This window comes from Blastococcus sp. SYSU DS0541 (assembly GCF_054050875.1).
Genome location: NZ_JBJHAD010000009.1, coordinates 115344 through 162391 on the forward strand (window position 1 = coordinate 115344; position 47048 = coordinate 162391).

52 protein-coding genes (1 of these 52 only partly in view) are annotated in these 47048 nt (G+C 75.6%); 31 read left to right on the forward strand and 21 right to left on the reverse strand.

The genetic code is table 11. The features are described from left to right. The 7 genes from ACI794_RS11950 to ACI794_RS11980 all read left to right on the forward strand — a co-directional run. Window positions 1-430: the 3' portion of a GntR family transcriptional regulator gene (locus ACI794_RS11950; protein ID WP_456616481.1), read on the forward strand. It extends 275 nt beyond the left edge of the window; 430 of the gene's 705 nt are visible here — the last part of the coding sequence; its start codon lies off the left edge, out of view; the stop codon is at window positions 428-430. Continuing rightward, a complete protein-coding gene (locus ACI794_RS11955) occupies window positions 427-2490 on the forward strand; it encodes a hydantoinase/oxoprolinase family protein (RefSeq protein ID WP_456616482.1) in 2064 nt (687 codons plus the stop codon). The genes ACI794_RS11950 and ACI794_RS11955 overlap by 4 nt, the downstream gene beginning before the upstream one ends. Before the next feature lie 2 nt (window positions 2491-2492). Beyond that, the gene (locus ACI794_RS11960) at window positions 2493-4367 is read left to right on the forward strand and encodes a hydantoinase B/oxoprolinase family protein (RefSeq protein WP_456602706.1); all 1875 of its coding nucleotides are present in this window, start codon (window positions 2493-2495) and stop codon (window positions 4365-4367) included. After that, entirely contained in the window at window positions 4364-5017 is a 654-nt protein-coding gene (locus tag ACI794_RS11965; RefSeq protein WP_456616483.1) for an isochorismatase family protein, read from the forward strand. Before ACI794_RS11960 ends, ACI794_RS11965 begins: the two co-directional genes overlap by 4 nt. Window positions 5018-5121: 104 nt before the next feature. After that, on the forward strand, window positions 5122-5340 hold the full coding sequence (locus ACI794_RS11970) for a hypothetical protein (protein WP_456581596.1): 219 nt from the start codon (window positions 5122-5124) through the stop codon (window positions 5338-5340). A 245-nt stretch (window positions 5341-5585) separates the two neighbouring features. Further along, the gene (locus tag ACI794_RS11975; protein ID WP_456602704.1) at window positions 5586-6563 is read left to right on the forward strand and encodes a ferritin-like domain-containing protein; all 978 of its coding nucleotides are present in this window, start codon (window positions 5586-5588) and stop codon (window positions 6561-6563) included. Window positions 6564-6734: 171 nt separating this feature from the next. Next, window positions 6735-7148: a hypothetical protein gene (locus ACI794_RS11980; RefSeq protein ID WP_456581594.1), complete on the forward strand. Its 414-nt coding sequence runs from the start codon at window positions 6735-6737 to the stop codon at window positions 7146-7148. 10 nt (window positions 7149-7158) lie between these two features. Here ACI794_RS11980 and ACI794_RS11985 read toward each other — a convergent pair whose 3' ends face one another. Further along, entirely contained in the window at window positions 7159-7440 is a 282-nt protein-coding gene (locus tag ACI794_RS11985) for a DUF427 domain-containing protein (protein WP_456581593.1), read from the reverse strand. Between the two features lie 131 nt (window positions 7441-7571). Here ACI794_RS11985 and ACI794_RS11990 point away from each other — a divergent pair, with 131 nt between their 5' ends. Further along, window positions 7572-7802: a hypothetical protein gene (locus ACI794_RS11990; RefSeq protein ID WP_456602702.1), complete on the forward strand. Its 231-nt coding sequence runs from the start codon at window positions 7572-7574 to the stop codon at window positions 7800-7802. Window positions 7803-7819: 17 nt separating this feature from the next. Here ACI794_RS11990 and ACI794_RS11995 read toward each other — a convergent pair whose 3' ends face one another. Beyond that, window positions 7820-8203 (reverse strand): PaaI family thioesterase, encoded by a 384-nt coding sequence (locus tag ACI794_RS11995; protein ID WP_456616484.1) that lies wholly within the window; start codon window positions 8201-8203, stop codon window positions 7820-7822. 168 nt (window positions 8204-8371) lie between these two features. On the opposite strand from ACI794_RS11995, the gene ACI794_RS12000 reads away from it, so the two are divergent. After that, window positions 8372-8929, forward strand: a complete 558-nt coding sequence (locus ACI794_RS12000) for a hypothetical protein (protein WP_456616485.1) — start codon at window positions 8372-8374, stop codon at window positions 8927-8929. Between the two features lie 67 nt (window positions 8930-8996). On the opposite strand, the gene ACI794_RS12005 is transcribed toward ACI794_RS12000, so the two are convergent. Beyond that, entirely contained in the window at window positions 8997-9695 is a 699-nt protein-coding gene (locus ACI794_RS12005) for a hypothetical protein (RefSeq protein WP_456616486.1), read from the reverse strand. 42 nt (window positions 9696-9737) lie between these two features. Continuing rightward, window positions 9738-10079, reverse strand: a complete 342-nt coding sequence (locus ACI794_RS12010) for a hypothetical protein (RefSeq protein WP_456616487.1) — start codon at window positions 10077-10079, stop codon at window positions 9738-9740. 98 nt (window positions 10080-10177) lie between these two features. On the opposite strand from ACI794_RS12010, the gene ACI794_RS12015 reads away from it, so the two are divergent. From ACI794_RS12015 to ACI794_RS12040, 6 genes are all read left to right on the forward strand, one after another. After that, window positions 10178-11185 (forward strand): iron ABC transporter substrate-binding protein, encoded by a 1008-nt coding sequence (locus tag ACI794_RS12015; RefSeq protein ID WP_456602697.1) that lies wholly within the window; start codon window positions 10178-10180, stop codon window positions 11183-11185. 212 nt (window positions 11186-11397) lie between these two features. Then, entirely contained in the window at window positions 11398-12795 is a 1398-nt protein-coding gene (locus ACI794_RS12020; RefSeq protein WP_456602696.1) for an ABC transporter permease, read from the forward strand. After that, a complete protein-coding gene (locus tag ACI794_RS12025; protein WP_456602695.1) occupies window positions 12792-13865 on the forward strand; it encodes an ABC transporter ATP-binding protein in 1074 nt (357 codons plus the stop codon). The genes ACI794_RS12020 and ACI794_RS12025 overlap by 4 nt, the downstream gene beginning before the upstream one ends. Window positions 13866-13922: 57 nt before the next feature. Next, complete coding sequence (locus tag ACI794_RS12030) at window positions 13923-14726, forward strand: aldolase/citrate lyase family protein (RefSeq protein ID WP_456602694.1); 804 nt, start codon at window positions 13923-13925, stop codon at window positions 14724-14726. 8 nt (window positions 14727-14734) lie between these two features. After that, entirely contained in the window at window positions 14735-15574 is an 840-nt protein-coding gene (locus ACI794_RS12035) for an NAD-dependent epimerase/dehydratase family protein (protein ID WP_456602693.1), read from the forward strand. A gap of 26 nt (window positions 15575-15600) precedes the next feature. After that, window positions 15601-16272 (forward strand): glycosyltransferase, encoded by a 672-nt coding sequence (locus tag ACI794_RS12040; protein ID WP_456616488.1) that lies wholly within the window; start codon window positions 15601-15603, stop codon window positions 16270-16272. Between the two features lie 9 nt (window positions 16273-16281). On the opposite strand, the gene ACI794_RS12045 is transcribed toward ACI794_RS12040, so the two are convergent. Both ACI794_RS12045 and ACI794_RS12050 read right to left on the reverse strand, forming a co-directional pair. Then, window positions 16282-17736 (reverse strand): hypothetical protein, encoded by a 1455-nt coding sequence (locus tag ACI794_RS12045; protein ID WP_456602691.1) that lies wholly within the window; start codon window positions 17734-17736, stop codon window positions 16282-16284. Window positions 17737-17810: 74 nt separating this feature from the next. Then, window positions 17811-18272, reverse strand: a complete 462-nt coding sequence (locus ACI794_RS12050; RefSeq protein WP_456602690.1) for a GNAT family N-acetyltransferase — start codon at window positions 18270-18272, stop codon at window positions 17811-17813. 81 nt (window positions 18273-18353) lie between these two features. On the opposite strand from ACI794_RS12050, the gene ACI794_RS12055 reads away from it, so the two are divergent. Continuing rightward, the gene (locus ACI794_RS12055; protein WP_456602689.1) at window positions 18354-18593 is read left to right on the forward strand and encodes a hypothetical protein; all 240 of its coding nucleotides are present in this window, start codon (window positions 18354-18356) and stop codon (window positions 18591-18593) included. A 12-nt stretch (window positions 18594-18605) separates the two neighbouring features. On the opposite strand, the gene ACI794_RS12060 is transcribed toward ACI794_RS12055, so the two are convergent. Further along, the gene (locus ACI794_RS12060) at window positions 18606-19118 is read right to left on the reverse strand and encodes a PGPGW domain-containing protein (protein ID WP_456602688.1); all 513 of its coding nucleotides are present in this window, start codon (window positions 19116-19118) and stop codon (window positions 18606-18608) included. Between the two features lie 131 nt (window positions 19119-19249). Next, entirely contained in the window at window positions 19250-19519 is a 270-nt protein-coding gene (locus ACI794_RS12065; protein ID WP_456581577.1) for a DUF2277 domain-containing protein, read from the reverse strand. A gap of 66 nt (window positions 19520-19585) precedes the next feature. Between ACI794_RS12065 and ACI794_RS12070 the strand changes: the two genes are divergently transcribed. The 5 genes from ACI794_RS12070 (at window position 19586) to eutC (ending at window position 24681) form a co-directional block, all read left to right on the forward strand. Then, window positions 19586-19987 (forward strand): hypothetical protein, encoded by a 402-nt coding sequence (locus ACI794_RS12070; protein WP_456602687.1) that lies wholly within the window; start codon window positions 19586-19588, stop codon window positions 19985-19987. A 77-nt stretch (window positions 19988-20064) separates the two neighbouring features. After that, on the forward strand, window positions 20065-20964 hold the full coding sequence (locus tag ACI794_RS12075) for an SDR family NAD(P)-dependent oxidoreductase (RefSeq protein WP_456616489.1): 900 nt from the start codon (window positions 20065-20067) through the stop codon (window positions 20962-20964). A 110-nt stretch (window positions 20965-21074) separates the two neighbouring features. After that, window positions 21075-22538, forward strand: coding sequence for an ethanolamine permease (gene eat, locus ACI794_RS12080; protein ID WP_456602685.1), 1464 nt, complete (start codon window positions 21075-21077; stop codon window positions 22536-22538). Continuing rightward, window positions 22535-23950 carry an ethanolamine ammonia-lyase subunit EutB gene (locus ACI794_RS12085; protein WP_456616490.1) on the forward strand — a complete coding sequence of 472 codons (1416 nt, stop codon included), beginning with the start codon at window positions 22535-22537 and terminating at the stop codon, window positions 23948-23950. Before eat ends, ACI794_RS12085 begins: the two co-directional genes overlap by 4 nt. Beyond that, window positions 23947-24681 (forward strand): ethanolamine ammonia-lyase subunit EutC, encoded by a 735-nt coding sequence (gene eutC, locus ACI794_RS12090; protein ID WP_456616491.1) that lies wholly within the window; start codon window positions 23947-23949, stop codon window positions 24679-24681. The genes ACI794_RS12085 and eutC overlap by 4 nt, the downstream gene beginning before the upstream one ends. A 42-nt stretch (window positions 24682-24723) precedes the next feature. On the opposite strand, the gene ACI794_RS12095 is transcribed toward eutC, so the two are convergent. Genes ACI794_RS12095 through ACI794_RS12105 form a run of 3 tightly spaced genes read right to left on the reverse strand, consistent with a single transcriptional unit; the run spans window position 24724 to window position 27832 of the window. Continuing rightward, window positions 24724-26358 carry a tripartite tricarboxylate transporter permease gene (locus ACI794_RS12095; RefSeq protein ID WP_456602682.1) on the reverse strand — a complete coding sequence of 545 codons (1635 nt, stop codon included), beginning with the start codon at window positions 26356-26358 and terminating at the stop codon, window positions 24724-24726. Continuing rightward, window positions 26358-26873, reverse strand: coding sequence for a tripartite tricarboxylate transporter TctB family protein (locus ACI794_RS12100; RefSeq protein ID WP_456602681.1), 516 nt, complete (start codon window positions 26871-26873; stop codon window positions 26358-26360). Before ACI794_RS12100 ends, ACI794_RS12095 begins: the two co-directional genes overlap by 1 nt. After that, a complete protein-coding gene (locus tag ACI794_RS12105; RefSeq protein WP_456602680.1) occupies window positions 26870-27832 on the reverse strand; it encodes a Bug family tripartite tricarboxylate transporter substrate binding protein in 963 nt (320 codons plus the stop codon). The genes ACI794_RS12100 and ACI794_RS12105 overlap by 4 nt, the downstream gene beginning before the upstream one ends. A 225-nt stretch (window positions 27833-28057) precedes the next feature. Here ACI794_RS12105 and ACI794_RS12110 point away from each other — a divergent pair, with 225 nt between their 5' ends. From ACI794_RS12110 to ACI794_RS12120, 3 genes are all read left to right on the forward strand, one after another. Beyond that, window positions 28058-29644, forward strand: coding sequence for an ATP-binding protein (locus ACI794_RS12110; RefSeq protein WP_456616492.1), 1587 nt, complete (start codon window positions 28058-28060; stop codon window positions 29642-29644). Continuing rightward, window positions 29641-30324 carry a response regulator gene (locus ACI794_RS12115; RefSeq protein WP_456602678.1) on the forward strand — a complete coding sequence of 228 codons (684 nt, stop codon included), beginning with the start codon at window positions 29641-29643 and terminating at the stop codon, window positions 30322-30324. The genes ACI794_RS12110 and ACI794_RS12115 overlap by 4 nt, the downstream gene beginning before the upstream one ends. A gap of 141 nt (window positions 30325-30465) precedes the next feature. Beyond that, a complete protein-coding gene (locus ACI794_RS12120; protein ID WP_456602677.1) occupies window positions 30466-30861 on the forward strand; it encodes a universal stress protein in 396 nt (131 codons plus the stop codon). Here ACI794_RS12120 and ACI794_RS12125 read toward each other — a convergent pair. Beyond that, window positions 30845-31570, reverse strand: coding sequence for a GntR family transcriptional regulator (locus ACI794_RS12125; protein WP_456616493.1), 726 nt, complete (start codon window positions 31568-31570; stop codon window positions 30845-30847). The two genes, ACI794_RS12120 and ACI794_RS12125, sit on opposite strands and share 17 nt — an antisense overlap. Continuing rightward, on the reverse strand, window positions 31567-32619 hold the full coding sequence (locus ACI794_RS12130) for an Ldh family oxidoreductase (RefSeq protein ID WP_456616494.1): 1053 nt from the start codon (window positions 32617-32619) through the stop codon (window positions 31567-31569). The genes ACI794_RS12125 and ACI794_RS12130 overlap by 4 nt, the downstream gene beginning before the upstream one ends. Before the next feature lie 3 nt (window positions 32620-32622). Here ACI794_RS12130 and ACI794_RS12135 point away from each other — a divergent pair, with 3 nt between their 5' ends. The 3 genes from ACI794_RS12135 to ACI794_RS12145 are packed head-to-tail and all read left to right on the forward strand — an operon-like array spanning window position 32623 to window position 34561. Next, entirely contained in the window at window positions 32623-33003 is a 381-nt protein-coding gene (locus ACI794_RS12135; RefSeq protein WP_456616495.1) for a putative quinol monooxygenase, read from the forward strand. Then, complete coding sequence (locus ACI794_RS12140) at window positions 33000-33473, forward strand: cupin domain-containing protein (RefSeq protein WP_456602673.1); 474 nt, start codon at window positions 33000-33002, stop codon at window positions 33471-33473. Before ACI794_RS12135 ends, ACI794_RS12140 begins: the two co-directional genes overlap by 4 nt. Beyond that, complete coding sequence (locus tag ACI794_RS12145) at window positions 33470-34561, forward strand: isocitrate/isopropylmalate dehydrogenase family protein (RefSeq protein ID WP_456602672.1); 1092 nt, start codon at window positions 33470-33472, stop codon at window positions 34559-34561. The genes ACI794_RS12140 and ACI794_RS12145 overlap by 4 nt, the downstream gene beginning before the upstream one ends. 14 nt (window positions 34562-34575) lie before the next feature. Here ACI794_RS12145 and ACI794_RS12150 read toward each other — a convergent pair whose 3' ends face one another. Beyond that, window positions 34576-35751, reverse strand: coding sequence for an MFS transporter (locus tag ACI794_RS12150; protein ID WP_456616496.1), 1176 nt, complete (start codon window positions 35749-35751; stop codon window positions 34576-34578). Continuing rightward, window positions 35748-36428, reverse strand: coding sequence for a GntR family transcriptional regulator (locus ACI794_RS12155; RefSeq protein WP_456616497.1), 681 nt, complete (start codon window positions 36426-36428; stop codon window positions 35748-35750). Before ACI794_RS12155 ends, ACI794_RS12150 begins: the two co-directional genes overlap by 4 nt. A gap of 79 nt (window positions 36429-36507) precedes the next feature. Here ACI794_RS12155 and rraA point away from each other — a divergent pair, with 79 nt between their 5' ends. After that, window positions 36508-37008, forward strand: a complete 501-nt coding sequence (gene rraA / locus ACI794_RS12160) for a ribonuclease E activity regulator RraA (RefSeq protein WP_456602669.1) — start codon at window positions 36508-36510, stop codon at window positions 37006-37008. A 56-nt stretch (window positions 37009-37064) separates the two neighbouring features. Here rraA and ACI794_RS12165 read toward each other — a convergent pair whose 3' ends face one another. Both ACI794_RS12165 and ACI794_RS12170 read right to left on the reverse strand, forming a co-directional pair. Continuing rightward, on the reverse strand, window positions 37065-37613 hold the full coding sequence (locus ACI794_RS12165; RefSeq protein ID WP_456602668.1) for a hypothetical protein: 549 nt from the start codon (window positions 37611-37613) through the stop codon (window positions 37065-37067). Between the two features lie 101 nt (window positions 37614-37714). Beyond that, window positions 37715-37945, reverse strand: a complete 231-nt coding sequence (locus ACI794_RS12170) for a hypothetical protein (protein ID WP_456602667.1) — start codon at window positions 37943-37945, stop codon at window positions 37715-37717. Window positions 37946-37964: 19 nt separating this feature from the next. Here ACI794_RS12170 and ACI794_RS12175 point away from each other — a divergent pair, with 19 nt between their 5' ends. Then, a complete protein-coding gene (locus ACI794_RS12175) occupies window positions 37965-38594 on the forward strand; it encodes a hypothetical protein (protein WP_456616498.1) in 630 nt (209 codons plus the stop codon). A gap of 102 nt (window positions 38595-38696) precedes the next feature. On the opposite strand, the gene cydC is transcribed toward ACI794_RS12175, so the two are convergent. The 3 genes from cydC to ACI794_RS12190 are packed head-to-tail and all read right to left on the reverse strand — an operon-like array spanning window position 38697 to window position 44686. Further along, entirely contained in the window at window positions 38697-42035 is a 3339-nt protein-coding gene (gene cydC, locus ACI794_RS12180) for a thiol reductant ABC exporter subunit CydC (protein ID WP_456616499.1), read from the reverse strand. After that, a complete protein-coding gene (gene cydB / locus ACI794_RS12185; RefSeq protein ID WP_456616500.1) occupies window positions 42032-43075 on the reverse strand; it encodes a cytochrome d ubiquinol oxidase subunit II in 1044 nt (347 codons plus the stop codon). Before cydB ends, cydC begins: the two co-directional genes overlap by 4 nt. 30 nt (window positions 43076-43105) lie before the next feature. Further along, window positions 43106-44686, reverse strand: coding sequence for a cytochrome ubiquinol oxidase subunit I (locus tag ACI794_RS12190; protein WP_456616501.1), 1581 nt, complete (start codon window positions 44684-44686; stop codon window positions 43106-43108). 112 nt (window positions 44687-44798) lie between these two features. On the opposite strand from ACI794_RS12190, the gene ACI794_RS12195 reads away from it, so the two are divergent. Next, entirely contained in the window at window positions 44799-45167 is a 369-nt protein-coding gene (locus ACI794_RS12195) for a BlaI/MecI/CopY family transcriptional regulator (RefSeq protein ID WP_456616502.1), read from the forward strand. 15 nt (window positions 45168-45182) lie between these two features. Next, window positions 45183-46106 carry a M56 family metallopeptidase gene (locus ACI794_RS12200; RefSeq protein WP_456616503.1) on the forward strand — a complete coding sequence of 308 codons (924 nt, stop codon included), beginning with the start codon at window positions 45183-45185 and terminating at the stop codon, window positions 46104-46106. 15 nt (window positions 46107-46121) lie between these two features. On the opposite strand, the gene ACI794_RS12205 is transcribed toward ACI794_RS12200, so the two are convergent. After that, window positions 46122-46856, reverse strand: coding sequence for a FadR/GntR family transcriptional regulator (locus ACI794_RS12205; RefSeq protein WP_456602660.1), 735 nt, complete (start codon window positions 46854-46856; stop codon window positions 46122-46124). Window positions 46857-47048: the final 192 nt, after the last annotated feature.

The following is a 47048-nucleotide window of genomic DNA, read 5'->3' on the forward strand; positions in this document are numbered from 1 at the left end:
CGGCTTCGCCGTCCCGAACGCCGGCCCCGGGGACGTCGACGCGCTCGAGGACCTCGCCCGCCGCATGCTCGCCGTCGGCACCCCGGGACCCGGCCAGGACCTGGACGCGCTCGTCCCGCTCAACCGCGCCTTCCACGACCGGCTGGTCGCCCTCGCCGGGCACCCCACGCTCGCCGCCGCGCTCGCCGCCGCGATCCACCCGCCGATCGTGCGGCGGAACTTCCACGCCTACGACGCCGAGTCGCTGCGCCGCAGCCTCGCCCACCACCTGGAGATCGTCGCCGCGCTGCGGGCAGACGACCCCGGATGGGCCCGCGCGGTGATGACCGCGCACATCTCCAACGCCCGGGCCGTCATGGTCCGGGCCGCCACCGCCCAGGCAGCCCGCGCGGCGGCCAGCCCGCACCCCCAGGAAGAGGAGGCCTCATGAGCTACCGGCTCGGAGTCGACGTCGGCGGCACGTTCACCGACGTCCTGCTGGTCGAGGAGGGCACCGGCAGCACCTGGCGCTGCAAGACCGCCTCCACCCCCGCGGACCAGGCGGTCGGTGTCCTCCACGGGATCGAGCGGGTCTGCGCCGAAGCGGGCATCGACCTCGCCGAGGTCGCGCAGGTGCTGCACGGCACGACGGTGGCCACCAACGCGATCCTCGAGGGCAAGGGCGCCCGCGTCGGGCTGGTCACGACCAGGGGCTTCCGCCAGGTGCTGCAGATCGCCCGCTCCTACGTCCCCGGCGGGCTGGCCGGCTGGATCATCTGGCCCAAGCCCGAGCCGCTGGCCGCGCTCGAGAACACCGTCGAGATCGACGAGCGCATCGCCAGCGACGGCGCGGTCGTCCGCCCGCTGGACGAGGACGACGTCCGGGCGCAGCTGGCGAAGCTGCAGGCCGCCGGCATCGAGGCGCTGGCGGTCAGCCTGATCAACTCCTTCGCCGACCCGGCGCACGAGCGGCGGGTCGCCGAGCTCGCCGCCGAGCTCCTGCCCGGCATCCCGGTGTCGCTCTCCTCCGACGTGCTGCCCGAGCTCCGGGAGTACGAGCGCACGCTCACCACGGTGGCCAACGGCTACGTGCAGCCGCAGGTGAAGAGGTACGTGCAGAACCTCGCCGGGCAGCTCCGCGCGGGCGGGGTCGAGGGCTCGCTCGCGATCCTGCGCAGCGACGGCGGGCTCTCCTCGGCCGACAAGGCGATCGACGCCCCGGTGACGATGCTGCTGTCCGGCCCGGCCGGTGGCGTCACCGGTGCGGTGTGGGTCGCCGAGCAGGCGGGCTACCGCGACCTGATCACCTTCGACATGGGCGGCACCTCGACCGACGTCGGTCTCGTGCAGGGGCTCACCCCGCGCATCGGCCGGGAGACCAAGGTGGGTGACCTCGTCGTGCGCGTCTCCAGCGTCGACGTGCGCACCGTCGGGGCCGGTGGGGGGTCGATCGCGCACGTCCCCGAGCTGACCCGGGCGCTGCGGGTCGGGCCGCAGTCCGCGGGCGCCGACCCGGGCCCGGCGTCGTACGGCAGGGGCGGCGTGGACCCGACGGTCACCGACGCCAACGTCGTCCTGGGCTACCTGCCCACGACGCTGGCCGGTGGGGAGATCAGCCTGGACGTCGAGGCCGCGCGCGCCGCCGTGAGCAAGGTGGCCGAGGCGATGGGGCTGGACTCCCCGGAGGCCGCGGCCGCCGGGATCGTGGACATCGTCAACGAGAACATGCTCGGCGGAGTCCGGCTGGTGTCGGTGCAGCAGGGGTTCGACCCCCGCGACTTCGCGCTGGTCGCCTTCGGTGGCGCCGGCCCGCTGCACGCCAACGCGCTCGGGAAGCTGACCGGCGCCTGGCCGGTCATCGTCCCGCCGGGGCCGGGCCTGCTCTGCGCGCTCGGTGACGCGACCACCAGCCGCCGCGACGAGTCCGCGCGCACGGTGCTGCGCCGGTTCGGCGAGCTCTCCGGCGCCGACCTCGCCGGCATCCTGCGCGGGCTCGGCGAGGACGCCGGCCGCCGGCTCACCGAGCAGGGCCTCGCCCCCGAGGTGCAGACCACCGGCTACCAGGTCGACGTCCGCTACCACGGCCAGGGCTTCGAGATCCCGGTCGACGTCGACCCGGCCTGGCTCGACGACCCGGACACCGCGCTGGACGCCGTCGCCCGCACCTTCGACGCGGAGCACGAGCGGCTGTTCAGCTTCCTGCTCGACGTCGACCACGAGATCGTCAACGCCCGCGCCACCGTCGCCGGCCCGAAGCCGGACGTGGCGCCGGTGGCCCTGCCCGAGGGCGACGGCGACCCGGCCGGCGCGCTGGTGCAGGACCACTCGATCTACGTCGGCGGCGAGCACGTACCGGCCGGCGTCTACGACCGGGCGAAGCTGCGCGCCGGTGACGTGGTGACCGGTCCCGCGATCGTCACCGAGATGGACTCCACCACCCTCGTCCTGCCCGGCCACGTCGCCACCGTGCACCCGGCCGGCAGCCTGCTGATCACCCCGCTGGAGGGCTAGCCATGGCGACGATCCTCGAGACCGCGACCGGCACGATCGAGAAGGGCGAGGTCGACCCGGTGACCCTCGACCTGATCGAGAACGGGTTGCGCAACGCCCGCTACGAGATGGACGAGGTGCTCTTCCGGACGGCGCTGAGCCCCGGCATCCGCGAGCAGCACGACGAGTTCCCGCTGATCGCCGACCCCGACGGGAAGATGGTCGTCGGCCAGTTCGGCCTGTCGATCCCCGACTTCCTCGAGGGCTTCCGCGACACGATCGAGGAGGGCGACGTCCTGCTGACGTCGGACCCGTACTCGTGCGGCGCCGCCATCAGCCACGCCAACGACTGGCTGGTCGTCGTCCCGATCTTCCACGAGGGGCGGCTGGTCGGGTGGGCGTCGATGTTCGGGCACATGTCCGACGTCGGCGGGAAGACGCCGTCGTCCATGCCGACGGACGCCACGACGATCTTCGAGGAGGGCGTGGTCATCCCGCCCTTCAAGCTCTACCGGAAGGGCGTGCTCAACGACGACGCGCTGCGCATCGTGCTCAACCAGGTGCGCAAGCCCGACTGGAACCGCGCCGACCTCAACGGGCTGGTGGCCGCCTGCCGCACCGCCTCCCGGCGGGTGGTCGAGATGTGCGAGCGGTTCGGCACCGGCACCTACCTCTCGGCGCTGGACGCGCTGCTGCAGCGCAACTACGACGCGATGAAGGTGCTGCTCTCGGCGGTGTTCGAGGAGGGGCGCACGCTGTCGTTCACCGACTACATCTGCGACGACGGGGTCGGCTACGGGCCCTACCAGCTGACGATGTCGCTGACCCGCACCGGCGACAAGGTGCACATCGACTTCACCGGCTCCTCGCCCCAGGCGGTCGGGCCGATCAACTACTTCATCAACGAGAACCTCACCCGGATGTTCTTCGGGATCTACATGATCACCGTCGCCGATCCGCAGATCCTCTGGAACGACGGCTTCTACCCGCTGGTCGACGTCACGATCCCGGAGGGCTCGTACTGGCGGCCGAAGTTCCCCGCGGCGCTGAACGGCCGAAACCACGGCATCGGGCGGGTCTTCGACCTCTTCGGCGGCCTGCTCGGCCAGACCAACCCGGCGCTGCTCAACGCCGCGGGTTTCTCCTCCTCGCCGCACTTCATGTACTCCGGCAACTACTCGTCGGGGGAGCGGAAGGGCGAGTGGTTCCAGCTCTACTCCATCGGCTTCGGCGGCATCCCCGGCCGGCCGCTGGGCGACGGCCCCGACGGGCACTCGCTGTGGCCGAGCTTCACCAACATCCCGTGCGAGTACCTGGAGTCCTACTACCCGCTGCGGATCGAGCAGTGGGTGACCGTGCCCGACACCGGCGGCGCCGGCCTGCACCGCGGCGGCAACGGCGTCGACGTCACCTACGTCTTCGAGGAGCCGGGCACGATCGCGATCCACGACGACCGCTGGCTCACCTACCCGTGGGGCGTCAACGGCGGGCACCCGGGCGCCCGCGGCACCAAGTGGCTGGAGCGCGCCGACGGCACGCGGCGGGTGCTCCCGAGCAAGTGCCACGACGTGCCGGTGGCACCCGGGGACGTGCTGCACTTCGTGACCTGGGGCGGCGGCGGCTGGGGGGACCCGCTCGAGCGGGACCCCGAGCTGGTCGCCCTCGAGGTGCGGCGGGGGCTGGTGACGCCGAAGGGCGCCGAGCGGTACGGGGTCTGCGTGGAGGAGGACGGCACGGTGAACAGGCAGGCGACCGAGAACCTGCGCGACCAGCTGCGCGCCGACCGGCCGGCCGAGCTGCCGGTGTTCGACATGGGGCCGCCGATCGAGGAGCTGCTGGCCCGCTGCGAGGAGGAGACCGGCCTGCCGGCGCCGACGCGCCCGGTGTGGGCCGGATGAGCGAGCCGGAACCGGCGCCCGGGCCGCACGGGTCCGCCTTCTCCGGCCGGGTCGGCTGGGGGAGGCGCCCGGCGGTCCTGGTCGTCGACCTGGTGCGGGCCTACACCGAGCCGGCCGGACCGTTCGCCCTGCCGGACCCCGCCCCGGCGGTGGCGGCGGTGGCCGCGCTGGTGGACGCCGCCCGCGCGGGCGGGCACCCGGTGCTCTGGACCGGCGTCCGCTACGGCCCCGACCTCGCCGACGGCGGGTTGTTCGTGCGCAAGGTGCCGGCGCTGGCCGCGTTCGCCGCGGGGGCCGAGGGGGACTGGGGCGGATTCGCCCTGGAGCCGGCGCCGGGGGAACCGGTGGTGCTCAAGCAGTACGCCTCCGCCTTCTTCGGCACGACCCTGGCGAGCACCCTGCGCACGCTCGGCGTGGACACCCTCGTCATCGGCGGGGTGTCGACGTCGGGCTGCGTGCGGGCCACGGCGATGGACGCGCTGAACTGCGGGTTCCGACCGCAGGTGGTCCGGCAGGCGTGCGCGGACCGGACCCCGGGGCTGCACGAGGCGAACCTGGCCGACCTCGACGCCAAGTACGCCGACGTGACCGAGCTGGACCGGGCGCTGGCGGGGCTGGGGGCCATGGATCCGGAACCGGGCCGTTCATGACTTTCGCGTAACGGCTCGTCCCACCCGTCAGACGGGGCTGCGACCCGGGGGTCGGGGCTGCGAGGGTCCGCCTGTCCGTGCCGGTACGACCCCGAGGAGACGTCATGACCTGCGCCCACTGCGGAGCCGTTCACCAGCGAGGCCGCTTCTGCGTCGGCTGCGGCACCACCATGCCGCCGTCGTCGCTGCCGCCCCGCCCGGTCCGGCTCGCCCCGCGCCCGCCGTACGAGGTCACCGACGACATGACCCAGCCGGTGCTGCGCTTCGACGTCCAGCAGCGCCGCGCGCCCGCGGCCGGGCGGGTGTCCGCCCGGGTCGGCTGACGGCCCGCCGCCGAGGGCGCCGCTCCCACCGGGGGCGGCGCCCTCGCGTCGTCCGGTCGCAGCAGCGGTTCACTCCTCCGGGTGACGAGGCTCACTGCTAGCAATCTGCTTGCAGTTGTTAGCACCGCGGGGATCCGGGGCACACACAGAACCGTCAGCAGAAGGACCCCGCTGCCCCCCGGCCCTCGCGAGCTCGCGCCGGGGCCGTGCACCGGGGCCGTCGAGACCCCTGGAGCCGTTTCCTCATGACCGACAACACCAACGCCAAGATGATCAACCAGCTGCGCGCCCTCGTCCTGCTCACGCAGACCGAGGAGCAGGTCGCACGCACCCGCATCGGCCAGGCCCGCACGGACGCCGTCCGCCGGGAGCTCACCCAGAACGCCGACAACGCCGCGGCCCGCTCGCTGGAGATCACCGAGCAGCTGCGCGCCCTCGGCGGTGTGCCCGACGTCGTGACCCCCGTCATCGGCCGCCTCTCCGCCGCCCTCAAGGCCACGTTCGAGCAGACGACCTCCATCGAGGAGGCCCTGCTGCAGGACCTGCAGCTCGAGCACCAGCTGCTCGACCGCGCCACCTACCTCAAGGTGCTCGCCGGGACCGCCGAGGACACCGCCACCCGCCGCCTGGCCGAGAAGCTGGTCGAGGCCCACACGGCGACCGTCGAGTGGCTGACCGTCGTCCTCGCCGAGGAGGCCCTGGGCGGCCCCGCCGCTCTCCAGCCCACCCCGGTGCAGAAGGTGGCCGGTGGCGTCGCCCGCGCGGTCAACGCCCCGGTGCGCTTCTGGGCCAACACGGTGAACAACGCCGTCGACACCGTGCGCCACGCCGGCGAGGAGACCTCCGACCGGTTCTCCGCGGTGGGTGACCGGGCGACCGCGCTCACCGGTGCGGTCCGCGAGACCCTGACCGTCGGCCGCGCCGCCTCGCTGCGCCGCGCCGAGCGGATCGCGCAGCGCGAGGGCAACGAGGACGCCGCCCAGGTCGCCCGCGCCGCCCGCGAGGAGCTCGGCGACGTCACCGCCGACGAGCTGCCGATCAAGGGCTACGACTCGATGTCCGTGCCGGACGCGGTCAAGGCGATCAAGCAGCTGAAGACCCCGCACGACATCAACGTGATCATCCGCTACGAGGAGACGCACAAGAACCGGTCGAACGTGGCCAGCGCCGCGCAGACCCAGCTCGCCGCCCTGGCCAAGGAAGCCGTCGGCGTCGACAGCTGAGAAAACACCCCTGCCCCCCAGCGCTCGCACGCTCGCGCCGGGGCCCTGCAGGGGGCGGCCGCACGCACGCGCAGGGCCCGCATCCCCACGGGGGGTGCGGGCCCTCCGCGTGGGTGACATCGCGTGCCGACCGGGTTTGGCACGCCGACGACGAAGGGGAAGCCTGCACCCATGAGCATCACACCCGAGGCCCTGGAGGCGGAGTTCTCGCTGACGACGGCCGCGACCCGGCTGGACTTCCTCAGCCGCCGCGACAACGGCGACACCGCGCTGAACACCGTCCGGGACGACGACGCCGACGCGTGGTCGGCCTCCCTGCGCGACACCGGGACCCAGCTGGACGTCTACGAGGCGCTGGAGCTCCTGGCGCTGGGCGAGGTCGTCTCGCGCCGAGCGCACGACAGCCAGCTGGTCGGCATCCGCGCCGCGCTGCGCGGCGGCGCGGAGTGGGAGCAGATCGCCGGTGCGCTGGGGGTCACCCCGCAGCAGGCGTGGGACTCCTACACCGAGTCGATCGACCGGCAGCTCGACGCCGAGGCCGCCGAGAAGGCCCGCGAGCTCGCCGGCGCCCGTCCCGGTCGCTGACCGGGGCGGGTCAGCGCACCTGCACGCCCTTCCAGAAGGCGACGCGGCCGGCGATCTCCCGGGCGGCGTCCTTCGGCTCCGGGTAGTACCAGGCCGCATCGCGGTTCTGCTGCCCGTCGACCTCCAGGGTCAGGTAGGAGGCGGTGCCCTTCCACGGGCAGACGGTGTGCGTCTCCGACGGGCGCAGCACGTCCTCCCGGACGGACTCGCGGGGGAAGTAGGCGTTGCCCTCGACGGTGACGATGTCGTCGGACTCGGCGACGACGACGCCGTTCCAGGTGGCGGTGGTCATGCCCCGATGGTCCTCCTCGTGCGCCCGCCACGCCGCTCGCGGGCCGGGGGCGTGAGGCCCGTCGGTCTGGGCATGGAGGGGGAGGCCGGCCGTCCGGTCGGACCACCCGAGCCGAGCCGCAGGAGGAGACCATGGCGAACCCGGACCACCGCAGCGCCGACGACGAGAGGGACCGGGAGGGCACCCCGAAGGGCAGGCGGCTGGGCCGGGTCCTGATCCCGCTCGGCATCCTGCTGGTGATCGCCGTGATCTTCACCTACATGCTGGTGGTCGCTCAGGGCCAGACCGAGGTCGACGAGGAGGGGCAGGGGGCGGCCTCCGCGGGCGTCGTCCTGGAGGTGCCGGCGCCGTTGCCCGGCTGACCGCCACCGGCCGGGCGTCAGGAGCCGAGCAGCGCGAAGGTCGCCACCGCGTGGACGAGGGCCTTGCCGTCCTGCTCCACGTCGGCCTCGCACACGGTCAGGTGCTGGCCGCGGGTGCGCAGCCGGGCGGTCACCTGCAGCGGGCCGGTGGTGCCGGGGCGCAGGTAGGTGACCGTGAGCTGGCTGGTCGCCGGCACCTCGCCGTCGTCGGTGGTGGTCCGCACCGCCAGGCCCATCGCGGTGTCGACCAGCGTGGCCAGCACCCCGCCGTGCAGCGTCCCGGCCGGGTTGAGGTGCTCGTCGGTCACCTCGAACCCCACTCGGGCGGCACCGTCCCCGGCTTCCTCCGGCCGGACCCCCAGCCGTTCGGCGAACCCGCCCGTGGCCACGTCGTCGCTCATGGCGGCCCCGCTACCCCGCACGGTCCGGTCGCACGCCACGCGGGCGGGGGTGCTGGTGCCCGTGGGGTGCCCGGCGTCCTCCGCCCGGGGTGGCGTCGCGCTCCGAGGTCCCTCCCGTGGGCGAGGATCTGCAGGTACGCCCCACGTCCAGTCACCTCAGGAGCACCCATGAGCCACCCCGGGAACGGCCCGGAGCAGAACCCGTCCGGTCAGCAGCCGGGTCGGCCCGGCCCGTCCGGCCAGCCGGGGGAGCCGGGGCGGTACGGCGAGCCGTCGCAGCCCGGCCGGCCGTACCAGCCCTTCGACCAGCCCGGTCAGCCGGAACAGGCCGGTCAGCCCGCCGGCGGGTGGGTGCCGCCGCAGGGCGGTGCGACCCCGTGGGGTCAGCCGGAGAAGAAGGGTGGCGCGGCCACGAAGGTCATGCTCGCCGTCGGCGGCGTCCTGGTCGCCCTCGTGGCCGTCGGGCTGCTGTTCAGCATGCTCGGCGGCGGTGAGCCCGAGGTCGGCGACTGCGTGGCCAACGTCGCCGGCGAGCAGGTCGAGGTCGTCGACTGCGACGCCGCGGAGGCCGAGGGGCGCATCGTGGGCATCGACGAGCAGGAGCTCGACTACGCCGAGTTCATCGAGCAGGACGTCTGCCTCGACTTCGAGACCGCCGTCGGCGCCATCTGGGTCGGCGCCGACGAGACCGAGCCCGGCACCATCTACTGCGCCGAGCCGGTCTGATCCCTGGTCGCCCACGTGGGCCCCGCCGGTCCACCGGCGGGGCCCTCGTGCTCCGGGGCCCGGCCCGTCACGCCTGCCGGGCGGCGTCGCCGGCACGCCGCTCGAGGTAGAAGGCGCCGAGCGCGCCGGCCAGCGTGGCGAACACGGCCACCGAGTAGGTGGCCAGCGCGACGTCGAGAGCGCGCGCCAGGCTCCCGTCGGCCGTGAGGGGCTGCCCGCTGATGGTGGCCATGGCCGCGTCGTAGAGAGCCGTGCCGTAGGACTCGTAGGCGCCCAGCACGTACAGCAGCTGGCTGGTGGCCAGCACCACCACGACCGTCACCGCGCCGAGCCAGCCGATCCGGCCGCTGAGCAGGCGCCCCGCCGAGCGGGAGCCGCGCACCGCCGCCGACACCACCCCGCCTACCCGCGCCGCGCGCAGCAGCGTCAGGGCGCGGGCGAAGCGCAGGAACGGCACGGCCAGGAAGACGACCTGCCACCAGTTGCGCGCCCAGAACCGGCGCTGGTCGCGGGCGGTGACGGCCCGGTGGACGAACTCCGCCACGAAGACGGCCCACAGCACCCAGCCGACGACGCTCAGCGTCGTGGTGAGCCACGGTTGCCGGGCCAGCGACTGGCCGAGGACCACGAGCACGAAGACCAGCCCGAGCGCGCCCATCGGCTTGTCCAGCCGGCGGGCCAGGCCGGTCTGCTCCGGGGTGTCCTCCGCCGCGTCGGCGTGCGGCCCGGCGGGCCGGTCAGGGGGATCAGGGTGCGGGCGCTGCATCGACGTCCCCTACCCCGCGCGAGCGGCCCTCCCTCCCCGGGGTCAGGGAAGCCGCTGCACCAGCACGCGGGCGACCCCGACCGCCTCGGGCGTCGGGTCGGCGGCGGCTGCGCGCAGCCAGGCGGCGAGCGGCCCGGCGAGCGCGGGCGAGACCGCGGCGATCCACCCGGCGCTCCGGGCGCGCGCCTCCGCGACGTGCTGGGTGCTGCCGCCCGGGCCCTCGGCGAGGACCTCCGGCCGGGTGGCCAGCAACCCCCCGAGCCGCCACCGTCCCGGTGCGGCACCGGCGGCCAGCGCCTCCACCCGGTCCGCGGCCTCCCGCAGCAGCGCGGCGTCGCCCGCCGGCGGGCCGGAGTGCTCCTCTGGGGAGCCGGGGGGCAGCACGCCGTCCATTGCACCGCACGGCGCGCAGGGGTGGGCGGCTCGCCTGCGCGGGCGCACGCATGCTTAGGTATGCCTCGCCTATCTCCAGGAGGAAGCACGTGACCAGGCTCGGGCGCACGACCGTCGTCGTCTCCACCCTCACCCTCGCGGCCTCCCTGGCCGCATGCAGCTCCGACGCGGACACGCTGACCGTCTACAGCGCCCAGCACGAGAGCCTGGTCCGCGCGATGCTCGAGGACTTCACCGAGGAGACGGGCATCGAACTGGAGTTCCGCGACGCCAACGACTCCGAGCTGGCCAACCAGATCATCGAGGAGGGTGACGCCTCGCCGGCCGACGTCTTCCTGACCGAGAACAGCCCCGCCATCTCCGCCGTGGACCAGGCCGGGCTGCTCGCGCCGCTGGACGCGGGCACCCTCGACCAGGTCGACGACCAGTTCCGGCCGTCCTCGGGCAACTGGGTCGGTTTCGCCGCCCGCTCGACGACGCTGATCTACAACCCGGCGGAGATCGCGGAGGACGAGCTGCCCGCGTCGATGCTCGACCTGGCCGACCCGGCGTGGGAGGGCCGGGTCGGCATCGCCGCCGGAGGGGCGGACTTCCAGGCGATCGTCAGCGCCGTCCTGGAGATGGAGGGCGAGGAGGCGACCCGGGCGTGGCTCGCCGGTCTCGAGGACAACGCCGAGATCTACGCGAGCAACACGGCGATCATGAAGGCCGTCGACGAGGGCGAGGTCCCGGTCGGCATCACCTACCACTACTACTGGTTCCGCGACCAGGCCCAGGACGGCCTCATCGGCGACGACGCCGCCCTGCACTACTTCCGCAACCAGGACCCGGGCGCCTTCCTCAGCGTCTCGGGGGCCGGGGTGCTGGCCTCCTCGGACCAGCCCGAGCAGGCGCAGGAGCTGGTCGAGTACCTCACGAGCCGCCCGGCCCAGGAGCGGCTGGCCGGCAGCAGCGCGCTCGAGTACGCCGTCGGTACCGGCGTCCCCTCGGCCGACGCGCTGCCGCCGCTGGCGGAGCTGCAGGCGCCGGCCGTCGACCCGGGCTCGCTCGACGCCTCGAAGGTCACCGAGCTGATGCAGGAAGCAGGCCTGCTCTGACCCCTCCCGCGCTCCGCATCCCGGTTCCCGGACCGCCGGCCTCGCCGGCGGTCCGGGGCTCCGGCGCGTCCGCGGGCAGGGGAGGGCGACCGCTGCGCCGGTCGCCGGTCACCCTCGCGCTCGCCGCCTGCGTCGCGGCCCTGGCCCTCCTGCCGCTCGCCTACATCGCGGGGTACACCGTCGACGTCGGCTGGGCGGGCGTCCGCGAGCTGGTGTTCCGGCCACGGGTCGCCGAGCTGCTCTGGAACACGACCCGCCTGGCCGTGGGCACGGTCGCGGTCTGCGTCGTCCTGGGCGTCGGCGCGGCGTGGCTGGTGGCCCGTTCGTCGGTGCCCGGACGCCGCCTGTGGCACGTGCTGCTGGTGGCTCCGCTGGCCGTGCCGGCGTTCGTGAACAGCTTCGCGTGGATCTCCCTCCTCCCGGGGCTGGACACCTACGCGGGGGCGCTGCTGGTCGTCTCGCTGTCGTACTTCCCATTCGTGTACCTGCCGGTGGTGGCCGCCTTCCGGGGCCTGGACCCGGCGCTGGAGGAGACGGCTCGCGGGCTGGGCCTCTCCGGCTGGGCGGTCTTCCGGAGGGTGCAGCTCCCGCAGCTCCGCGTCGCGGTGCTGGGCGGCGCCCTCCTCGTGGCGCTGCACGTGCTGGCCGAGTTCGGGGCGTTGCAGATGCTGCGCTACCCGACCTTCACCACCGCCATCTACGACCAGTACCGGGCCACCTTCAACGGCCCGGCGGCCACCGTGCTGGCCGGGGTGCTGATCCTGCTGTGCCTGCTCCTGCTGCTCGCCGAGGTCCGGCTGCGGGGGCACCGCGGCTACGCCGGCAGCGGGCGGGGTGCGGCCCGTCCGGTCCGGCCGGTGGAGCTGCGGGCGCTGACCACCCCCGCGCTGCTGGCGCTCGCCGGGCTCGTCGGCCTGGCGCTGCTGGTCCCCCTGGGGGCGCTCGCCCACTGGCTGGCCGGGGGCGCGTCGGCCGGACTCGACTGGGCCGGCCTCGCCGGGACGACCGGGACCACGCTGGCCCTGGCCGCCGGGGCGGCCGCGGTCACCACCGCCATGGCGCTGCCCACCGGGTGGCTGGCCGTCCGCGCCCGGGGGCGCACGGCGACGCTCCTGGAGCGCGCCACGTACCTGGGCAGCTCGCTGCCCGGCATCGTCGTCGCGCTGGCGCTGGTCACGCTGAGCATCCGGGCGACGCCGTGGCTCTACCAGACCGTCCCGGTGCTGCTGGCCGCGTACGCGATCCTCTTCCTCCCCCGGGCGATCGTCCCGGTCCGTGCGGCGGTCGAGCAGTCCCCGCCCCTCTTCGACGACGTCGCAGCCTCCCTCGGGTCCTCCGGCGTCGACCGGTTGCGCCGCATCACCCTGCCGTTGCTCGCGCCGGGCCTGGGGGCGGGCGCGGCCCTGGTGTTCCTCGCGGTGGTCACCGAGCTCACCGCCACCCTGCTGCTCGCCCCCACCGGCACGGCGACGCTCGCCACCGCGTTCTGGTCGGCGAGCAGCGCGCTCTCGTACGGGGCCGCCGCCCCGTACGCGGCCGTCATGGTGCTGCTGTCCGCGCCGGCCACCGTCCTGCTGTCCCGCGACATCCGACGAGGTCCGACCCCATGAGCTCCCTCACCGTGACCGGCCTGACCAAGGCCTTCGGCGCCACCCCCGTGCTCGCCGGTGTGGACCTGCACGTGCCGGCCGGCGGGTTCACCGCGCTGCTCGGCCCCTCGGGCTGCGGCAAGACGACGCTGCTGCGGCTCGTCGCGGGGTTCGACGACCCCGACCGCGGGACCGTCGCCCTCGACGACCGCACCGTCGCGGGCGCCGGGCGGGGCGTGCCGGCCCGGCAGCGGGGCATCGGCTTCGTGCCGCAGGAGGGTGGGCTGTTCCCGCACCTCAGCGTCGCCGGGAACGTCACCTTCGGCCTGCCCCGCCGGCGGCGCGGCGATCGCGGACGGGTGGCCGAGCTGCTGGCCCTGGTGGGCCTGGACGCCGACCTGGCCGACCGGTCGCCGCACCAGCTCTCCGGCGGCCAGCAGCAGCGGGTCGCCCTGGCCCGGGCGCTGGCTCCCGAGCCCGGGCTCGTGCTGCTCGACGAGCCGTTCTCGTCCCTGGACGCCGCGCTGCGCGAGGACACCCGGCGGGCCGTCGCCGCAGCGCTCAGCGTCGCCGGCGCGACCGCCGTGCTGGTCACCCACGACCAGGCCGAGGCGCTGTCCATGGCCGACCAGGTGGCGGTTCTGCGGGACGGCCGGCTGGTGCAGCTGACCGACCCGCGCACGCTGTACCGGCGCCCGGCCGACCTCGACGTGGCCGCGTTCGTCGGCGAGTCGGTGGTCCTCGACGCGGAGGTCCGCGACGGCAGCGCGCTCTGCGTCCTGGGTGACCTTCCGGTCGCCGGCGCGGTGGCCGACGGGCCGGCCCGCGTCCTGCTGCGGCCGGAGCAGCTCCGGCTGGGGCCACCGCTCGGGACGGGAGCCCGGGCGCGGGTGCGCGAGGTGGACTTCTACGGGCACGACTCCCGCGTGTGGTTGACCCTGGCCGACGGCGGGACGGTCACGGCCCGGCTGGAGGGCGCGGAGCTGCCCGCGGTCGGGCAGGAGGTCTCGATCGAGGTCGCCGGCGCGGCGCTGACCTTCCCGGCCGCCGGGCGCGCCGGTCGCCCCGTCGTCGCGGATCCGGCCTTCTGAGCAGACCCACCGCAACCCGGCGGCGCGAACAGGTTAGGAAAGCCTAAGCTACCGCGCATGGATCTGTTCCTCTTCACCGTCGACCCCCACTGGGGGCGCGACGTCGTGGCTGCCGGTGCGGCCGGCATCGTCGTCGACTGGGAGCGCCGCGGCAAGCTGCGGCGCCAGGCGGGGGAGGGCACCCAGGTCAACGAGGACACCCCTGGGGACCTGAGCCGCATGCGCGCGGCGACCTCCGGTCGCCTGCTCTGCCGGGTCAACGGTTTCGGGCCGTGGACCGCCGCCGAGGTGGACGACGCGGTCGACCGCGGTGCCGACGAGCTGCTGCTGCCCATGGTGCGCTCCGCGGAGGAGGTCGACCGGACGCTCGACCTGGTCGCGGGGCGCTGTGGTCTGGGCATCCTGGTCGAGACCCAGGACGCGGTCGACCGGGTCGCGGAGCTCGCGCGACGGCCGCTCTCGCGGATCTACGTCGGCCTCAACGACCTGCGCATCGACCGCGGGTCCACCGCCCTGTTCGCCCCGCTCGTGGACGGCACCGTCGACGCGGTGCGGTCGCAGGTGCCCGTGCCGTTCGGGGTGGGCGGCCTGACGCTCCCCGGTGGAGGGTTCCCCGTGCCCGGTGACCTGCTGGCCGCGGAGCTGATCCGGATCGACACCCACTTCACCTTCCTGCGCCGCTCCTTCACCGCGGACATGGCCGGCCGCGACCCCTTCGTCGAGGTGCCGCGGCTGCTCGGAGGCCTCGACGAGCTGCGCCGGGCCGGTGCCGAGCGCGCCGTCGAGTCCCGCCGGGCATTCGTCGCCGCCGTCGCGGCCATGGCGCAGGAGCACGCGGCACGGGTGGCGCAGCCGGCGTGAGGGCGCTGGTGACCGGAGCCGGGGGGTTCGTCGGCCGGCACCTGGTGGCGCGGCTGGAGCAGGACGGCTGGCACGTCACCGGGCTGACCCGCCGCGACGTCGACCTGGCGGATCCGGTCGCCGGTGCGGCCGCCGTGCGGGCCGCGGACCCGGACGTCGTGTTCGCGCTCGCCGCCGGCCGCGCGAAGGCGACGCCCGCCGAACGCGCCGCGACGACCGCGGTCAACACCAGCCCGTGGCTGGTCGACGCGCTGCCCGACCGCTGCTCGGCCGTGGTCAGGCTGGGCTCGTCGACCGAGTACGCCGCCGCGCCGCACCCGCTGGCCGAGGACGCCGCCCTGGAGCCGCGCGGCTTCTTCGGCGCCACCAAGGCCGCCGGCTCGCTGCTCCTGCAGGCGGCGGCGGCCGAGCGCGGGATCCGGGCGGCGGTGCTGCGCGCCTTCCAGGTCTACGGGCCGGGTGACCACCCCACGCGGCTGGTCCCGGTCGTGATGACCGCCGCCCGCACCGGCGGGACCGTGGCCCTGCCCGCCCACGTCAGCCGGCGGGACTGGGTGTGGGTGGGTGACGTCGTCGACGCCTGCGTCCGCGCCGCGGTCGACGGCGACCTGGCCCCCGGCGTGGTGCTGAACATCGGCACCGGTGTGCAGACCGCCACCGAGGAGCTGGTCGCCACCGCCGAGCGGGTGACCGGCCGCCCGATCGCCATCGCACCGGGCGCGCACCCCGGGCGTGGCTGGGACACCGCCGACTGGGTCTGCGACCCGTCGCTGGCCCGGCGGCTGCTGGGCTGGGCCCCCACGGTGGACCTCGCCGACGGCCTGGCCCGGACCTGGGCGGCCGGGTGATCGCCGGTAGGGGAGCGGATCCGCAGGTGGCGGTCGTCGTCCCCGTGTACGGCAACGAGGCGACCCTCGCGGAGCTCGCCGAGCGGCTGGCCGTGGCGCTCGCCGGCCGGTCGTGGCGGCTCCGCCTGGTCGTCGACGCCTCCCCGGACGACAGCACCGCCGTGGCGCGGGCCCTCGCCGCCGGGGACGGCCGGATCGCGGTCACCGAGCTGGCGGTCAACGTCGGGCAGCACGCGGCGCTGGCGCGCGGGCTCGCCGAGGAGGCGGCCGCCGACGTCTGGGTGTGCCTGGACGCGGACCTGCAGGACCCGCCCGAGGCGGTGCCCTTGCTGCTGGACCGGCTGGCCACCGGGGACGTGGCGGCGGTGTTCGCCGGGCGGCGCGGCCGCTACGAGTCGCCCCTGCGGCGGTTCACCGGCACGCTGCACCGGCGCGTGGCGGGCCGGCTGACCGGTCTGCCGCCGGACGCCGGGGCCTTCCTCGCCATGGGCCCGGACGTGCGGGCGGCCGTCGTTCCTGCCGTGCAGGAACGCGGGGCGCCGAGCGTCGTCCTCGCCGTCGGCGGCTCCGGCCGGCCGGTGGCGAGCGTGCCCGTCGTGCGGCACCGGCGCCCTTCGGGCCGGTCGGCCTGGACGGCCCGGGCCCGGGTGCGGCAGTCGCTGCGGTCGCTGACCTGGGCGGCGCGGGCCCGCCGCTGACGCAGGCGGTCAGCGGCTCCAGAGCTGCAGGACGAGGTGGGTCTTGCTCGCCGGGAACTCACTCTGGTCGACCATGCGCAGCCCCGCCGCCCGGAGGATCGCGTCGTCGTCGGTGGGCTCGGGCTCGCCGTCGAGGAGCCGGCGCACGACCCAGACCCGGTCCTCGCCCGGCGGCGCGTCGTCCGGGGGGAGGACGACGTCCGGGCGCAGCTCGGGAGCCAGGATGCGGACGTAGTGGTCGAGGCCGGTGGCCGACCGCTGGTCGGCCGCGACGACCGGCTCACCGGGCCGGTGCACCTCGGCCAGCGCGGCGACCAGGTCGTCGGCCCGCTCGCGCGGGCCCCGGTCGGCCAGCGGGGCCGAGGCCAGCAGGGAGCAGCCCACCAGGAGGGCGCCCACCGGCACCCGCGCGGGCCGCGGGAGCGCCATGGCGCCGGCCGCGGCGAGCACACCCAGCCCCAGCAGCCCGGCCAGCAGGTAGCGGGGCAGGTAGACCGGCCGCACCACCTCGGCGGCCACCAGCAGCAGCAGGGGTGCGACCAGCCAGCAGGTGCCGACCACCCGCGCACCGGCCGCGCGGAACGCCCCGACCACGGCCAGGCCCACCGAGAGGTAGAGCAGCGGGGTGCGCCCCCCGGCCCAGGCCTCGGCGGCGAGGGCGACCAGCCGGCCGTCGGTGTCGCGCAGGTGCTCGGCGTTCCGCGCACCCGTCCCGTTCAGGACGGCCAGCGCCACGAAGCCCACGGCCGGGAGGGCGGCCAGCGCGCCGGTGAGCACGACCGGGAGGGCGCGCCGGCGCCGCAGCAGGACCGCGGCGGCGACGAAGGCCGCGAGCACGGTGACGGCGTACCAGTGCGCCAGCCCCATGCCCGCCCCGGCCAGGCCGAACAGCAGCAGGCCGCGGGGCGGCTCCTGCAGCCAGCGGGCCAGCCCCAGCGCCGCCGCCCCGGTGGCCAGCACGGCCAGCCCGTAGCTGCGGGCCTCGACCGACTGCTCGAGCACCAGGGGGCTCGCCGCGAGCACCAGCCCCGCGAGCACCCCGGTGCCCCGGCCGGCGAGGCGGGTGAGCGCCCGGGTGATCAGCGCGAGGCCGCCCGCCGTCGCCAGGAGGGAGAGCACGCGGAGGGAGGTGTCACCGGCCAGGCCCGGCACCGACACCCACAGGTGCGTGACCAGGTAGTAGGGGGCGTTGTACGACGGCGGCACGCCGGCCAGGTAGCTCGCGGTGCCCTCGCCGCTGGTGATCGCGCCGACGATGTCGCCCAGCGGGAGGCGGGCCACCTCGGCGGTGAAGAGCTCGTCGAACCACAGGCCGTGGCCGGGGAGGAGCAGCCAGCCGCCGAGGAGGCCGACGAGCACCGCGGGCAGCAGCTCCACCGGCGACCAGCGCGCGGTCGTCGCGGTGTCCCGGTCCCGGCCGCCCGGTGAGGCGGCCGGCAGGGGGAGCTCCGTCGCCGTCGTCACCCCTGCAGGTTAGGTGACCCTGTGCGGGCCTCCGGGCACCGCACGCGGTGGCCGGCCGGTGTCGCCTGCCGGGCTCAGCCCGGTTCCCGGCGCATCGGGACGTGCGGGATGCCGTCCTCCACGTAGCCCGGCCCGCTGGTGCGGAAGCCGAACCGCGCGTACCAGTGCTCCAGGTGGGCCTGCGCCCCCAGCGTGAGCGGCCCGCCGCCGTAGGTGGCCAGCGCCTCCCCGATCAGCCGCCCGGCCAGCCCGCGCCCGCGCGCCCGCTCCGCGGTCGCCACCCGGCCGATGGCCCGCGTCGCGCCGTCGTCGAGGACCCGGACCGTCGCCAGCACCTCTCCGGCCTCCTCGAACCAGAGGTGCTCGGTCGCCGGCTCCACGTCGCGCCCGTCGAGCTCGGGATAGGGGCACTCCTGCTCGACGACGAAGACGTCGACGCGCAGCCGGCACAGGGCGTAGACCTCGAAGGGGGTCAGGTCGGCGAAGGCGGCGCGGCGCAGGTGCAGGTCGGTGGAGGGCGTCGTGCCGGAGGTCATACCGCCGATTCTCGCCGACCCGCGCGGAGCGGATCGGAGGGGAGGGCGACCCCGGGCCGGGGTAGGGGAGCGCCCATGTCGATGACGAGCCCCCTCGAACCCAACCTCGGCCGGCCGGACGACGGCATCCCCGCCGCCGACCCCGGAGCCGGTGCCCCTCAGCCCGCCGAGGGCTTCGGCGTGGGGGGTGAGGAGCCGGACCGCGCCCCCGAGACCGACCGCCCCGGGACGGGCGCCGGGGGCGAGGACGCCGATCCGCCGGAGGACCCGCCCTTCCGCACGCCGGACCCACGCGACATCGGGCCGGCGTCGGGGAGCTGACCGGTCGGGCCGTCAGCCGCCCAGCGCGGCGACGGCCCGGTCCACCAGCTGGAAGTGGCCGACCGCCCAGAACGCGACGCCCGCCAGCGCCAGCCCGCCCACGGTGACGGCCAGGGAGCTGACCGGGTGCTGCCGGGCGTGCTGCCAGGCCTCCCGGGCCTTGCGCCGGAACGCGGTGAAGAAGCGGCGCGCCCAGTCGAACTCCGTGGACCACACCCACAGACCGGCGAGCACCGGGGGGATGGTGAGCGGCCCCGGCAGCACCGTCAGGGCGAGGCCGATGAGCACCAGCAGCAGGCCGGCCGTGAACACCGCCACGCGGTAGGCGATCGCGACGCCGTGGTTGCGGTGCACGCGCTCGCGGAAGGAGCCCGGCTGCACCTCCCGGGGGCGGCCGAGCCCGTCGGTGCAGTGGGCGCACCGGGTGCTGCCCCGGCCGGCGGGCCGTTCGACCGCGCGGTTCCCGGCGAACCGGTGGTCGGCGGGGCGGGTGGTGGACGGGGTGGACGGCAGGGGGGCTCCCACGGCGGAGGTGCCTCTCGGGACGGCGAGGAGGCGGCTCCTCGGTGGACGGGTGCCCCGGGAACTACCCGGTCGCCCACCCGGTCATGCCGGTGGTGGGCAACCGGGTGGCGCGACACCCACCCGGCCCGGGATCAGCCGGCGTAGCGGGCGGCGGACCGGGCGCGGGCCTTGGCGGCCTCGGTCTCGCGGTCCTTGGGCGGCGCGGTGGTGACCAGCGAGTCGAGGAGCCGGGCCGAGGCGGCGGCCACCTCGGCCACGGCCTGCTCGAACGCCTCGGCGTTGGCGCGCGACGGTTTCGTCGTGCCGCTGATCTTGCGCACGTACTGCAGGGCGGCGGCGTGGATCTCGTCGTCGGCCGCCGGGGGTGCGAAGTTGGCCAGCGGGCGGATGTTCCGGCACATGCCGGGCAGCGTAGGTGCGCCCGGACCGGCTGGGACGGGTGCTGAGCACGGCACGAGGAGGGCGGGATGACGGTGCTGGTGGTGGACGTCGCCAACGTGGTCGGCGCGCGCCCCGACGGCTGGTGGCGGGACCGGGCCGGGGCGACGACCCGCCTGCTCGATCGCCTGGCCGCCCTGGCCGGGACGCGGACCGCGGGCCCGGACGGCGAGGACCTGGCCTGCGGCGCGGTCGTGGCCGTCGTGGAGGGGCGGGCCCGGGACGTGCCCGCGCCCGACGGGGTCCGCGTGGTGCGCGCCCCGGGGAGCGGGGACGACGCCGTGGCCGCGACGGCGGCGGACCTGGCCGCCGCGGGGGAGGAGGTGCTGGTGGTGACCGCAGACCGGGGGCTGCGCGCCCGGCTGCCCGACGGCGTCACCACCACCGGGCCCGGCTGGCTGCTCGCCGAGCTCGACCGGCGCACCGCATGACCGCCGGGCCGGTCGGGTAGTCGGTTGCGGACAACCGGTGCCCCGGCAGCCGGCGCCGCCCGAACGAGGAGTTCCCCGTGCCGATCCCCGACCCGAGCGGGTCGCCGCTCACCGTGCTGATCACCGGCGCGTCCAGCGGCATCGGCCGGGCGACGGCGGTGCGGCTCGCCGGCCGCGGCGCGCGGCTGGTGCTGGTCGCCCGCGGCCGGTCGCCGCTCGAGGAGACCGCCGAGGAGCTCCGCGCCGCCGGTGCGGGAGCCGTGACGGTGTGCCCCGCCGACATCCTCGACGAGGAGGCGGTCGCCGCGGCGGTCGCGGCCGCGGTCCGCGAGTTCGGCCGCCTCGACGTCGTCGTGCACTCCGCGCAGGTGATGGCCTACGGCCGGATCGAGGACGTGCCCAAGGAGGTCTACGAGCGCGTCGTCGACACCTCGCTGCACGGCACCGCCACCGTGGCCCGCCAGGTGCTGCCGGTCTTCCGCCGCCAGCGCGCCGGCCACCTGGTGATCGTGAACTCGCTGCTGGGCACCGTCACGACGCCGGTGCTGGGCAGCTACGCCGTCGCCAAGTGGGGGCAGCTGGCCCTCGCCCGCGTGCTGCAGCAGGAGACCCGCGACGAGCCGGGGATCTCCGTCTCGGTGGTCCAGCCCGGGGGCGTGAACACCCCGATCTACTACCAGGGCGCCTCCTACGCGGGGTCCACCGGGCGACCGCCCCCGCCGGTCTACTCCGCGCAGCGGGTGGCCCGCCGGGTGCTCGCGACGGTGGACCGGCCGCGCCGGATGGTGCAGGCCGGCGCCTTCAACCACGTCGTCACCGCAGGTTTCCGGCTGCTCCCCGGGCTGTACGACGTCCTCGTCGAGCCGCTGCTGCAGACCTTCGCGCTCGCCGGGGACGAGACGCCGCCCACCGAGGGCAACGTCTTCCGGTCCCGGCCCGAGGGCAACGCGACCGAGGGGCGCTGGCGCAGCATCTGAGGCGGGCGCGTGAACAGCGCGTTCCGTCCCGTCGCAGGGCATTGCCCTCGCAGGGCCGCCGGGCCAGGCTGACCCCACCCGACCTGCGGGGGCTCACCCGGAGGCCGGCCATGACCGCTGAACCACGCGTACGCCCTGCCCGGCCCGTCACCCGGCACGGGGTGGAGGCGGAGACGGTGGCCGCCGGCTACCACCAGAAGCGGCAGTTGCGCACCGGGACGGCGGGTTGGGTGCTGCTCGCCGGGCTCGGCGTCGCCGCGGTCATCTCCGGTGACTACGCGGGCTGGAACTTCGGCCTCGCCGAGGGCGGCTTCGGCGGGCTGCTGATCGCCGTCCTCCTCATGGCGGTCATGTACTCGGCGATGGTCTTCGGCCTCGCCGAGCTGGGCTCGGCCCTGCCGACCGCCGGCGGTGGCTACACCTTCGCCCGCCGGGCGCTCGGCCCCTGGGGCGGGTACGCCACCGGCGTCGCGGTGCTCATCGAGTACGCCATCGCCCCGGCTGCCATCGCCACCTTCATCGGCGCCTACGTGGAGTCCCTCGGGCTGTTCGGGATCACCGACGGCTGGTGGGTCTACCTGGCCGTGTACGCGCTGTTCATCGGCATCCACCTCATGGGGGTGGGCGAGGCGCTGAAGGTCATGCTCGTCATCGCGGGCATCGCCGTCGCCGGGCTGGTGGTCTACCTGTTCGGGGCGATCCCGGCGTTCGACCCGGCCAACCTGCTCGACATCGCGCCCACCGACGCCGCCGGCGCCTCGGACTTCCTGCCCTTCGGCCTGATGGGCATCTGGGCGGCGTTCCCGTTCGCCATCTGGTTCTTCCTGGCGGTGGAGTGCGTGCCCCTGGCCTCGGAGGAGGCCCGCGACCCGGCCCGGGCCATGCCGCGCGGCATCGTCGCCGCCATGGGCCTGCTGCTGGTGCTGGCCCTGCTCATGCTGGTCTTCACCGCGGGCGCCGGGGGGTCGGAGGCGATGTCGGCCAGCGGCAACCCGCCGGTCGAGGCGCTGCAGATCGCCGGCTCGGCGTCGACGCTGGTCACGGTGGTGAACTACGCCGGGCTCTTCGGGCTGGTGGCCAGCTTCTTCTCGATCATCTACGCCTACTCGCGGCAGACCTTCGCGCTCTCCCGCGCCGGTTACCTGCCCCGCGCGCTGTCGGTGACCAACGGCCGCAAGGCCCCGGTGCTGGCGCTGCTCGTGCCCGGTGCGATCGGCTTCGTGCTCTCGCTCAGCGGCCAGGGGGCGATGCTGCTCAACATGGCCGTCTTCGGCGCCACGGTCTCCTACGTGCTGATGATGGTCAGCCACATCGTGCTGCGCCGACGGGAGCCCGACCTGCCCCGGCCGTACCGGACGCCGGGCGGCACGGTCACCACCGGCGTCGCGCTGGTGCTCGCGGCGGCCGCCGTCGTCGCCACCTTCCTCGTCGACGAGGTCGCCGCGCTGTGGACCCTCGGCGCCTACGCGGTCTTCCTCGGCTACTTCGCCCTCTACAGCCGCCACCACCTCGTCGCCTCCGCCCCCGAGGAGGAGTTCGAGCTGCTCGCCGCGGCCGAGGAGGAGGTGCGATGACCGTGCGCCGCACGACCCTGGGCGGGCACACGTACGAGTTCCGCTCGCTGTCGGACCTGCTGGCCAAGGCGACACCGGCCCGCTCCGGTGACGTGCTCGCCGGGTGCGCCGCCGAGTCGGCCGCGGAGCGGGTGGCCGCCCAGGTGGTGCTGGCCGACCTGCCCCTGGCCACCTTCCTGGAGGAGCAGGTGGTGGGCTACGAGGAGGACGACGTCACCCGGCTGATCCTCGACACGCACGACCGGGTCGCGTTCGCCCCGGTGGCCGGGCTGACCGTGGGGGAGTTCCGAGACGAGCTGCTGACCTGGGCGGCCGAGGGTGACGAGACCTCCATCAGCGCGCTGGCCCGCGGGCTCACCCCCGAGATGGTCGCGGCGACCTCGAAGCTGATGCGCAACGCCGACCTGGTCGCGGTGGGGCGCCGCGCGCGGGTGGTCACCGGGCTGCGCAGCACCCTGGGCCTGCCCGGGCGGCTGGCCTCCCGGCTGCAGCCCAACCACCCCACCGACGACCCGGTGGGGGTGACGGCGTCGATCGTCGACGGGCTGCTGCAGGGCTCCGGTGACGCGGTCATCGGCATCAACCCGGCCACCGACTCGCCGGCCCGGACGGTCGCCCTCCTGGAACTGGTCGACGCGGTCATCCGCCGCTACGAGATCCCCACCCAGTCCTGCGTGCTGGCGCACGTGACCACCACGCTGCGGGCGATGGAGCAAGGGGCGCCGGTCGACCTGGTCTTCCAGTCCGTCGCCGGCACGCAGGCGGCCAACCGCGGCTTCGGCGTGACGCTGGACCTGCTCGCCGAGGCGCGCGCGGGCGCGCTGGAGCTCGGCCGCGGCACCGTCGGGCGCAACGTCACCTACTTCGAGACGGGGCAGGGGTCGGCGCTCTCGGCCGACGCCCACCGCGGGGTCGACGGGCGGCCGGTGGACCAGCAGACCCTCGAGGCGAGGGCGTACGCGGTGGCCCGGCACTTCGAGCCGCTGCTGGTGAACACCGTCGTCGGGTTCATCGGGCCGGAGTACCTCTACGACGGCAAGCAGGTGGTCCGCGCCGGGCTGGAGGACCACTTCTGCGGCAAGCTGCTCGGCCTGCCGATGGGGGTGGACGTCTGCTACACCAACCACGCCGAGGTCGACGCCGACGACACCGACACCCTGACCCTGCTGCTCGGGGTGGCCGGCTGCTCGTTCGTCATCGCCGTCCCCGGCTCCGACGACGTGATGCTGCACTACCAGTCGCTCTCCTTCTCCGACGTCCTCACCGCCCGGCGGGTGCTCGGGCTGCGACCGGCCCCGGAGTTCGAGGCGTGGCTGACCCGCATGGACCTGCTGGACGGCGACGGGCGGGTGCGGGCGCTGACCCCGGACGCCCCCGCGGCGAAGGCGCTGCTCGCGGCGGCCCGGGCATGAGCATCACCGGCAACGACCCGTGGGCGGTGCTGCGCGCGGCGACCCGGGCCCGGGTGGCGCTGGGCCGGGCCGGCGACGGGCTGCCGACCGCCCGGGAGCTGGAGTTCCGGCTGGCGCACGCGGTCGCCCGGGACGCGGTGCACGCGCCGCTCGACCCGGCGGTCGTGCGCGCCGGGCTGGACGGGGTGCCGGTGATCGAGGTGCGCTCCGCGGTGGCCGACCGCGCCGAGTACCTGCAGCGCCCCGACCTCGGCCGGCGGCTGGCTCCGGGGTGCGCGCTCGCGCCGGCGGGGGCCGACGTCGCGATCGTTCTGGCCGACGGGCTCTCCCCGCGGGCGGTGCACGAGCACGGGGCCGCGCTGACGCGGGCGCTGCTCGACCGGCTGGCCGGCTGGTCGGTGGGCCCGGTGGTGCTCGCGACGCAGGCGCGGGTGGCGCTCGGCGACGAGATCGGCGCGGCGCTGGGCGCCCGGGTGGTGCTGGTGGTCATCGGCGAGCGGCCGGGGCTCTCCTCGGCGGACTCCCTCGGCGTCTACCTCACCTGGGACCCGCGGCCGGGCCGGGCCGACAGCGAGCGCAACTGCGTCTCGAACGTCCGGCCGCCGCACGGGCTGGGGTACGCGGAGGCGGCCGACGTGGTGGTGCGGCTGCTGGCGGCGGCCCGGGAGCTCGGGGCCTCCGGGGTCGTGCTCAAGGACGAGGGCCCCGCGCTCCCGTCCGGCGCCGGCTGAACGGCGGGGCGGGGACGCGGGGCCCTCGAGGGGTCGGTGCGGTCAGGAGCCCGGCTCCCCGGGGTCCCGCCGCGAGGGCGTCTCGCCGGGGTCGTCGTCCCCGTGCCGCTCCCGCGGCACAGAGACCGCGGTCGTGAGCCCGTGGTGGCCGTGCGCCTCGTCGATCTCGTGCACCGCGTCGGAGAACAGGGGGACGGTGGCCTTCTGGGGGAGCAGCCGGCGGACCAGGGGCCAGGTCAGGATCAGCACCACGATCGCGAGGACGACCATGGAGATCGGCGTGATCAGCCCGGCCGGGTCGCCGTTGCTGATCTGCAGCGCCTGCCGCAGCTCCTCCTCGGCGAAGGGTCCGAGGATCACACCGATGATCGCCGGCAGCACCGGCAGCCCGTACCGCCGCATCATGAAGCCGAGCGCGCCGATCCCTAGCAGCAGGAACAGGTCGAACGGCGAGGCGTTCGCGGCGTAGGCCCCGAGGCTGGAGAAGAACAGGATGCCCGCGTACAGGTAGGGGCGCGGGATCTGCAGCAGCTTCGCCCAGTAGGGCGCCAGCGGCAGGTTCAGCAGCAGCAGCGCCGCGTTGCCGATGAAGAGGCTGGCGATCAGGCCCCAGACCAGCTCGGGCTCGTTCTCGAAGAGCAGCGGCCCGGGCCGGATCCCGTAGCTCTCGAGCGCGGCGATGATGACCGCCGCGGTCGCGGTCGTGGGGATGCCCAGGGTCAGCAGCGGCACCAGGCCGCCGGCGGCGGAGGCGTTGTTGGTGGCCTCCGGGCCGGCCACGCCCTCGATCGCGCCGTGGCCGAACTCCTCCGGGTGCTTGGAGAGCTTCTTCTCGGTCACGTAGGAGAGGAAGGTCGGGATCTCCGCACCGCCGGCGGGCACGGCCCCGAAGGGGAACCCGATCGCGGTGCCGCGCAGCCACGGCTTCCACGAGCGGCTGAGGTCCGACCGGCTCATCCGCGCCCCGCCGACGGGGATGACCTCGAGCGGGCGACGGCGGAGGTGCGCCGCGGTCCACAGCGCCTCACCGACGGCGAAGAGGCCGACGGCGACCACCACGACGTCGATGCCGTCGGCCAGTTCGGGGATGCCGAAGGTCAGCCGCTGCTGACCGGAGGTCGCGTCGATGCCGATGAGCCCGATCGTCAGCCCGAGCCCGAGCGAGGCCAGCCCGCGGACGCGGGAGCTGCCCAGGACCGAGGTCACCGCGATGAACGCCAGCACCATGACGGCGAAGTAGTCCGGCGGGGCGATCTCGATGGCCAGCCGGGCCACCGTGGGCGCGAGGAGGGCCAGCAGCAGCGTGGCGATCGTGCCGGCCACGAAGGAGCCGAGGGCCGCGGTGGCCAGCGCCTGGGAGGCCCGGCCCTTCCGGGCCATCTTGTTGCCCTCGATGGCGGTCACCACGGAGGAGCTCTCACCCGGGGTGTTGAGCAGGATCGACGTGGTGGACCCGCCGTACATGCCGCCGTAGTAGATCCCGGCGAACATGATCAGCGCGGGGACGGGCTCCAGGCCGAAGGTGAGCGGCAGCAGGAGCGCCACCGTCATGGCCGGGCCGATGCCCGGCAGGACGCCGATCGCGGTGCCGAGGAGCACGCCGAGCAGCGCGAACATCAGGTTGGTCGGCGTGAGGGCCGTGCCGAACCCGCCGAGCAGGTCGCCGAACGCCTCCATCAGAGGATCCCCTCCAGGACGCCGACCGGCAGGGCGATGCCCAGGCCGAGGACGAACAGGTACCAGCTGCCGACCGAGAGGACGACGGCGATCACGGCGTCGCGGACGTAGTGCCGGCTGCCGAGGGCGAAGGCCGAGCCCCAGAAGAGGATCGCCCCGGACACCGGCCAGCCGAGCGGCTCGATGAGCAGCGCGTTGGCGAGGAAGGCGGCGACGAGGACGGCGATCGTCCGCCAGTCGCTGCGGCCGGTGAGGTCGATGTCCTCACCGCCCTCGGGTTCGCCGCGTCCACCCCGGAGGATGTCGACGGCGAGGACCACCGCGACGACGAGGAGGAGGCCGCCCACCACGAGGGGCACCGTCCGGGGGCCCACCGGGCCCCGGGCGATGAGGCTCTCCGGCAGGAGGAAGGCCTGCACGACGACCAGGACGCCGAGGGCGCCCAGGAACAGGGCCACGCCGAGCTCGGAGCGGCCCTGCCCCTGCCGTCCCTCGTGGGGGGCGGCCGAGCTCACGCCAGCCCCAGCTCGCTGAGCACGGTCTGCACGCGCTCGCTCTCCTCGCCGAGGAACTGCTCGAACTCGTCACCGGCGAGGAAGGCGTCGCCCCAGCCGTTGTCCTCGAGGGCCTGCTGCCACTCCTCGGTGCCCTGCATCTCGGTCACCGCGTCGACCAGCCGCTGCGTCTGCTCCTCGTCCAGGCCGGGGGGCGCCACCAGGCCGCGCCAGTTGGTGAAGACCAGGTCCACGCCCTCCTCGGTCAGCGTGGGGGCGTCGATGCCCTCGACGGGCTCCTCGGTGGTCACCGCGAGCACCCGGACGTCGCCGCTCGCGGCCGACTCGGCGATCTCGCCGACGCCGGTTGCGCCGAAGGCGATCTGCGAGCCCAGGATGCCGGCCAGCAGCTCGCCGCCGCCGTCGTAGGAGACGTAGTTGACGGTGGTCGGGTCGATCCCGACCTCCTCGGCCAGCAGCATCGGCGTCAGGTGGTCGGGGCCGCCGGGGTTGGAGGCGCCGCCGACGGGGACGTTGCCCGGGTCGGCCTTCCACGCCTGGACCAGCTCGTCGAGCGTCTGGTACGGGGAGTCGGCGGGGACGACGATCGCCTCGGCCTCCTCGATCAGCCGCGCCACCGGCGTGGTCTGGTCCAGGGTGGCCTCGGACTGGTTGCTGTACTGCGCGCCGACGACGCCGAGGCCCATCTGCATGAGCATGTCGGCGTTGCCCTCCTCGTTGACGAGGCGCTGCAGGCCGACCGTCCCGCCGGCGCCCTCGAGGTTGAACACCTCGATGGAGGAGGCGAGGTCGTTGGTCTCCATCACCTGCGCGACGGTGCGCGCCGTGGTGTCGTAGCCGCTGCCGGCCGAGTTCGGCACCAGCACCCGAAGCCCCTCGATCGGGCCGTCGGCGCCGGCCGCGGCGGAGCCGCCCTCGGCCGTGGTGCCGCAGCCGGTGAGCACGAGCCCGGCAGCCACGGCGCCGAACGTCAATCTGCGAAGGGAAGCAGTACGCATGTGTACCTCCTGGTGGGGTCGGCGGGGACGCCGTCAGAGAGGACGATGGGAACCGGCGTGCTCCGTGTCACGCTTGCGTGCGCATTGAGCTTTGTGGTCGTTGTGTCCACGGTCACCGTGCCGGTGGACACGTGCTGGGGTGCCCCAGGGCGCCGTCCGCGCCCCACCCGACCCTCAGGAGGAACCGTGCCCCGGCGGCTCTCGCTGGCCGGCCAGCTGCTGGCCCTGCAGGTGGTCATCATCTGCGTCGTCCTCGTCGGCGTCACCGCCGTCACCGTGGCGCAGTCCGCGAAGCGCGCGCAGGAGGTCGAGGGCGGGCGGGCGCTCTCGGTCGCCGAGACGCTGGCCAACGCCCGGATCTTCCGCGAGGCGGTCGAGGGCGGCGCGGTGGCCTACGTCCGGGTGGCGGCCGAGAGCACCCGCAGCGTCTCGGGCTCGGCCTCGGTCGTGGTGGCCGACGCCGACGGCACGGTGCTGGCCAGCGCCGACCCCGCCCAGCTGGGCGCCCGCTTCCCGCTCGGGGACAGCACGGTGCTCCGGGGCAGGGCCTGGGTGGGGGAGCGGGAGGTCGGCGGCGCCCCGGCGGCGGTCGCGATGGCGCCGGTGCTCGCCGGGCCGCGCCGGGAGGTCGCCGGGTTCGTGGCGGTCACCCGTCAGTACCCCTCGGTGCTGGACAGCCTCGCCGCCGCGGCCCCCAACCTGCTGACCTACCTCGGCCTGGCCAGCGCCCTGGGCATCGGTGGCTCGCTCCTGGTGGCCCGGCGGGTCAAGCGGCAGACCCTCGGCCTCGAGCCGGCCGAGATCACCGGCCTGGTGGAGCACCGCGACGCCATGCTCCACGGCATCCGCGAGGGCGTGGTCGGGCTGGACCTGCGCGGCCGCGTCACGCTCGTCAGTGACGAGGCGATCCGGCTGCTGCACATCCCCGGCGACGCCCTCGGCCGCACCCTCGAGGAGCTCGGGGTGGGGGAGGAGATGCGCGACGCCCTGCTGTCGGGCGAGGTGGAGCGCGACCGGGCGGTCGCCAGCGCGGGGCGCGTGGTGGTCGTGAACCGGCTGCCGATCGCCAGCCGCGGACGGCCGATCGGCTCGGTCGCGACCCTGCGCGACCGCACGGAGCTGCTCGAGCTCCGCCGGGAGCTCGACCTCACCCGGCACGTCACCGACACGCTGCGCGCCCAGGCCCACGAGTTCAGCAACCGGCTGCACACGATCGCGGGCCTGATCGAGCTCGGGGAGGCAGACGAGGCGGTGCGGTTCGTCCACCGGATCAGCTCCAGCCGCTCGGAGCTCACCGGCGCGGTCACCGAGGCGGTGCACGACCCCTCGGTGGCGGCGCTGCTCATCGCCAAGGTCAGCCAGGCCACCGAGCTGGGCGTCGAGCTCCGCATCGCGGCCGACTCCGATCTCCCAGTCCTCGACGGCGACCTCAGCGCCGACGTCGCCACCGTGGTCGGCAACCTGGTGGACAACGCCCTGGACGCCGCCACGGGGTCCCGTTCCCCGTGGGTGGAGGTCGCGCTCGGCCTGGTCGACGGCGAGGTGGAGGTGGTCGTGCGCGACTCGGGCCCGGGTGTCCCGGCCGGGATGGAGCGCGAGGTCTTCCGCCGGGGGGTGTCGACCAAGTCCGCCGGCTCGCGCGAGCGGGGCATCGGCCTGTCGGTCGTGCAGCTGGCCTGCGCGCGGCGGGGCGGTGGCGTGACGGCCACCGCAGACGGGGTCAGCACCTTCACCGCCCGCCTCCCCGCCGAGCCGGCGCTGGTCGCCCCGTGATCGGCGTCCTCATCGTCGACGACGACTTCATGGTCGCGAAGGTCCACGCCGGGTTCGTCGCAGCGGTCGACGGCTTCGAGGTGGTCGGCACCGCCGCCACCGGCGCCGACGCCCTGGCCGCCGTCGCGGAGCTGGCCCCCGACCTGGTGCTCCTCGACGTCTACCTGCCCGACATGACCGGCCTCGAGGTGCTGCGCAGCCTGCGTTCGGCCGGGTCGTCGGTCGACGTGATGGTGATCAGCGCGGCGCGCGACGTGGACAGCATCCGCAGCGCCCTGCACGGCGGTGTCCTGCACTACCTGGTGAAGCCCTTCGACCGGCGGGCCTTCGAGACGCGGCTGCGCGACTTCGCCCGCCTCCGGGCGGAGATCGACACCCTGGAGCACGCGGCCCAGGAGGACGTCGACCGGGTCTTCGGCGGTGCCCGCGGCGCCGAACCGGCGCCGGTGCGCACCCCCAAGGGGATCGCCCCGGAGACGCTGGAGCTGGTGCGGTCGGCGCTGCGGGCCGCGGACGCCGAGGGGCTCTCGGCGTCCGAGTGCAGCGAGCGCACCGGCCTCGCCCGCGTGAGCGCCCGCCGCTACCTCGAGCAGCTCGTCGCCCAGCAGGAGGCCGTCGTCCGGCAGCGGTACGGGACGGCGGGGCGGCCGGAGCGCCGCTTCACCTCGCGGCCGCGCTGACGCAACCGCCTGTGCTGACGCAGCGACCTGTGCCGACGCAACGACCTGTGCTGACGCAACGACCTGTGCTGACGCAACGACCGAAAGGACCGTTAGGCGCGCAATGCAGACGTGCGCCGCCGGATCGGGCAGGCTCCGCCCATGACCATCGTCGTGGGCTACGTGCCGACCCCCGAGGGCGAAGCAGCCCTGGCCACCGCCATCCGCGAGGCGCGGCTGCGGGACGAGCCGCTGCACGTCGTCAACACCTCCCGCGGGGACTCGCTGGTGGACAACCGGTTCGCCTCGCCGGAGGCGCTGGCCGCCGTGCGGGCGGAGCTGGAGCGCTCCGGCTGCGTCTACGAGATCGCCCAGCAGGTGGGCGGCCACGAGGCGTCCGAGGAGCTCGTGGAGACCGCCGACCGGCTCCGGGCCAGCATGATCGTCATCGGCCTGCGCCGGCGCACCCCCACGGGGAAGCTCATCACCGGCAGCCAGGCGCAGCGGATCCTGCTCGACGCCAACTGCCCGGTGCTGGCGGTCAAGGCCGCCCGCTGAGGGTCTCGCCGAGCAGCTCGACACCCTCCGCGGGGCCCCGGCCGAGGTTGCGGAAGATCGTCGCCAAGCTCTGCGCGAGGTGGTCGGCGACGGCGGCCGCCGCCTCGTCGGCGTCGCCGGCCAGCAGCGCGTCGCACATCCGCAGGTGCTCGGTGACGGAGACCTCCACCCGCTGGGGATCGACGTGGGAGAGGTTGCGCAGGCGGGCGGTGTGCGGCCGCAGCTCGGCGATGGTGCGCCGCAGGTGCTCGTTGCGGGTGGCGCCGATGATGGCCCAGTCGAACCGGTCGGCCAGCGCGTAGAAGGCCCGGGACCGGGCCAGCGACGGCACCCGGCGCACCGTGCGGGCGAACTCGTTGCGCATCCCGGTGAACACCCGGCGCAGCTCGGGGTCGGCGGCCGCCGCCTCGGTGGCCTGGCGGATCGCGGCCGGCTCCAGCAGCGCGCGGAAGTCGAACAGGTCGCGGACGCTCTGCAGGGACACCCGCGAGACGCGGGCGCCCTGCCGCGGTGCCAGGTCGACCAGCCCCTCCGCCGCCAGCCGCCGCAACGCCTCCCGGACGGGGGTGCGGGAGGCACCGGTGCGCTCGACCAGCCACAGCTCCGAGAGGGGCGTGCCGGGGGCGAGCTCGCCCAGCTCGATCTCCTCCTTGAGCTGCCGGTGGACCAGGTCGGCCTTGCTGGCCTCGCCGGGGCCCGGGCCCGTCACGGCAGGCCCTCGACCGGGACGCCGGTCGCGCCGGCCAGCTCCCGGAGCCCGGCCAGCGCGCCGTCGGCGAGCTGCACGCCCCCGGCGGCGAGGGCCGCCGCTTCGGCGCGGTCCTCGACCTCCCCTGGCAGGAACACCTCGTCGACGCCCTGCGCCAGCGGTACGGACCGCACCTCGCCGATCAGCTGCCGGACCCGCTCCTCGTAGCCGGCGGGGTCACCGAACGCCGCCGGGTCGAGGGCCAGGAACAGGTGCCCGCACCCGCTGCGCGCCTCGGGCTCGTAGGGGCCGTGCACGCCGGTGCCCACGGCGCTCCCGGTGAGGGCACCGGAGAGCACGTCCACGAGGAAGGTGATCGCGTAGCCCTTGTGGCCGGCCATCGGGAGGATCACGCCGAGCACCCCCTCCGCCGGGTCCGTCGTCGGCGCGCCGTCCGCGGTGAGCGCCCAGTCGTCGGGAATGGCCTCGCCACGGCTCTGCGCCAGGTGGAGCTTGCCGCGGGCGACCGCGGTGTTGGCGATGTCGACGGCCACGACCCGCCCGTCCGGCGCGGGTGCGGCGATCGACCACGGGTTGGTGCCGAGCACCTTCTCCCGGCCACCCCACGGGGCCATCGCCGGGCTGGCGTTGGTGGTGAGGAGGGCGACGAACCCGTCGTGGGCGGCCCGGCGGGTGAAGTACATGGCCGTACCGAAGTGGTTGGAGTTCCGCACGCCGACGACACCGACGCCGTGGGTGCGGGCGCGCGCGGTGGCCAGGGCGCGGGCGCGGTCGGCCAGCACCTGGCCGATGCCGTCGCGCCCGTCGAGCAGCACCAGGGGGCCGGTGTCGGAGAGGACGGCCGGATCGGTGACCGCGCGCATCGCGCCGGAGCGCAGCCGGGCGGCGTACCAGGGCAGCCGCAGGAACCCGTGCGACTGGTGACCCCACAGGTCGGCCTGCACCAGGCTGTCGGACACCAGGGCGCCGTCGTCCTCGGGCACGCCGAGCGCGGCGAGCACCCGGGTGCCGAACGTCCGCAGGTCCCCGGGGTGGATCCGGTCGGTCATCGCGTGCCCCTCTCTCCTCGGCTGGCCGTACTGTATACAAGCTGTATACAGCGGGACGACGAGGAGGCGCGCATGTTCAGCCTGGTGGTGCAGATGCAGGTCCGGCCGGGGAAGCGGGAGGAGTTCCTCGCGGGGATGGCGGCCAACGCGGAGGCGTCGGTGCGCGAGGAACCGGGTTGCCTGCGATTCGACGTCTGCGCGGTCGAGGGCGACGAGCACCGCTTCCTGCTCTACGAGCTCTACACCGACGCGGGGGCGTTCGAGGCGCACAAGCGGGCGCCGCACTTCGCGCAGTGGCGCATGATCGCCGGCGAGGTGCTCGCCGAGCAGGTGAACACCCCGGGGCAGCTGCTGGTCTCGCACAGCGCCGAGGTGGCGGCGTGAGCGCCGGGGGCGACCGCGCCCAGCCCGTCCCGCCGTCGATGGTGCTGCGCCCCGACGACATCGAGCGCTTCGACCGCGGCAACGGAGTCGCGACGATTCCGTTCGTCGGCAGGTGGAACTGCGAGCACAACCGCGTCACCACCGGGATGACGGTCTTCTCGCCCGGCACGGGCATCCCGCTGCACTCGCACAACGTGGAGGAGACCGTCCTCGTGTTCGCGGGCGAGGCGACGGCCGTCGTCGGCGACGACGAGTTCGACCTGGTCGCCGGCCAGGCGACCTGGGTCCCCGCCGGCGTCCCGCACTGCTTCCGCAACCGCGGCGACGGGCCGATGACCATCTACTGGGTCTACGGCGGCCGCGACGTCACCCGCACCGTCACCGCCACGGGCGAGACCTTCGAGCACCTGTCGGACAGCGACCGCGGCGCCGGCCCCGTGCGCCCGGGCGACGGCGCGAGCCGGTCGTGACCGCCGGCCGCTCCTACCGGCTCGGCCTGATGCCCGGCGACGGCATCGGTCCGGAGATCGTCCCCGCCTCGGTGCGCGTGGTCGACGCGGCCCTGGCCGCCGCCGGGGCCGAGCCCGTCGCCTGGCAGGAGCTGCCCCTGGGGGCATCGGCCATCGAGCAGCACGGCAGCGCCATCCCGGCTGCCACCGTGGAGGCGCTCGCGGGCCTCGACGGCTGGCTGCTGGGGCCGCACGACAGCGCCGCCTACCCCGAGCCGCACCGGTCGGCGCTCAATCCCAGTGGCGCCATCCGCAAGCGCTTCGACCTCTACGCCAACATCCGGCCGGCGCGCGCCTTCGAGGGTGGTCGCGCGATCGCACCGGACACCGACCTGGTGGTGGTCCGCGAGAACACCGAGGGCTTCTACGCCGACCGCAACACGCATGCCGGCACCGGCGAGTACATGCCGACGGCGGACGTCGCGATCGCGATGGGCGTCTTCACCCGGCCGGCGATCGAGCGCATCGCGCACACCGCGTTCGCGCTGGCCCGCCGGCGCCGCAAGCGGCTGACGATCGTGCACAAGGCGAACGTGCTCCGGCTGAGCTCCGGCCTGTTCAAGCAGGTCTGCCTCGAGGTGGCCGAGGGCTACCCCGACGTCGAGGTCGACGACGTCCACGTCGACGCCATGACGGTGCACCTGCTGCGCCGGGCGGCCGACTTCGACGTCGTCGTGGCGGAGAACATGTTCGGCGACATCCTGTCGGACCTGGCCGGTGAGCTGGCCGGCTCGCTCGGCATCGCCCCGTCGGTCAACGCCTCGGACGACCGGTGCATGGCCCAGGCCGCGCACGGCTCAGCGCCCGATATCGCCGGTCAGGGACTGGCCAACCCCGTCGCGATGATGTTGTCCGCCGCCATGCTCCTGGACTGGCTGGCCACCCGGTACGGCGACGAGCGGGCGGCCGACGCCGCGGTGCGGATCGAGGAGGGCGTCCGGGCGGCCGTGCGGGCGGGCGTGAGCACCCGCGACCTCGGCGGCGGCGCCTCGACCGAGGAGTTCACCGACGACGTCGTGGTGCGGGTCGCCGGGCCGCCCGCGCGCTGACCCCGCGGCCGCCCTCACGTGCTGCGGCCGCCGTCCACGGCGAGCCGCCGGGCGGCGACCCCCACCACCGCGAGCGCTGCGGCGGTCGCGCACAGCACGCCGGCGGCACCCACTCCCGCGGCGACGAGCCCCACGGTGCTGGGGATGAGCACCTGGCCGAGCCGGTTGCCGGTGAGCCGGAGGGACATCGCGCGTCCACGGAGCCCCGACGGCGCCACCTCGGCGAGCCAGGACATGGTGAGCGGCTGGCCGACCCCGAGGCCCAGTCCGAGCAGGACCACCACCACCGTCATGGCGACCACCGGCAGCGGCGCGGCGAGCACCGCCATCGAGACCGCGGAGAGCGCCACGCTCGTGACCATCAGCCGGCGGCGGCCGACCCGCGCCACGAGCCGGCCGAGGAACAACCGGGAGGTCATCGAGGCGACCGCGCGCAGCGTGAGCAGCAGCCCGACCACCCCGGCGGCCAGCCCGCGGTCGGCACCGAGGGCCGGCAGGTAGACGAGGGTGATGTCGACGGCGGCCAGGACGACGCAGCTGACCAGCAGCGCGCGGAGCAGCCCCGGCAGCCGCAGCAGGGTCGCCATGCCGCCGTTCTCGGCCGGGCCGCCGGCGATCTCCCGGCCAGGCAGGCGCAGGAACGCCGTGCAGAGCAGCAGGACGACCCCCAGCGCCGTGGCCGTCAGGAAGATGGGGGTGGTGTCGGGCAGGGCGCCGTCCCCTCCGATGAGCGTGATGAGCGCGGGACCGATGGCCTGGCCCAGCGAGGCCGCGAAGGTGTAGTAGCCGAAGGCCGTGTCGAAGCGGCCGGGCCCGGCGGTGTTGGCGACGGCGGCCTGCTGGCCGACCACCGACAGCAGGTGGCCCGTGCCCAGCACGACGCTGCCCAGCACGAGCCCGGCGGCGCCGCCCCGGCCGGTGGCGAAGACCGCGCCGGAGAGCGCCAGGAGCACGGCGCCGACCAGCGTCACCCGTCGCTCGCCGAACCGGTCGGTCGCCTGCCCGGACGGCACCGCCAGGAGCAGCGGGACGACGGCGAAGGAGGCGGTGAGCGCGCCCAGCCAGGCGGTGGGGACGTCGAGCTCGAGGGCGCGGTAGGCCGAGGTCGGGCGGAGCACGAAGGTGATGACCTGGGTGAGTGCGGAGTGCAGCAGGAGCAGGCCCAGCACGCGGCGCCCCGGGGCGGTCACCGCGGCGGCTCGGGGTTGCCCAGGCGGCCCAGCGACCGGGCGCCCAGGCTGGTGTCGACGTGGCGGCGCATCAGCTCCCCGGCGGCCTCGGCGTCGCCGTCGCGGACGGCCTCGTAGAGCAGCCGGTGCTCGGTGGCCCGGGCGGCGCGCTCCTCGTCGCTGCGACCGGCTTCGAGGCCGTGCCTGCGGTAGCGGTCCGTCTTCACCCAGAGCCCGTCGAGGGTCTGCACGAGCAGCGCGTTCCGCGAGGCGCGGTGGATGGCGGCGTGGAATCGGTGGTGGCTCTCCAGCTCGCCCACCGAGGGGGAGGCGCTCAGCGTCTCCAGCCCGTCCAGCGCCGCCCGCAGCTCAGTCAGGTCCTCGTCGGTGCGGCGGCGGGCGGCCAGCGAGGCCGCGAGCGGGTCGAGGGTCTGCCGGAGCTCCAGCAGGTCGCGGGCCTCGGCGGCCTCCAGCGGCCGCACCCGCGCGTCCCGGTGCGCGTCGAGCTCGACCAGCCCCTCCTGCTTCAACCGTCGCAGCGCCTCGCGCAGGGGAGTGGTGCTCATCCCGATCGTGCGGGCCAGCGCGGCCTGCGGAAGGACGTCCCCCGGGGCCAGCTCCCCCGACAGGATCAAGCCGCGGACCCGTGTGTAGGCGAGGTCGCTCTTGGTCGCGTACTCCGCGCCGGCGTCGCTCATCGGTCTCCTCTCGTTGCGTTATAGGCTATAACGGTGCTGCGAGAGGTCCCATGACGCCGACCCGAGAGCGAGCGACCAGATGACCGACCCGACGGGCAACCCCGCGACGACCGACGTCTCCGACGCCCACCCGGAGGCGCAGGTCTGCGATCCGGTCTTCCAGATCTTCGGCGGGGCCGTCGCCTTCAGCGGGCGCATCGCGACCGTGAAGGTCTTCGAGGACAACACCCTGGTCAAGGAGGCCGTCGAGGGCCCGGGCGAGGGGCGGGTGCTGGTCGTCGACGGAGGCGGGTCGCGACGGTGCGGGCTGGTCGGCGGCAACCTGGCGGTCTCCGCGGCGACCAACGGCTGGGCCGGGATCGTCGTCAACGGGTGCATCCGGGACGCCGACGAGCTGGCCGGGCAGCCGCTCGGCGTCCGGGCGCTGGCGGCCATGCCGCGCAAGAGCCAGCGAGGTCTGCACTCGGGCCGCGCCGGCGTCCCGGTGGCCTTCGCCGGTGTGGTGTTCCGTGACGGCGAGTGGCTCTGCGCCGACCGCGACGGGATCGTCGTCCTGCCCGAGGCTCCCGCGGCGTCCTGAGCAGGCCGGTCCCCGGCCGGCGCGGGAAGGGTGCCGCGCCGGCCGGGGACCTCCGGTCAGCGGGCGGAGACGCCCCTGGCCACCTCGCTCGGCCGCTGCTGCTCACCGGCGTAGGAGCTGATCGCGACGAGCGCGCCGGTGAGGGCCGGGATGACCCACTGCAGCGTGTCGAGCTGTTGCTGGGCGGCGGCGAGGTCGGCCCGCGCGGCCTTGGTGAGCTTGCTGGGCCGGGTGCCGGACTTCGAGGGCACCGAGCCCGCGTCCGAGATGCGCTGCCCGAGCACCCGGCTGTACGCGGTGGCGCCCAGCGCCGCGGCGGTGACGAGGGTCTTGAGGGTCGACATCCCGGCGACGCCCTCCTGGGCGGCCACGCGCTGCCTGTTCGCCTGCAGCTGGCCGACGCTGCCGACCAGGTGGGCGCCGATGGCGACGAGGTTGACCGGGGTCCAGCGGTCCCAGCCCGCGTTGGCCACGCGCCCGGTGGCCGCGTCGTCGCCGGCCTCGCCCGCGGCGGCGTTCAAGGCGACCGCGTTGGCCAGGGTTCCGCCGAACCAGGCGGAGAGGCCGAGGTCGTGCAGCGAGCGGGAGAGGGTGTTGCGGGCCATGTCGGCTCCTCAGGAGTTGGCGGTGGGTCCGCCGTCCCTACCCCCGGCACCCGGCCGCATGCCGGTCGTGCACGACCGGCCCGGCCACGGCGGCTCCACGCTCAGCGGCGGCGCAGCACGCGCGCCAGCCGGTGCTTCCGGCCCGCGGTGAGCTCGGCGGCGGCCGGGGCCGGCGTCTCCGGCTCGGGGGCGGCCGCGGCCCGCTCGTGCAGCCGGGCCCGCACGTCGTCCGGGGTGCAGGCACGGCGCTGCCGCTCGTCGCGGGCGAGCACGACGCCGCCGGCGGTCACTCCCGCGAGGCCGGCCAGTCCGAGCAGCTTCCAGAGGCGCACGTCCGTAACGTAGCGGCCCGTGCCCGATCTCTCCCTGGACGCCGCGGTCGACCTGACGCGCACCGGCGACGTCTGGGTCTTCCGCGGCCCCTCGCTCGCCGACCGCGCCATCCGCGCGGTCACCAACGCGCCGGTGAACCACGTCGGCATGGCGGTGGTGCTGGAGGACCTGCCCCCGCTGCTGTGGCACGCCGAGCTCGGGAAATCGCTGCCCGACGCGTGGAGCGGCACCCACCAGCGCGGCGTCCAGCTGCACGACCTGCGCGACGCCGTCCTCACCTGGCGCGGCCGGTACGGGCAGCGGGCGTGGCTGCGGCAGCTCGTCGGCCCGGCCGAGGACGGCGGGGTGACCCCGGCGATGGAGGATGCCGTGCTGCGGACCATCGCCCGCCTCGACGGGCGGCCGTTCCCGACCACCCGCGGCCTGGTGCGCGGCTGGGTGAACGGCCGGCTGCGGCGGCGGACCGCGGCGGAGACCGTCTTCTGCGCCGAGCTGGTGGCGGCCACCTACACGGCGATGGGGCTGCTGCCCGGCGACCGCCCGCTCAACGCCTACGACCCCGGGAGCTTCTGGTCCGGCGACGACCTGCCGCTGCTCCAGGGCGCCCGCCTCGGGCCGGAGATCCCGGTGGACGTGCCGGTCGCCTGACCGCCGGGCCTCCGAGGTCCTCGCCGGGAGCAGGTGGGGTGCCGGGGGCGCTCCCCCTCTGCCCCGTGGGGGTGGGCAGAGGGAGAGCGCCCTGCAGACCCCTCAGGCGGTCGCCCGGGCCGCCGGCTCGCCCAGGTGCAGCACCGTGTCGCCGGGGCGCTCGACGTCGTCGTCGTGGGTGACGCAGACGACCACCCGTCCGGCGAGCGCGGCGCGCAGGTCGCGCAGCAGCGCCGCGGCGGTCGGGGCGTCCAGGTGGGCGGTCGGCTCGTCGAGCAGGACCACGTCCCGGTCGGCCAGCAGGGCGCGCGCCGCGGCCAGCCGCCGCCGCTCGCCGCCGGAGAGCGCCGTGCCGCCCGCCCCGACGGGGGTGTCCAGGCCGTCGGGCAGCGTGGCCAGCAGCCCGGCGAGGCCGGTCGCGGTCAGCGCTGCGCGCATCCGCGCCTCGCCTTCTGGCCCGCCGAGGACGCCGCGCGGTGCGGCCGTCGCCAGGTTGGCGCGGATGGAGGAGGCGAAGACGTGCGCCTCCTGCGGCAGCCAGGCCAGCCGGGCGCGGAGGTCGTCGCCGAGGAGCCGGTCGGCGGGCACGTCGTCGACCGCGTAGCTGCCCGCCCGGGGGCGCAGCGAGGCCATGAGCACGGCGAGGAACGTCGACTTGCCCGTGCCCGACGGGCCGCGCACGACCAGCCACCCCTCGCCGGCCGCCGCACGGGCGTCGATCCCGCGGAGCACGTCGGGTCCGCCGGGCCAGCCGGCGACGAGCGCCTCGGTGCGCAGCGACCGGACGTGGGTCGGGGCGGGCAGCGGCTCGGCGGGCTCGGCGGCGACGGGGGCGGTGAGGACGGCGTCGATGCGGGCGCGCGCGTCGGCGAGGGCGCCGCGGCGCTGCAGGGCCGCGACCAGCCCGGCCAGCGGCTCGGCCAGCGCCAGCGGCGCGAGGGCGACCACGGCCAGCGCGGGCCCGGCGAGCCCACCGGCCGAGGCGACGACGGTGCCGAGGACCGCGGCCAGCCCGGTGCCCAGCACCACCAGCCCGTTGCCGACGGCGGCGGCGCGGTCCCGGGTGCGGGCGCGGCCGCCCTGGCGCGCGGCGGCCGCGTCGAGCTCCGCGGCGGCCCGGGCGGCCAGCCCGTGCGCCCGCAGGTCGGCCAGCCCCTCGAGCACGGTGCCGGTCTCCCGCAGCGCCGCGACGCGCAGCGTGCTCTCCGCGCGGGCGGCGCCGGCGTCCAGCCCGCGGTGCGCGAGCAGGACGGCGCCGACCGTGAGCGCCAGGACGGCGGCCACCAGGCCCGCGGCGGCGGCGTCGACCAGCGCCAGCACCGCGACGGTGACGGCGGGCACCGTGGCGGCGACCAGCAGCGGGGGCCGGACCCGCACGCCGAGGTCCTGCACCACGCCGACGTCGCCGACGACCCGGGCCAGGGCCGATCCGGGCGTGCGGTCGGCGGCCAGCCCCTGGGCGGCCAACGCGCGCCAGACCCGCACCCGCAGGCCGGCGGCCTCCCGCAGGGCGGCGTCGTGGGCGGAGAGCCGCTCGAGCCAGCGGAGCACCGCCCGGGCCAGGCCGAAGAAGCGGACCCCGGCGGTGGCGACCAGGAGGGTGAGCACCGGGGGCATCTCCGCCGCCCGCACGATGAGCCAGCCCGAGGCCGCCGTCAGCGCCACACCCGCCCCGGAGGCGAGCACCCCGGCCAGCACCGCGCGGCGCAGGGCGCCCGCCGCGGGGGCCGGCGTCGTCGCCTCCGGCACGGGGTCCGCGGCGGCGGGACGCGCCGGCCGCACCGGGGGGGCGGTTGTGACGGGAGGTCCGGCGACCGCCGGCGCGGGGAGGTCGACGGTGCGGTCGGCGAGGCCGGCGAGCACCGGGTCGTGCGTGACCAGCACGGTGGTGACCGTGCCGCGCAGCGAGGCCAGGACGGCGGCGACCAGCCCGCGGGCGTCGTCGTCCAGGTGCGCCGTCGGCTCGTCCAGCAGCAGCAGCCGGGCGCCGCGGCGGACCCGCACCAGGGCCCGGGCGAGCGCCACCCGCTGCAGCTCGCCGGGGGAGAGCGACTCCGGCGCCCGCCCGGCCAGGTCGGTGGCCTCGAGCCGGCCGAGCGCCTCGACGACGTAGGCCTCGGCGACGATCTCGTCCACGCCCGGCTCCGCGGCGGCGTGCCGGCGCAGCTCGTCGGCGACGGTCGCACCGGTGGTGCGCGGGAACTGGGGCACCACCGCGACCGGGCCGCCGGTGGCGAGCGAGCCGGCGACGCGGGCTCCCGGGTCGGTGAGCCCGGCCAGGGCGGCCAGCAACGTGGACTTGCCCGACCCGCTGGGCCCGCGGAGCGCCACCAGCTCCCCGGGGTGGACGACGAGGTCGGTCGGCGGCAGGGCCGGCGCGGTGCGGCCGGGGTAGGCGACCGTCAGCCCGGCGACCGCGACGTCGGCGCCGCGCGGGTCGTCGTCGCCCGGCGCCGGGGCGGCGCCGGCGTCGGCGGGCGCGGCCAGCACCGCGCGCGCCTCGGCGGCGGCGAGGGCGGCGTCCTCCGCGGCGTGGTGGGCGGCGCCGAGCGCCCGCAGCGGGGCGAACGCCTCGGGGGCGAGCAGCAGCGCCGTGAGGCCGACGCCCAGGGCGATGTGCCCCTCGACCAGCCGGACGCCCACGGTGACCGCCACGAGGGCGACCGAGAGGGTGGCGATCAGCTCGAGCACGAGGGCGGAGAGGAAGGCGATCCGCAGCGTGGACAGCGTGCGGGTGCGGTGCGCCTCGCCGAGCGCCGCGAGCGCGGCCGTCTGCTCGGCGGCCCGGCCGAGCCCGACGAGCACGGGCAGGCCGCGCACGAGCTCGGCGACGTGGGCGGCGATCCGGTCCAGCGCCCGCGCGGAGCCGGCCGTCGCGTCCTGGGTGTGCTTGCCGACCAGCACCATGAAGACCGGCACGAGCGGGAGGGTGGCCGCGACGAGCACCGCGGAGAGCAGGTCGGTCCACGCCAGCGCCAGCAGCAGCGCCGGCGGCACGACGATCGTCTGCGCGAGCGCCGGCAGGTAGCTCGCCAGCGCGGGCCCGAGGTCGTGCAGGCGGGTGGTGGCGAGCACCGCGGCCGGTGCGGGCCCGCCGGCCGCGGCGACCGCGGCGGGCGAGGTGGCCAGCCGGCCCAGCAGCCGCCGGCGGAGCACCTCCTCGGCCCGGCGCGCGTCCCGGGCGGCCACCGCCTCGCCGAGGCTGCCGGCGGCGGCCCGCACCGCGACGCCCGCCGCCGCGAGCGCGAGCGGCACGGTCGGGGAGCCCTCGGCGAGCCCGCTCGCGCGGGCGACCGCGTGCGCGAGCCCGGCGGCCAGGAGCACCAGGCCGGTGGCCTGGACGAGGGCCGCCAGCGCGGCCCGGACCAGGGCGCCGGGAAGGCCCGGCACCCCGGCCAGCGCGGCGAGCGGGCCCCGCGGGGCGTCGGCGCGGGCACTCATGCCGGCAGCTCGCTCGGCGCGGGGGCGTCCCCGCTGCGGGGGGCGTCCTCGTGCTGCGGCTCGGCGGTCAGCCGCTTGCGGAAGACCCAGTACGTCCACGCCTGGTAGGCCAGCACGACCGGCAGCCCGACGGCGGCCGCCCACGTCATCACGGTGAGCGTGTAGTCGCTGACCGACGCCTCGGCGATCGTCACGTCGAAGGCCGGGTCGATCGTCGAGGGGACGACGACGGGGTAGGCGGCGCCGAAGATGGTCGCGGCCGAGCTGACGAGCATCACCGCCCAGCCGGCGAACGCCTGGCCCTCCCGGTCGACGCGGATGCGCGCCCAGGTGACCAGGACGGCCAGCGCGCCGACGACCCACAGCACCGCGGTGACCGACGTCCCGGCGCGCAGGTGCACCCAGCCCGCCCAGGCCAGCAGCGGCAGGGCCGCCACCGGCGACCAGCGCAGGGCGAAGGCCCGGGCGCGCAGCCGGACGTCGCCGTCGGTCTTCAGCGCCAGGAACAGCGCGCCGTGCACCACCGAGAAGGCGAGCACCGCGACCGCGCCGAGCAGCGCCGCCCAGCCCACGCCGGCGAAGCTGCCGCCCACGCGGATGCCGTCGCCGTCGATCGGGAGACCCAGCGTGGTGGTGCCGAGCGCCGCGCCCACGCCGAGTGCGGCGATCAGCGACCCGACCGTGATCACGTGCGTCCAGGTGCCGTCCCAGCGGGGGTCGTGCGACTGGTGCCGCCACTCGAAGGCGACCGCGCGGATGATCAGCCCGAAGAGCACGAAGACGAACGGCAGGTACAGCGCCGGTAGCCAGGTGGCGTACCAGCCGGGGAAGGCGGCGAACACCGCTCCGGCGGCGGTGATCAGCCACACCTCGTTGCCGTCCCACAGCGGGCCGATGCTGCGCAGCATCAGGTGCCGATCGGCGGTCCGGCGGCCCAGCACCGGCAGCAGCGCGGCGACACCGAAGTCGAAGCCCTCCAGGAGCAGGAAGCCGATCCACAGCACGGCGACGGCGGCGAACCACAGGGTCTGCAGGTCCATGACGGGTTCCTCGGGGTCTGCCGGTGGGGGTCAGTAGGCGAACTGGAGGACGTCGTCGTCGGCGCGGCGGCCACCGCCGGCGCCACCGGCGTCCCCGTCGGGGCCCTCGCGACGCTCGTCGTCCCGGCCGGTGCCGATCGGCGGCGTGGTGCTGGTGTCCCCCGCGGTGATGCCCGACCGGATGAACGTGGTGATCAGCCAGAGCTCGATCACCGCGAGCACGCCGTAGACGAGGGTCAGCGCGCCCAGCGAGGTCCAGACCTCCGCGGGGGTGACCCCGGGGGAGACCGCCTGCGCCGTGAAGAACCAGATCTGGTCGTCGACCGGCACGTCCGGGTTGGGGACGACGACGAAGGGCTGGCGGCCCATCTCGGTGAAGATCCACCCCGAGGCGTTGGCCACGAAGGGCGCGCCCACGGCCGCCAGCGAGCCGTACACGCCGATCCGGGAGGTCGGCACCCGGCCGCGCCGCGTCGACCAGAGCGCGTAGGCGGCCACCCCTGCCGAGACCGCGCCCATGCCGATCATCAGCCGGAAGCTCCAGTAGGTGACCGCGAGCACCGGCTGGTAGTCCACCGGCTCCCCGGCCAGGGTGCCGAAGCGCGACGGGTCGTCGGGGTAGGTGGCGCCGTAGACCTCGGAGTACCGCTCCTGGAGCTCGTTGACGCCCGGTACCTCGCTGGTGAAGTCGCCGTGCGCGAGGAAGGAGAGCAGGCCCGGCACGGTGATCGAGTGGACGTCGTCGCACTCGTTGGAGCCCAGCTTGTTCCAGGCGAAGATCGAGAAGGACGCCGGCGCCTCGGTGTCGCACAGCGCCTCGGCCGAGCTCATCTTCAGCGGCTGCTGGTGGTACATCAGCTTGGCCTGCCAGTCGCCGGTGGCCGCGACCAGGACGAAGGCCGCGAGGGACACCCAGCCGCCGATCCGGACGGAGCGGCGCCACACCCCGTGGTCGATCTCGTCGGCCGGCTTCCCGGCCAGCTTCCGCCGGCGCAGGTGGTAGAGCCCGACGCCGACCAGCAGGGCGCCGGCCACCATGAGCGCGGCGACGATCGTGTGGGTGAAGGCGGCCAGCGCGGTGTTGTTGGTGAGCACGGCGAGGAAGTCGACCTGCACCGGCCGGCCGGTCGCGTCGTCGGCGACGACCCCGACCGGGTGCTGCATCCACGAGTTGGCCGCGATGATGAAGTACGCGCTGACCGTCGAGCCGATCACCGCCGCCCAGAGCGTCGCGAGGTGCAGCTTCTTCGGGATCCGGCCCCAGCCGAAGATCCACAGGCCGAGGAAGGTCGACTCGAGGAAGAAGGCGAGCAGCGCCTCGAGGGCCAGCAGCGAGCCGAAGACGTCGCCCACGAAGCGGGAGTACTCGCTCCAGGCCAGCCCGAACTGGAACTCCTGGACCAGGCCGGTGGCGACCCCGAGGACGAAGTTGATCAGGAAGATCTTGCCCCAGAAGCGGGTCATCCGGAGCCACTCGGGGTTGTCGGTGCGCACCCACGTGGTGTGCATGACCACCAGCAGGATCCCCAGGCCGATGGTCAGCGGGACCATCATGAAGTGGTAGACGGTCGTGATCCCGAACTGCCAGCGAGCGATGTCCAGGACGTCCACGGCCCGGGTCCCTTCTGCGGTCTACTATCGACATCGTCATTTCTACGCCTCGTAGAAGACCTTTTCTACGACACGTAGAAGAGTCGGGTGTGATCTGCCGGACAGGAGAGCGATGGCCTCGCTGGGGGAGCTGGAGCGCGCCGTCATGGAGCGGCTGTGGGCCGCGGACGGCCCGGTGGCGGCGACCCTGCTGCGCGACGGGCTGGCCGACCGCGGGCTCGCGCTGACCACCGTCCACACGGTGCTGAGCAGGCTGGAGCAGAAGGGTTTCGTCGTCCACGACGAGGCCCGCCCGCGCCGCTTCTCGGCGCGGACCAGCCGCGAGGAGCACGCCGCCGAGGTGATGCGCGAGGTGCTGGGGCAGGCCGCCGACCGGCAGGCCGTGCTGGCCCGCTTCGTCGGTGCCGTCGACGCCGACGAGGCCCGGATGCTGCGCGACCTGCTGGCCGCCGCCGGTACCGACGACGCCCCTCAGGGCTGACCCGGGACCCGCCCGGTGCTGCCCACCACCGCCGCGCTCCTCGCCGTCCTCGCCGCGCTGCTGGCCTGGCCGGTGCCCGCGCTGCTCGCCCGCGCCACCTGGCCCCGGCGCGACCCGCTGGTCGCGCTGCTCTGCTGGCAGGCGATCGGGCTCGCCGGCGGGCTGTCGATCATCGGCGCGCTGCTGGTGCACGGGCTGGCGCCCTGGGGGCACTCGCTGCCCGAGGCGCTGTGGACGGTGCTGCACGGCCGGGCCGCGACGGAGGCGGTGCGGGGTGACCACTGGGTCGCGCTGACCCTCGCCGGGGTGCTCGCGTTCGAGCTGGTCGGCGTGCTGGTGCTCTCGTGGGTGCGCATCGCCCGCACCCGGCGCCGCCACCGGGCGCTGCTGGAGCTGGTGGTGCAGCCGGCCCCCGAGCCCGACGCCCGGCTGCTCGAGCACCCCGTGCCCGTGGCCTTCTGCATCCCGGGCGCCCGGCCGCTGCTGGTGCTCTCCTCCGGCATGGTCGCCGAGCTCGACGGGGACCAGCTGGCCGCCGTCGTCGCGCACGAGCGGGCCCACCTCGGCGAGCGCCACCACCTGCTGCTGCTGCCCTTCGTGGCCTGGAAGGCGGCGCTGCCGGTGCTGCCGGCGGCCGAGCGGGCCTACGGGGCGGTCCGCGAGCTGGTCGAGATGCGGGCGGACGACGTGGCCCTGGGCTCGCTGCGCGGCTCCGCTCCGCGCCGCACGCTGGCGGAGGCGATCGTCGCGGCCGCGGGGGGTGCCGGCGGGGTGCCGACCGGGGCCCTCGCGGTGGCCGGGCCCGGGGTCCGGGCCCGGGTGGTCCGGCTGCTGGAGCCGGCCGACCCGCTCCCGCCCGCGGCGCGCGCGGCGGCGCTGGCCGCCGCAGTCCTGCTACTGCTGGTGCCGACCGCGCTGCTGCTGCTCCCCGCGGTCTGAGGTGCGGTCGGCGCCTCAGCGCTGCTGGTAGGCCAGCAGGTGCCCGCGCAGGTACGTCAGGTGCTCGATCATCGCCTCCTCGGCGGCGGCGGGGTCCTGGTCGGCGAGCGCGCGGACGATCCGCTGGTGCTGCCGGACGGTGGTCCGCCCGACCTCGGGGGAGAGGTCCAGGTAGTGCACCGGTTCGGTCTCCAGGTGCAGCGCGCTCACGAACGAGGCGAGCACCCGGTTGCCCGACGCCCGGGCGATGGCCCCGTGGAACTGCTCGTCCAGCGCCGGGACGCGCGGGTCCTCCACGGAGATGGACTTCTGCAGGGCCACGACGTCGCGGAGCTCCTGCAGGTCCTCCTCGGTGCGGTGGACGGCCGCCAGCCGGACGGCCGGCACCTCGAGGTGCTGCCGGACCAGCGCGACCTCCTCGAACTCGATCCCGCCGAGCGCCAGCAGGTGGTGCACGGAGTCGACGAGGGCGCTGCGCAGCGCGGAGTGGTCGATCTGGCGGACGAAGCTGCCGCCCCCGGCGCCGGGGGTCGTGGTGATCAGGTTCTGCGTGGACAGCGACCGCAGCGCCTCGCGCACGGTGGTGCGGCTGACCGCGAACTGCCGCGCGAGCTCGACCTCGCCGGGCAGCCGGTCGCCCGGGCGCAGCGAGCCGGAGAGGATGGCCGCCTTGATCTGGTCCTCGACCTGCTGGCGTGGCCGGAGCACCTTCTTGCCGATGCTGCCGCGCACCGCCACGGATTCCGCCACTGCGTCCCCTCGTCTGCCAGGGCCACCCCGTCCCGGGCGCCCGGCGGGGGAGCTTGCGTTTCGGCGCTGTTGATCATACGTCCGCCGAGGGGTGGGGGGGGGGGGGGGGGGGGCGGGGGGCCCCCCCGCGGGGGGCGCGGGGGGGGGGGGGGGGGGCGGGGGGGGGGGGGGGGGGGGGGGGGGGGGGGGGGG

Bases quoted from the DNA above. Each gene is read 5' to 3' on its own strand.
- ACI794_RS11955 (WP_456616482.1), top strand. From the start codon at position 427: ATGAGCTACCGGCTCGGAGTCGACGTCGGCGGCACGTTCACCGACGTC.
- ACI794_RS11960 (WP_456602706.1), top strand. From the start codon at position 2,493: ATGGCGACGATCCTCGAGACCGCGACCGGCACGATCGAGAAGGGCGAG.
- ACI794_RS11965 (WP_456616483.1), top strand. From the start codon at position 4,364: ATGAGCGAGCCGGAACCGGCGCCCGGGCCGCACGGGTCCGCCTTCTCC.
- ACI794_RS11970 (WP_456581596.1), top strand. From the start codon at position 5,122: ATGACCTGCGCCCACTGCGGAGCCGTTCACCAGCGAGGCCGCTTCTGC.
- ACI794_RS11975 (WP_456602704.1), top strand. From the start codon at position 5,586: ATGACCGACAACACCAACGCCAAGATGATCAACCAGCTGCGCGCCCTC.
- ACI794_RS11980 (WP_456581594.1), top strand. From the start codon at position 6,735: ATGAGCATCACACCCGAGGCCCTGGAGGCGGAGTTCTCGCTGACGACG.
- ACI794_RS11985 (WP_456581593.1), bottom strand. From the start codon at position 7,440: ATGACCACCGCCACCTGGAACGGCGTCGTCGTCGCCGAGTCCGACGAC.
- ACI794_RS11990 (WP_456602702.1), top strand. From the start codon at position 7,572: ATGGCGAACCCGGACCACCGCAGCGCCGACGACGAGAGGGACCGGGAG.
- ACI794_RS11995 (WP_456616484.1), bottom strand. From the start codon at position 8,203: ATGAGCGACGACGTGGCCACGGGCGGGTTCGCCGAACGGCTGGGGGTC.
- ACI794_RS12000 (WP_456616485.1), top strand. From the start codon at position 8,372: ATGAGCCACCCCGGGAACGGCCCGGAGCAGAACCCGTCCGGTCAGCAG.
- ACI794_RS12005 (WP_456616486.1), bottom strand. From the start codon at position 9,695: ATGCAGCGCCCGCACCCTGATCCCCCTGACCGGCCCGCCGGGCCGCAC.
- ACI794_RS12025 (WP_456602695.1), top strand. From the start codon at position 12,792: ATGAGCTCCCTCACCGTGACCGGCCTGACCAAGGCCTTCGGCGCCACC.
- ACI794_RS12030 (WP_456602694.1), top strand. From the start codon at position 13,923: ATGGATCTGTTCCTCTTCACCGTCGACCCCCACTGGGGGCGCGACGTC.
- ACI794_RS12050 (WP_456602690.1), bottom strand. From the start codon at position 18,272: ATGACCTCCGGCACGACGCCCTCCACCGACCTGCACCTGCGCCGCGCC.
- ACI794_RS12055 (WP_456602689.1), top strand. From the start codon at position 18,354: ATGACGAGCCCCCTCGAACCCAACCTCGGCCGGCCGGACGACGGCATC.
- ACI794_RS12065 (WP_456581577.1), bottom strand. From the start codon at position 19,519: ATGTGCCGGAACATCCGCCCGCTGGCCAACTTCGCACCCCCGGCGGCC.
- ACI794_RS12070 (WP_456602687.1), top strand. From the start codon at position 19,586: ATGACGGTGCTGGTGGTGGACGTCGCCAACGTGGTCGGCGCGCGCCCC.
- eat (WP_456602685.1), top strand. From the start codon at position 21,075: ATGACCGCTGAACCACGCGTACGCCCTGCCCGGCCCGTCACCCGGCAC.
- ACI794_RS12085 (WP_456616490.1), top strand. From the start codon at position 22,535: ATGACCGTGCGCCGCACGACCCTGGGCGGGCACACGTACGAGTTCCGC.
- eutC (WP_456616491.1), top strand. From the start codon at position 23,947: ATGAGCATCACCGGCAACGACCCGTGGGCGGTGCTGCGCGCGGCGACC.
- ACI794_RS12095 (WP_456602682.1), bottom strand. From the start codon at position 26,358: ATGGAGGCGTTCGGCGACCTGCTCGGCGGGTTCGGCACGGCCCTCACG.
- ACI794_RS12120 (WP_456602677.1), top strand. From the start codon at position 30,466: ATGACCATCGTCGTGGGCTACGTGCCGACCCCCGAGGGCGAAGCAGCC.
- ACI794_RS12130 (WP_456616494.1), bottom strand. From the start codon at position 32,619: ATGACCGACCGGATCCACCCCGGGGACCTGCGGACGTTCGGCACCCGG.
- ACI794_RS12155 (WP_456616497.1), bottom strand. From the start codon at position 36,428: ATGAGCGACGCCGGCGCGGAGTACGCGACCAAGAGCGACCTCGCCTAC.
- rraA (WP_456602669.1), top strand. From the start codon at position 36,508: ATGACCGACCCGACGGGCAACCCCGCGACGACCGACGTCTCCGACGCC.
- ACI794_RS12165 (WP_456602668.1), bottom strand. From the start codon at position 37,613: ATGGCCCGCAACACCCTCTCCCGCTCGCTGCACGACCTCGGCCTCTCC.
- cydC (WP_456616499.1), bottom strand. From the start codon at position 42,035: ATGAGTGCCCGCGCCGACGCCCCGCGGGGCCCGCTCGCCGCGCTGGCC.
- cydB (WP_456616500.1), bottom strand. From the start codon at position 43,075: ATGGACCTGCAGACCCTGTGGTTCGCCGCCGTCGCCGTGCTGTGGATC.
- ACI794_RS12195 (WP_456616502.1), top strand. From the start codon at position 44,799: ATGGCCTCGCTGGGGGAGCTGGAGCGCGCCGTCATGGAGCGGCTGTGG.